Annotated in this window: 56 protein-coding genes (1 of these 56 running past the window's edge); 26 read left to right on the forward strand and 30 right to left on the reverse strand. The window is 63.4% G+C overall.

What is annotated here, in order from left to right; all coding sequences use genetic code 11:
- Window positions 1-90: 90 nt before the first annotated feature.
- Window positions 91-1779 (reverse strand): chloride channel protein, encoded by a 1689-nt coding sequence (locus BLV27_RS08480; protein WP_425283652.1) that lies wholly within the window; start codon window positions 1777-1779, stop codon window positions 91-93.
- Between the two features lie 66 nt (window positions 1780-1845).
- On the opposite strand from BLV27_RS08480, the gene BLV27_RS08485 reads away from it, so the two are divergent.
- Window positions 1846-3219: an FAD-binding oxidoreductase gene (locus BLV27_RS08485; RefSeq protein WP_092644911.1), complete on the forward strand. Its 1374-nt coding sequence runs from the start codon at window positions 1846-1848 to the stop codon at window positions 3217-3219.
- Between the two features lie 32 nt (window positions 3220-3251).
- On the opposite strand, the gene BLV27_RS08490 is transcribed toward BLV27_RS08485, so the two are convergent.
- The 3 genes from BLV27_RS08490 to cobT form a co-directional block, all read right to left on the reverse strand.
- The gene (locus BLV27_RS08490) at window positions 3252-3593 is read right to left on the reverse strand and encodes a DUF427 domain-containing protein (protein ID WP_092644913.1); all 342 of its coding nucleotides are present in this window, start codon (window positions 3591-3593) and stop codon (window positions 3252-3254) included.
- A gap of 55 nt (window positions 3594-3648) precedes the next feature.
- Window positions 3649-5427, reverse strand: coding sequence for an aminopeptidase P family protein (locus tag BLV27_RS08495; protein WP_092644915.1), 1779 nt, complete (start codon window positions 5425-5427; stop codon window positions 3649-3651).
- Window positions 5428-5680: 253 nt separating this feature from the next.
- Window positions 5681-7555, reverse strand: coding sequence for a cobaltochelatase subunit CobT (gene cobT / locus BLV27_RS08500; RefSeq protein ID WP_092644917.1), 1875 nt, complete (start codon window positions 7553-7555; stop codon window positions 5681-5683).
- Between the two features lie 265 nt (window positions 7556-7820).
- On the opposite strand from cobT, the gene BLV27_RS20020 reads away from it, so the two are divergent.
- Window positions 7821-7955, forward strand: a complete 135-nt coding sequence (locus BLV27_RS20020) for a hypothetical protein (protein ID WP_280140298.1) — start codon at window positions 7821-7823, stop codon at window positions 7953-7955.
- 43 nt (window positions 7956-7998) lie between these two features.
- On the opposite strand, the gene cobS is transcribed toward BLV27_RS20020, so the two are convergent.
- Window positions 7999-8985 (reverse strand): cobaltochelatase subunit CobS, encoded by a 987-nt coding sequence (cobS, locus tag BLV27_RS08505; protein WP_092644919.1) that lies wholly within the window; start codon window positions 8983-8985, stop codon window positions 7999-8001.
- 116 nt (window positions 8986-9101) lie between these two features.
- Here cobS and BLV27_RS08510 point away from each other — a divergent pair, with 116 nt between their 5' ends.
- From BLV27_RS08510 to BLV27_RS08520, 3 genes are all read left to right on the forward strand, one after another.
- Window positions 9102-9650 carry a sigma-70 family RNA polymerase sigma factor gene (locus BLV27_RS08510; protein ID WP_244504589.1) on the forward strand — a complete coding sequence of 183 codons (549 nt, stop codon included), beginning with the start codon at window positions 9102-9104 and terminating at the stop codon, window positions 9648-9650.
- Window positions 9647-10324, forward strand: a complete 678-nt coding sequence (locus tag BLV27_RS08515) for an anti-sigma factor (RefSeq protein WP_092644924.1) — start codon at window positions 9647-9649, stop codon at window positions 10322-10324. Before BLV27_RS08510 ends, BLV27_RS08515 begins: the two co-directional genes overlap by 4 nt.
- Before the next feature lie 105 nt (window positions 10325-10429).
- Entirely contained in the window at window positions 10430-11002 is a 573-nt protein-coding gene (locus BLV27_RS08520; RefSeq protein ID WP_092644927.1) for a fasciclin domain-containing protein, read from the forward strand.
- 224 nt (window positions 11003-11226) lie between these two features.
- Here the strand turns inward: BLV27_RS08520 and BLV27_RS08525 are convergent, their stop codons facing one another.
- Window positions 11227-11841 (reverse strand): J domain-containing protein, encoded by a 615-nt coding sequence (locus BLV27_RS08525; protein WP_092644929.1) that lies wholly within the window; start codon window positions 11839-11841, stop codon window positions 11227-11229.
- Window positions 11842-11927: 86 nt separating this feature from the next.
- Here BLV27_RS08525 and BLV27_RS08530 point away from each other — a divergent pair, with 86 nt between their 5' ends.
- Window positions 11928-12194 (forward strand): BolA family protein, encoded by a 267-nt coding sequence (locus BLV27_RS08530; RefSeq protein ID WP_092644931.1) that lies wholly within the window; start codon window positions 11928-11930, stop codon window positions 12192-12194.
- Between the two features lie 187 nt (window positions 12195-12381).
- On the opposite strand, the gene BLV27_RS19545 is transcribed toward BLV27_RS08530, so the two are convergent.
- Window positions 12382-12873 carry a DUF4177 domain-containing protein gene (locus BLV27_RS19545; protein WP_211605497.1) on the reverse strand — a complete coding sequence of 164 codons (492 nt, stop codon included), beginning with the start codon at window positions 12871-12873 and terminating at the stop codon, window positions 12382-12384.
- 93 nt (window positions 12874-12966) lie between these two features.
- The gene (gene gatB / locus BLV27_RS08540) at window positions 12967-14481 is read right to left on the reverse strand and encodes an Asp-tRNA(Asn)/Glu-tRNA(Gln) amidotransferase subunit GatB (protein WP_092644935.1); all 1515 of its coding nucleotides are present in this window, start codon (window positions 14479-14481) and stop codon (window positions 12967-12969) included.
- Between the two features lie 111 nt (window positions 14482-14592).
- On the opposite strand from gatB, the gene BLV27_RS08545 reads away from it, so the two are divergent.
- Together BLV27_RS08545 and BLV27_RS19015 are read left to right on the forward strand one after the other, a co-directional pair.
- The gene (locus BLV27_RS08545; protein ID WP_092644937.1) at window positions 14593-15072 is read left to right on the forward strand and encodes a hypothetical protein; all 480 of its coding nucleotides are present in this window, start codon (window positions 14593-14595) and stop codon (window positions 15070-15072) included.
- A gap of 436 nt (window positions 15073-15508) precedes the next feature.
- Complete coding sequence (locus BLV27_RS19015) at window positions 15509-16213, forward strand: transglycosylase SLT domain-containing protein (RefSeq protein WP_342024310.1); 705 nt, start codon at window positions 15509-15511, stop codon at window positions 16211-16213.
- Here BLV27_RS19015 and BLV27_RS08555 read toward each other — a convergent pair.
- The 3 genes from BLV27_RS08555 to BLV27_RS08565 all read right to left on the reverse strand — a co-directional run bounded on the left by BLV27_RS08555 (window position 16210) and on the right by BLV27_RS08565 (window position 19091).
- The gene (locus tag BLV27_RS08555) at window positions 16210-17136 is read right to left on the reverse strand and encodes an AEC family transporter (protein WP_170831394.1); all 927 of its coding nucleotides are present in this window, start codon (window positions 17134-17136) and stop codon (window positions 16210-16212) included. The genes BLV27_RS19015 and BLV27_RS08555 overlap by 4 nt on opposite strands.
- A 9-nt stretch (window positions 17137-17145) precedes the next feature.
- Window positions 17146-17943 (reverse strand): MBL fold metallo-hydrolase, encoded by a 798-nt coding sequence (locus BLV27_RS08560; protein WP_092644941.1) that lies wholly within the window; start codon window positions 17941-17943, stop codon window positions 17146-17148.
- Between the two features lie 263 nt (window positions 17944-18206).
- Window positions 18207-19091: a DMT family transporter gene (locus BLV27_RS08565; RefSeq protein WP_092644943.1), complete on the reverse strand. Its 885-nt coding sequence runs from the start codon at window positions 19089-19091 to the stop codon at window positions 18207-18209.
- 114 nt (window positions 19092-19205) lie between these two features.
- Between BLV27_RS08565 and BLV27_RS08570 the strand changes: the two genes are divergently transcribed.
- On the forward strand, window positions 19206-20045 hold the full coding sequence (locus tag BLV27_RS08570) for a helix-turn-helix transcriptional regulator (protein ID WP_092644945.1): 840 nt from the start codon (window positions 19206-19208) through the stop codon (window positions 20043-20045).
- 102 nt (window positions 20046-20147) lie between these two features.
- Here the strand turns inward: BLV27_RS08570 and BLV27_RS08575 are convergent, their stop codons facing one another.
- Complete coding sequence (locus BLV27_RS08575; protein ID WP_092644948.1) at window positions 20148-21926, reverse strand: SLC13 family permease; 1779 nt, start codon at window positions 21924-21926, stop codon at window positions 20148-20150.
- A 353-nt stretch (window positions 21927-22279) separates the two neighbouring features.
- Between BLV27_RS08575 and BLV27_RS08580 the strand changes: the two genes are divergently transcribed.
- Complete coding sequence (locus BLV27_RS08580) at window positions 22280-23026, forward strand: YebC/PmpR family DNA-binding transcriptional regulator (RefSeq protein ID WP_092644950.1); 747 nt, start codon at window positions 22280-22282, stop codon at window positions 23024-23026.
- Between the two features lie 42 nt (window positions 23027-23068).
- Here the strand turns inward: BLV27_RS08580 and BLV27_RS08585 are convergent, their stop codons facing one another.
- Entirely contained in the window at window positions 23069-23944 is an 876-nt protein-coding gene (locus tag BLV27_RS08585; RefSeq protein ID WP_244504590.1) for a LysR family transcriptional regulator ArgP, read from the reverse strand.
- A gap of 62 nt (window positions 23945-24006) precedes the next feature.
- Here BLV27_RS08585 and BLV27_RS08590 point away from each other — a divergent pair, with 62 nt between their 5' ends.
- The 5 genes from BLV27_RS08590 (at window position 24007) to phaR (ending at window position 27876) form a co-directional block, all read left to right on the forward strand.
- Window positions 24007-24600: a LysE/ArgO family amino acid transporter gene (locus BLV27_RS08590; protein WP_092644952.1), complete on the forward strand. Its 594-nt coding sequence runs from the start codon at window positions 24007-24009 to the stop codon at window positions 24598-24600.
- Window positions 24601-24640: 40 nt separating this feature from the next.
- Window positions 24641-25534: a DMT family transporter gene (locus tag BLV27_RS08595; protein WP_244504591.1), complete on the forward strand. Its 894-nt coding sequence runs from the start codon at window positions 24641-24643 to the stop codon at window positions 25532-25534.
- A gap of 69 nt (window positions 25535-25603) precedes the next feature.
- Entirely contained in the window at window positions 25604-26086 is a 483-nt protein-coding gene (locus BLV27_RS08600; RefSeq protein WP_092644954.1) for a thermonuclease family protein, read from the forward strand.
- 635 nt (window positions 26087-26721) lie between these two features.
- Window positions 26722-27171, forward strand: coding sequence for a phasin family protein (locus BLV27_RS08605; RefSeq protein ID WP_092644956.1), 450 nt, complete (start codon window positions 26722-26724; stop codon window positions 27169-27171).
- A 126-nt stretch (window positions 27172-27297) separates the two neighbouring features.
- Window positions 27298-27876, forward strand: a complete 579-nt coding sequence (gene phaR / locus BLV27_RS08610; RefSeq protein WP_092644958.1) for a polyhydroxyalkanoate synthesis repressor PhaR — start codon at window positions 27298-27300, stop codon at window positions 27874-27876.
- A 72-nt stretch (window positions 27877-27948) separates the two neighbouring features.
- Here phaR and BLV27_RS08615 read toward each other — a convergent pair whose 3' ends face one another.
- Window positions 27949-29178, reverse strand: coding sequence for a DVUA0089 family protein (locus BLV27_RS08615; protein ID WP_092644960.1), 1230 nt, complete (start codon window positions 29176-29178; stop codon window positions 27949-27951).
- 73 nt (window positions 29179-29251) lie between these two features.
- On the reverse strand, window positions 29252-30622 hold the full coding sequence (locus tag BLV27_RS08620) for an aminotransferase (protein ID WP_092644962.1): 1371 nt from the start codon (window positions 30620-30622) through the stop codon (window positions 29252-29254).
- Between the two features lie 171 nt (window positions 30623-30793).
- Here BLV27_RS08620 and otnK point away from each other — a divergent pair, with 171 nt between their 5' ends.
- The 6 genes from otnK to BLV27_RS08650 are packed head-to-tail and all read left to right on the forward strand — an operon-like array spanning window position 30794 to window position 35902.
- A complete protein-coding gene (gene otnK, locus BLV27_RS08625; RefSeq protein WP_092644964.1) occupies window positions 30794-32062 on the forward strand; it encodes a 3-oxo-tetronate kinase in 1269 nt (422 codons plus the stop codon).
- A 15-nt stretch (window positions 32063-32077) separates the two neighbouring features.
- The gene (locus tag BLV27_RS08630; protein ID WP_092644966.1) at window positions 32078-32677 is read left to right on the forward strand and encodes a DUF4178 domain-containing protein; all 600 of its coding nucleotides are present in this window, start codon (window positions 32078-32080) and stop codon (window positions 32675-32677) included.
- Window positions 32674-33945, forward strand: a complete 1272-nt coding sequence (locus BLV27_RS08635) for a DUF4178 domain-containing protein (RefSeq protein WP_092644968.1) — start codon at window positions 32674-32676, stop codon at window positions 33943-33945. Before BLV27_RS08630 ends, BLV27_RS08635 begins: the two co-directional genes overlap by 4 nt.
- A gap of 2 nt (window positions 33946-33947) precedes the next feature.
- Entirely contained in the window at window positions 33948-34136 is a 189-nt protein-coding gene (locus BLV27_RS08640; protein WP_092644970.1) for a hypothetical protein, read from the forward strand.
- 15 nt (window positions 34137-34151) lie between these two features.
- Window positions 34152-34379 (forward strand): DUF350 domain-containing protein, encoded by a 228-nt coding sequence (locus tag BLV27_RS08645; RefSeq protein ID WP_092644972.1) that lies wholly within the window; start codon window positions 34152-34154, stop codon window positions 34377-34379.
- A complete protein-coding gene (locus BLV27_RS08650) occupies window positions 34376-35902 on the forward strand; it encodes a polyamine aminopropyltransferase (RefSeq protein ID WP_244504592.1) in 1527 nt (508 codons plus the stop codon). The genes BLV27_RS08645 and BLV27_RS08650 overlap by 4 nt, the downstream gene beginning before the upstream one ends.
- Here BLV27_RS08650 and speD read toward each other — a convergent pair.
- The 10 genes from speD to BLV27_RS08700 all read right to left on the reverse strand — a co-directional run bounded on the left by speD (window position 35872) and on the right by BLV27_RS08700 (window position 44429).
- Window positions 35872-36219 (reverse strand): adenosylmethionine decarboxylase, encoded by a 348-nt coding sequence (gene speD, locus BLV27_RS08655; RefSeq protein ID WP_244504593.1) that lies wholly within the window; start codon window positions 36217-36219, stop codon window positions 35872-35874. The genes BLV27_RS08650 and speD overlap by 31 nt on opposite strands.
- A gap of 1 nt (window position 36220) precedes the next feature.
- On the reverse strand, window positions 36221-36658 hold the full coding sequence (gene dtd, locus BLV27_RS08660) for a D-aminoacyl-tRNA deacylase (protein ID WP_092644976.1): 438 nt from the start codon (window positions 36656-36658) through the stop codon (window positions 36221-36223).
- Between the two features lie 10 nt (window positions 36659-36668).
- On the reverse strand, window positions 36669-37550 hold the full coding sequence (locus BLV27_RS08665) for a carbohydrate kinase family protein (protein WP_092644978.1): 882 nt from the start codon (window positions 37548-37550) through the stop codon (window positions 36669-36671).
- A gap of 12 nt (window positions 37551-37562) precedes the next feature.
- On the reverse strand, window positions 37563-38684 hold the full coding sequence (locus BLV27_RS08670; RefSeq protein ID WP_425283650.1) for a TFIIB-type zinc ribbon-containing protein: 1122 nt from the start codon (window positions 38682-38684) through the stop codon (window positions 37563-37565).
- The gene (locus tag BLV27_RS08675) at window positions 38681-39223 is read right to left on the reverse strand and encodes a cytochrome b/b6 domain-containing protein (protein WP_092644980.1); all 543 of its coding nucleotides are present in this window, start codon (window positions 39221-39223) and stop codon (window positions 38681-38683) included. Before BLV27_RS08675 ends, BLV27_RS08670 begins: the two co-directional genes overlap by 4 nt.
- Window positions 39224-39289: 66 nt before the next feature.
- Window positions 39290-40399 carry an SPFH domain-containing protein gene (locus BLV27_RS08680; protein ID WP_092644982.1) on the reverse strand — a complete coding sequence of 370 codons (1110 nt, stop codon included), beginning with the start codon at window positions 40397-40399 and terminating at the stop codon, window positions 39290-39292.
- A gap of 109 nt (window positions 40400-40508) precedes the next feature.
- Window positions 40509-41321, reverse strand: a complete 813-nt coding sequence (locus BLV27_RS08685; protein WP_244504595.1) for a DUF2927 domain-containing protein — start codon at window positions 41319-41321, stop codon at window positions 40509-40511.
- A 143-nt stretch (window positions 41322-41464) separates the two neighbouring features.
- Window positions 41465-42658, reverse strand: a complete 1194-nt coding sequence (locus tag BLV27_RS08690) for a toxic anion resistance protein (RefSeq protein WP_092644986.1) — start codon at window positions 42656-42658, stop codon at window positions 41465-41467.
- Window positions 42659-42661: 3 nt separating this feature from the next.
- Entirely contained in the window at window positions 42662-43543 is an 882-nt protein-coding gene (locus BLV27_RS08695) for a 5-bromo-4-chloroindolyl phosphate hydrolysis family protein (protein ID WP_092644988.1), read from the reverse strand.
- 178 nt (window positions 43544-43721) lie between these two features.
- Entirely contained in the window at window positions 43722-44429 is a 708-nt protein-coding gene (locus tag BLV27_RS08700; RefSeq protein ID WP_092644990.1) for a glutathione S-transferase N-terminal domain-containing protein, read from the reverse strand.
- 256 nt (window positions 44430-44685) lie between these two features.
- Here BLV27_RS08700 and metZ point away from each other — a divergent pair, with 256 nt between their 5' ends.
- The 5 genes from metZ to chrA all read left to right on the forward strand — a co-directional run bounded on the left by metZ (window position 44686) and on the right by chrA (window position 49524).
- Complete coding sequence (metZ, locus tag BLV27_RS08705) at window positions 44686-45879, forward strand: O-succinylhomoserine sulfhydrylase (RefSeq protein WP_092644992.1); 1194 nt, start codon at window positions 44686-44688, stop codon at window positions 45877-45879.
- Window positions 45880-45891: 12 nt separating this feature from the next.
- Entirely contained in the window at window positions 45892-46443 is a 552-nt protein-coding gene (locus BLV27_RS08710) for a GNAT family N-acetyltransferase (protein ID WP_092644994.1), read from the forward strand.
- Between the two features lie 42 nt (window positions 46444-46485).
- The gene (gene folE2 / locus BLV27_RS08715) at window positions 46486-47526 is read left to right on the forward strand and encodes a GTP cyclohydrolase FolE2 (RefSeq protein ID WP_092644996.1); all 1041 of its coding nucleotides are present in this window, start codon (window positions 46486-46488) and stop codon (window positions 47524-47526) included.
- A 115-nt stretch (window positions 47527-47641) separates the two neighbouring features.
- Entirely contained in the window at window positions 47642-48295 is a 654-nt protein-coding gene (locus BLV27_RS08720; protein ID WP_092644998.1) for a rhodanese-like domain-containing protein, read from the forward strand.
- Complete coding sequence (gene chrA, locus BLV27_RS08725) at window positions 48292-49524, forward strand: chromate efflux transporter (protein ID WP_092645000.1); 1233 nt, start codon at window positions 48292-48294, stop codon at window positions 49522-49524. Before BLV27_RS08720 ends, chrA begins: the two co-directional genes overlap by 4 nt.
- Here the strand turns inward: chrA and glmM are convergent.
- From glmM to BLV27_RS08750, 5 genes are all read right to left on the reverse strand, one after another.
- Window positions 49521-50864 (reverse strand): phosphoglucosamine mutase, encoded by a 1344-nt coding sequence (gene glmM / locus BLV27_RS08730; RefSeq protein ID WP_092645002.1) that lies wholly within the window; start codon window positions 50862-50864, stop codon window positions 49521-49523. The two genes, chrA and glmM, sit on opposite strands and share 4 nt — an antisense overlap.
- Window positions 50845-51837 (reverse strand): dihydropteroate synthase, encoded by a 993-nt coding sequence (gene folP, locus BLV27_RS08735; RefSeq protein WP_092645004.1) that lies wholly within the window; start codon window positions 51835-51837, stop codon window positions 50845-50847. The genes glmM and folP overlap by 20 nt, the downstream gene beginning before the upstream one ends.
- Window positions 51837-52754: a dihydroneopterin aldolase gene (locus BLV27_RS08740; protein ID WP_092645006.1), complete on the reverse strand. Its 918-nt coding sequence runs from the start codon at window positions 52752-52754 to the stop codon at window positions 51837-51839. The genes folP and BLV27_RS08740 overlap by 1 nt, the downstream gene beginning before the upstream one ends.
- Before the next feature lie 81 nt (window positions 52755-52835).
- Window positions 52836-53534, reverse strand: coding sequence for a cell wall hydrolase (locus BLV27_RS08745; protein ID WP_244504596.1), 699 nt, complete (start codon window positions 53532-53534; stop codon window positions 52836-52838).
- Window positions 53535-53739: 205 nt separating this feature from the next.
- Window positions 53740-55922, reverse strand: partial view of a putative PEP-binding protein gene (locus BLV27_RS08750; protein WP_092645008.1) — the 3' portion only. 349 nt of this gene lie beyond the right edge of the window; only the last 2183 of its 2532 coding nucleotides appear in the window; its start codon lies beyond the right edge, outside the window; it ends in the stop codon at window positions 53740-53742.

The following is a 55922-nucleotide window of genomic DNA, read 5'->3' on the forward strand; positions in this document are numbered from 1 at the left end:
AAAGGGCACCCCGCCTAACCCGGGCTGCCCTTCCTCTTGCCAATAATATCCCACGGGGGCCCGGGGGTGTGAAACCACCGGTACCACGCGTCAGGAATGCTCCTCCGCTGCCGTGGCGGCCAGGGCGCGGTTGTAGACCCGCAGCGCGTCGACCTGGAGCAGTACGCCCAGCACCTCGGGGGCCCCATCTCCATCGGTCAGACGGGTCACGGCCAGGAAGTCCGAGTTCGACCGTTCGAACAGGGGCATCGCGGCCTCCAGCGTGTCGCCGGGTGCGACGAACAGCCCGTCATTCAAGGCGCGTCGGATTCGGTCGTCCTTTGGCGCGCGGGGGTGGTCAGGGTATTTCATTACCGCTGAGACCTTGAACATCGCCAACAGGTAGGCTTGTGGCCCTGCCGCGAGATGGATTCCGCGGCGTTCAAGCTGGGTCAGGAAGAACGACCGGTCGACCAACCGCCCCGACAGGGCCGAGGCGATTGATACCGCAATCATCACGGCCAGCCCGGTTTGCCAATCGCCGGTCAATTCGAACACGATCAGGGTTGTTGAAATGGGAGCCCCCAAGACCGCCCCCGCCACTGCGCCCATGCCGGCCAGGGCATAGAGCGTGCCCGAACCGGAGATGTCGGGGAAGACGGACGTCGCAATTTCACCGAAGGCCAGCCCGGCCAGCGCGCCGATCATCAGTGCCGGGGAAAAGATACCCCCGCCCATACGGCCACCCATCGTGATCGACACGGCGACGACCTTGAGGACTGCGAATATGACCGCTTCGCGCAGCAGAAGGTCGCCGGTCAGTGCGGCGGAGGTGGTTTCGTACCCGACGCCGATGATGTGCGGAAAAAAGATCGCGATGCCGCCCAGCATCAGACCCGAAAGGGCGGGGCGCAGCATGGGCGGCATTCTAAGTGTGGACTGAAGTTCATTCGCCACATCTTCGGCGAAGAACACGGACCGCATCAGGACGAAGGCGATCAAGCCGGAGGTCAGGCCCAGCAGCAGGAATGCAGGCAACTCGATGTAGAAGGCCAGGGCCCCGGATTCAGGCAGGATGAATTCGGTCACGTCCCCGAAATACGAGCGGCTAATGACCGAGCCCGAGACGGCGGCGATTGTAATGGGGGCAAAAGCGTGGATCGCGAAGTGGCGCAGAACGACTTCCATGGCAAAGAGTGCGCCCGCCAAAGGCGCATTGAAACTGGCCGCGACCCCGGCGGCCACGGCGCAGCCCAGAAGGTCCCGCCCGGTGACGCCATCCGCGTTGAGCTTGTTCGATACCCATCCAGCGATCATACCGACCATGTGGACGACCGGGCCTTCTCGGCCCGTCGACCCACCCGATGACAGCGTGATGAGGGATGCCGCGATCGAGGCGAGGCCCGCGCGGCGTTCCACGCGGCCTTCCTTCATGGCTGAAGCCTGGATGACTTCTGCGGGGCCGCGGACGCGCGCGTCGGGAGTGAAGCGGGTCAGGATGTAACCCACGATCAGACCGCCCAGACAGGGCAGCATCAGGATCCAGAACCAAGGCAAGGTGGCCACAAAGCTGTGCAGTTTGCGCGGATCGTCGGTGCCGTAGAGGAAGGTCTGCAACGCCTGAATCGCCATCATGAAAGCCACGGCGGCATAACCTGAAGCGATTCCCACGATCAGGGCGATGAACCAGAACTGGATCTTGGACGGCCCGCGGTCGCGGATCACCGCCCAGGTGCGGCGCAGCGGTGCCAGCAATATCGAGGCGCGCGGATCGGGGGGCGGATCGTCGGGGGTATCGATCACCAGCCCTTGTCCTTCCCGCGACCCTCACGCACCACTGTCGCGTCTGGAAAAGGGGAGGGGCCGATGATCCCGCAAGACGCGCTGTCTGAACTTGAGGTGATGCTAGGCGAACGCCTGTCCACGGGAAAGAGCGATCTGGCGCTGCATGGCCGATCAGAAACCTATCATCCCGAAATGCCGCCCGATGCGGTCGTCTATCCGCTCTCGACCGAGGAGGTTGCGGGCATCGTGGGCATCTGCGCGCGTCACGGTGTCCCGGTGATCGGCTGGGGCACGGGCACGGCGCTGGAAGGCCATGCATCGGCCCTTAGGGGCGGGGTCACGGTAGACTTCAGGCACATGAACAAGGTGCTGGAGATCCTGCCCGAAGACATGCTGGTCCGGGTTCAACCCGGTTGCACACGCGAAGCGCTGAACACCGAGTTGCGGGCGACGGGATTGTTTTTCCCCGTCGATCCCGGCTCGAATGCGTCGCTTGGCGGGATGGCGGCCACGCGGGCGTCTGGGACGACGGCGGTCAGATACGGCACGATGCGCGATCAGGTTCGGGCGCTGGAAGTTGTGCTGGCGGACGGGCGTGTGATCCGAACCGGGACACAGGCGCGCAAGTCGTCGGCCGGGTACGATCTGACCGGACTGTTCGTCGGGTCGGAGGGTACGCTGGGCCTGATGACGGAGTTGACGCTCAGGCTCTGGGGACAGCCGGAGGCCACGGCGGCGGCGGTCTGCGGCTTCGAGACGACCGGCGGCGCGATCGAGGCGGTGATCACGGCAATGCAGATGGGCCTCACGCCCGCGCGGATCGAATACGTCGACGTCGCAACGGTCCGCATTCTGAACGCGGCCGACGGTGCCGACTTGCCGGAACGTCCGCATCTGCTGCTGGAGTTCCATGGATCGGATGAGGTGGTGGAGTCCGAGGCCGCGCGGTTCGGCGACATCGCGGGCGATCTGGGGGGCAGCGGCTTTGCGTGGGCGACGCGCGCCGAGGATCGCACCCGGCTGTGGTCGATGCGGCACCGGGCGTATCACACCATTTTGGCGACACGTCCCGGTGCCACGGCTGTGGTCACCGACGTCTGTGTGCCGATTTCGAAGTTGGGGGAGGCCATCGCGCGCGCGGCGGACGACATCGCGGCATCACCACTCGCCGGTCCGATCCTGGGGCATGTCGGCGATGGGAATTACCACGCGATTCTGATGGTGGACCGGGGGGATGCGACAGAGATCGCGGAGGCCAAGCGATTGTCGGATGCGATGGTCGCCCATGCGTTGGAACTGGGTGGGACGGCCACGGGCGAACACGGCGTGGGCCTTGGAAAACTGCACTTGATGGAGGCGGAACACGGTGCCGCCTGGGACGTGATGGGGGCCGTAAAACGCGCGTTGGACCCGGACGGCCTGATGAACCCCGGCAAGGTTGTGCGCCAGAACTGACGGGGCGGCCGATTTCGCGTCGTTCGCGTCGGTCAGATCTGTTCGACGGTGACCTTGCCGGCATAAAACGCAAGATACCCCTCGATCGCCTTCGCGTCGGGGTTGGTAACGCTTTCATAGGTCCAGGCGACATCGGGAATGCTGGAAGATTGGCCGACATAACTGTAGTAGGCAGCGTTGCCCTTGTGCGGGCAATGGGTCTTCGAGTCCGTTCTCTCGAACAGGGCCATCGCGATGTCCTTGCGCGGAAAGTAGATCACGAATGGCTGGTCGCCTTCGACCAGAGACAGGGCATTCTTGCTCTCCACGATGACACCGTCATCACTGCGAACCGTCCAGATGCCGGTGGCGGGGGTCACTTTGATCGTCGTCATGGCGGCACTCCTTGCGATTGACGGACACTAACCGCCCGTTGCCAAAGATGAAAGGTCAGAGCGGCGCGCACATTGCGGCAAGCCATGCACGATCGGCCCCGTCAACGCGCGGGCCGACCTTGGCCAGGACCCCTGCGTGGTACGCATCGAGCCATGCGCGTTCCTCGCGCGAGAGCAGATCCAACTCGATCAGGCGTCGGTCGATGGGTACTTGGGTCAGCGTCATGAAGTGCAGCATGTCGCGGTCGTCGCCCGTCTCGGGGCGTGGTGCCGACTCGACGACGATCAAGTTCTCGATGCGGATACCGAATTCACCCTCCCGGTAATATCCCGGTTCATTCGACAGGATCATACCGGGCTCCAGCGGCACCTGGCTGATCCGGCTGATCCGGGCGGGGCCATCGTGGACACCCAGATAGACGCCGACGCCGTGCCCGGTGCCGTGGTCGTAGTCGCGGTGCTCCATCCAGAGGGGCGCGCGCGCCAGCACGTCCAGATGCGCCCCAGCCACCCCGATGGGGAAGCGCGTGCGGCTAACGGCGATCATCCCCTGCAAGACACGGGTGAAGGCGTGGCGGATCTGGACGGGGGGATTGCCCAACGGCACGGTACGGGTGATGTCCGTTGTTCCATCCTCGTATTGCCCGCCCGAGTCGACCAGTATCACGCTGTCGGTATCCAGCGTGCGGTTCGTCTCCCGATTGACGCGGTAATGCACGATCGCTCCGTTCGGGCCGGTGCCGGCGATCGTCTCAAAGCTTATATCGCGCAAGTAATTGGTATCGCGGCGAAACCCCTCAAGCGCAGTCACGACGTCGATTTCGGTCGTCTCGGGCGTGCGATCCTGGTCTAGCCATCGCAGGAACCGGACCATGGCCGCGCCGTCGCGCAGGTGTGCTTCGGTCGTTGCGGCGATTTCCGCGTCGGTCTTGATCGCGCGGGGCAGGGCGAAGGGATCGGTGATCCGCTGGCCGTTGGCCAGCATCTCAGCCAGCGCGACAGGGCATGTGGCAGGGTCATAGCCCACGCGCTTGGCCAGCCCCCGCAGCAGCCGACCCATGTCGCCGGGCGGAGTGATCCGGATGTCGGGACCCAGTTGTTCGGTCACGGGTGCCGCCTTTTCGGGCGCGCAGAACAGATCGACGCTGGCATCGCCATGCAGCACGGCGAAACACTGCGGCACCGGGGTGCGCGCGATGTCGCCACCACGAATGTTCAAAAGCCAGGCGATGGCTTCGGGCTGGTTCGTCAGTGCCGCATCTACACCAAGGGCTTTCAGGTTGGCGGCAATCTCGGTGCGCTTTTCCAAGGCGGATTTACCCGCCAGCGCCTCGGGGTAGGCCGTCATCGCGGCGGCGGGGGCGGGGGGGCGAGCATCCCAGATTGCATCGACGCCGTTTTGACAAGCCACGAAGGTGAAGGCCTCAAGCGCCCGCAAGCCCTCAATCTGGGACACGGGATGCAGCATCGGGTCGAACCCGACGCGGCCGCCAGTCGGCAGGGCCCCCGGCAACCAGTCTGCCAGCCCAGTCACGGGCCAGTTCACGGTTTCGAACGTGTCCGGATCGGTCTGGGCCCTGACTTGTACGGTGTAGCGTCCGTCCGTGAAAACTGCGGCCCGGTCGCGCAGAACGATGACAAACCCCGCCGATCCGGTGAAGCCCGAGATATAGGCCATGCGTTCGTCGCAGGGCGCAACGTATTCACCCTGATGGGCGTCTGCGCGGGGCACGATGAAGGCATCAAGCCCCTGAGCCGCCATCCAGTCGCGGAGCCGGGCCACACGCGGCGGGGCGGCATCGGGGCGTGCGGTGACGTCGAAGGATTGGAACATCGGAACCTCGGTCTGGTGGGGGTGCGGCTGCGCCGTCGTGTTCTGAGTATTTGTGAAACGGAGAAGCGCGAAACCTTTTCTTAATCACGCCTTGCGAAGTTGGCTGCACGGTACAGGCTGGAGAGCCGATGACCGCAAGCGGAGAAGCCCCCGTCACCCGAGAAACCGACGGACGGTGGGGCGGACCGTGCTTCTCTGCTTTGAAAATACTCCCCCGCCGGAGGCGTCCGGCAGAGGGAAGGTCGGTCCACCGTCAGGATGCCCTGCGCATTCCCTTGACGCGCGCGCGGGCACGCGGGTCGCTGTCGAAGAGGCTGGCAAGTTGTTCGGTCATGGCACCCGCAAGTTGCTCCACGTCGGTGATCGTGACGGCCCTGTCGTAATAGCGTGTCACGTCGTGGCCGATGCCGATGGCCAGGAGTTCCACGGCCTTGCGCTTCTCGACCATGGCGATGACGTCGCGCAGGTGCTTTTCAAGGTAATTAGCGGGGTTCACCGAGAGAGTGGAATCGTCCACTGGCGCACCATCCGAGATCACCATCAGGATCTTGCGGGCCTCGGGGCGGGCGGTCGCGCGGCGGTGCGCCCATTCCAGCGCCTCTCCGTCGATGTTTTCCTTCAGCAGGCCCTCTTTCATCATCAAGCCAAGGTTCGGGCGTACCCTGCGCCAAGGCGCGTCGGCAGATTTGTAGATAATGTGGCGCAGGTCGTTCAGGCGACCCGGCGTGGCAGGGCGACCGTCTTTCAACCAGGCTTCGCGCGAGAGTCCGCCCTTCCAGGCGCGGGTGGTAAAGCCGAGGATCTCCACTTTGACGCCGCACCGTTCCAGCGTGCGGGCCAGTACGTCGGCACAGATCGCAGCAATCGAGATGGGGCGTCCACGCATGGATCCGGAGTTGTCCAGCAGCAGCGTCACGCAGGTGTCGCGGAATTCGGTATCGCGCTCCATTTTGAACGAAAGGGGTGTCGTCGGGTTGGCTACGACGCGGGCCAGACGTCCGGCGTCAAGAATGCCTTCCTCCAGGTCGAATTCCCAAGAGCGGTTCTGCTGTGCCTGAAGGCGGCGCTGCAACTTGTTGGCAAGGCGCGACACGGCCCCCTTGAGCGGCTCCAACTGCTGATCGAGATAGGCGCGCAGCCGTTCCAGCTCGGCGGGTTCGGCCAGATCCTCGGCTCCGACCACTTCGTCGAAGGCTTCGGTATAGACGGTGTAGTTTGGATCGGCGTCGGACACGGGCTGCGGCGCGGGGGGCTCGCCCTGTTCGTCGGAGTCGGGCATCTCCGCCTCTTCGCCCATTTCCTCGTCGGCCATGTCATCCATGGAGACCTGCGCCTGGCTGGGGTCGTCCTGCTGATCCTGCGACTGTTCGGGGCTGGCCTCGTCGTCCTGCTCCTGATCTTCGTCGTCGCCGGTGGAGTCGGGTTCCTGTTCGTCCTCGTCGGTTTCGCCCTCCTCCTCCTGATCCTCGTCTTCCTGGTCCGGGTCGTCGCCCAACTGGTCGCCGTAGCCCAGGTCGTCGATCATCTGGCGGGCCAGACGTGCGAAGGCTGTCTGGTCGGCCAGAACGTCGTCAATTCCATCGAGACGGTCGCCCGTCGATTCCTCGATGAATCCGCGCCAAAGGTCGAGCGCGTTTTCCGCCCCCTTTGGTAAGGCACGGCCGGTGGCCTGTTGCCGCACCCAGTATCCGACGGCGGTGGCCAACGGAATCTGCGCCTTGTCCTTCACGTCGCCATAGCCCCTGCGGGTGGCATCGACGTTGATCTTGGCGTCGATGTTGCCGGCCGTACCGGGCATTGTGCGCGCGCCCACGGCCTCGCAGCGGGCGGTTTCCATTGCTTCGTACAGTTCGCGCGCCATGTTGCCTTGCGGCATGTATTTTGCATTCACTCCGGCGTCGTGGTGCCGGTGGCGCAGCGCGTAGGCATCGGCCGTGCCGCGCGCCAGCATCACCTCATCGCGGGTCATCCGGCGGGAGACCTGAGGCAGGCGGATCGAGTCGTTCGTCTGGCCTGACGGATCGACGGAGAAGGTGACGGAAAGCTCCGTGTCGTCGGCCAGCGTCTTTGTCGCTTCGGCCAGTGCCTTCTTGAACGGATCAGCGGGATTGTCGGTGGGTTTGCTCATGCAGGTGATAAATCATCCGAAGCGGGCGGGAGCAATGGTTTCGACTTGCCGTTCTGTGGCGTGGGCCGATTGGCGCAAGCCCCATGACGCTTGCTGTGACGTGTTGGGAGGCGTATCGTGCGCTCATGCCCCGAATACAGCCTGATGGCACGCGGGGCCGGGATCATCGCCCCTGACCGTTCGGTCCGGGCAACCCTGGTTCATCTCTTGCAATATCAAGCGGTCCGGGTGCCCAACATCGGGGTCCGCCTCGAAAGGAAAGACCATGGGTAAGGGCGACAAACAAAAGGGCAACCGCGAAGTGAAGAAGCCGAAGAAGGAGGTGGTGAAAGCTCCGCTTGCCACTCCATCGGCAAATTCCCGCGCTGACCTGATCGTTGCGGGCAAAAAGGTGAAATAGCGCGCTTTGGCCCCCTTTCGACGGATCGGAAGGGGGCAGTCGCTCAGCCGAGTGACAGGCTCGCGGCGCTCTCGGGCAGTTCCTCGTCGAAGCAGCGCTGGTAGAACTCCGCGACGGTCTGCCGCTCCAGTTCGTCGCACTTGTTGAGGAACGTCAGGCGGAAAGAATAGCCCACGTCGCGGAAGATCTCGGCATTCTGGGCCCAGGCGAGAACCGTGCGCGGCGACATGACGGTGGACAGATCACCGTTCATGAAGGCCGTGCGCGTAAGGTCGGCGACGGTCACCATACGGCTGATGGTCTGGCGGCCTTTTTCGCTGTTGTAATGCGGATTCTTGGCGAGAACGATGTTCGTCTCGGCGTCGTGGCTCAGGTAGTTGAGCGTGGCCACCAGCGACCAGCGGTCCATCTGGGCTTGGTTGATTTGCTGTGTGCCGTGATACAGGCCCGTCGTGTCGCCCAGGCCGACGGTGTTCGCCGTCGCGAACAGGCGGAAGCTGGGGTGCGGCTCGATAATGGTGTTTTGATCCATCAGGGTCAGTTTGCCGTCGGTTTCCAGGACCCGCTGGATCACGAACATAACGTCGGCGCGGCCCGCATCGTATTCGTCGAACACGATCGCTACGGGGTTGCGCAGGGCCCACGGCAGAATGCCCTCGTGGAATTCAGTGACCTGAACGCCGTCCTTCAGGCGGATCGCATCCTTGCCGATCAGGTCGATACGGCTGATGTGGCTGTCGAGGTTGACGCGCACGCAGGGCCAGTTAAGACGCGCGGCGACTTGTTCGATGTGCGTCGACTTGCCCGTCCCGTGGTAGCCTTGGATCATCACGCGGCGGTTCCAGCCAAATCCGGCAAGGATGGCCAGCGTGGTGTCTGGATCGAATTTGTAGGTCGGGTCGATGACGGGTACCCGGTCGGAGGCCTCTTCGAAGCCCTTGACGGTCATGTCGCTGTCGATTCCGAACATTTCGCGGACGGAAATGTCCTTGGTCGGAAGTGCGTTCATATCCGTTGCCCCGTCAGCCATTGATCCGTCTCCTTGCAGCCAAGTGCCCGGATGCAACATAAGGGGCGTAATCGCAAGAGAGGGCAGGCGTGCAAATGCGCGCAGCGCCTCCAAATGCGGGACGTTGGAGAGACAGCTTGGCCACACGTGATGACTTGGAAAGGTGGCTTGCGGGGGCTGCGCTTGGGGACCGGGCGGCGTTCGGGCACCTTTATGATGCAACGGCGGCGAAACTGTTCGGCGTCGCCCTGCGTGTATTGGGCAACAGAGCCGAAGCCGAGGACGCCTTGCAGGACATCTACGTCAAGATCTGGCGCAACGCCGACCGCTACCGGGTGAACGGATTATCGCCGATCACGTGGCTGGCTACAGTTGCGCGTAATCACTGCATCGACATTCTGCGGCGGAAACGCGCCGAAGTGGGGCGGAGCGAGATGCCAGCCGACGATGTGTTGCGTGATCTTGCGCCGGGACCGGAGGCCAATGCCATCGCCAAGGGCGAGGCGAAGGCGATCGTTGATTGCCTGGCCGAGTTGGAGGCCGCGCGTAGCGAGGCGGTCCGACGCGCCTATCTGGAGGGTGAAACCTACGCCGAGTTGGCCGCTCGATTCGACGTGCCACTGAATACGATGCGGACCTGGCTGCGCCGCAGCCTGATCGCCCTGCGGGAGTGTCTGAGCCGATGACCGACCCGCACGAAATCCCCGAAGACGATGACCACGCCCTGATCGGCGAATACGTTCTGGGCCTTCTGCCCCCGTTGGAATCACAGGCCGTCGAGGCGCGTCTGCAGCGGGAGCCCGCCTTGCGCGCAGTGCACGAAGACTGGGCCGCGCGGCTGACTTCGCTGACCGCGGGACCGGACGTTTCTCCGCCCGCGCGTCTGCGCGGCGAAGTTGCGGAACGGCTTTTCCCTGCACCGCCCGCGCGCCATTGGTGGCAGGGCTGGCTTGGCGTTCTAGGCCTGATCGCGGGCCCGGTCGCGGCTTTTGCGCTGGCTCTGGTTCTGCTGCAGCCGCCTGCCTTCGACCCCGTGCTGCACGCCGAGATGACGGCCATCGAGGGTTCGGGCGCGGGTAACATGCATTTCGCGGCAGGTACGGACGGGGAAGATCTGTTGATCATTCGTCGGGAAGGCGAGCCGTTTCCAGGTCGTGCGCTGCAACTGTGGCTGATCGCGGGTGACGCCGCGCCCGTCTCGCTCGGGGTGCTTCCAGATCAGGAAAGACTGGTGATCCCGGCCCCTGAAGGCCTGGCAGCCGGGGTAATCCTGGCGGTGTCGGACGAACCGCTCGGCGGATCGCCTACGGGTCAGCCCACTGGGGCCGTTCTGGTCGCGGGGCCGCTCTACGATATCTGAAAAGCAGTTTTCGGCCGTTTGTTTGAAACTTTCCCGTGACACTCGCGTGGATGCTGAGGACGGCTGGGCAGAGGCCCGGTCGCGACCCAACACGGAGAAACACCCATGAAGTCAATTATGCTTGCCGCAGCCGCGCTTTCTATGACCACCATCTCGGCACTGGCCGATGCCCACGCCGCCGAAGACATGATGGCGAATCCGATGGTCGGTGGTGCCGAAATGCTGGTCCAGCGCAACATCATCGAAAACGCCGTGAACTCGCCCATCCACACCACGCTGGTCGCCGCCGTTCAGGCTGCTGATCTGGTCGAGACGCTGTCGGGGCCCGGTCCATTCACCGTTTTCGCGCCGACTGACGCCGCCTTCGGCATGATCAGCGACGAAAGTCTTGCCGCGCTTCTGCTGCCAGAAAACAAGGCTCAGCTTCAGCAGATCCTGACCTGTCACGTGGTCGCCGCCGACGTTATGTCGGACGCGCTCAAGGGCATGATCGACGACGACGGTGGCGCGCATCCGATCCCGACGGTGGGTGGATGTACGCTTACAGGCACCTATTCCGGCGACACGTTCACGGTTACCGATGAAAATGGCCGCGCGGCGACGGTCACCATCGCCGATGTCGATCAGTCGAACGGTGTGATTCATGTCATCGACCGTGTTCTGCTGCCAAAGCAGTAACACCGCCGTCGCAATCCCGTCGCGGACATTCCGGCCGTGGCGGGCGTGGGTCGGGTGCTACCCCCCAGATTGCCTCGACCCACTGATTTTCGCCCCCGGTCCTATGGAGCGGGGGCATTCTCGATGGGATATCCATGCGGGCCGTCAGATGGTGGTTGTGGCGGGGCATCCCGGCGTCGGGTAGCGCGATGACCCGGAGAAGATCGCGCCTACCCGTGAAAGTGTCACTTGAAGTTGCGGCTGTCCTTCAACTGATCCCAGGCCCAGACTACTTCGCTCAGCTGCTCCTCCTGCGACCGATCCCCGCCGTTCATGTCCGGGTGCAACACCTTGATGAGCGATTTGTAGGCCTTGCGCAGCGCAGCCTTGTCCCAATCATCCTTGGCTTCCAGAATATCGAGCGCCTTGCGTTCGGTGGGGGGCAACTTGCGCCCCACAACGCCGCGCCCTGGGTTGCGCGTGGCGTTGCCGCCCAGCACCTGGTGCGCGTCCTCGATCCCCAGACGCGCCCAGGCCCGCTCCTCGATCGTCTTCTTGAACGCCTGCGTCGGGCGTTCATCGGTTTCCGCCTGCCGCGCGAGTTCGGCTTCGGTCGCACCGTCGAAAAAGCTCCACTTCGAATTATACTCGCGAACGTGGTCCTTGCAGAACCAATAGTAGTCGTCCTTCGTGTCACGTGATTTGGGCGCGCGATACTTGCCGCCCTCCTCGCAACCATCATGATCGCAAACGCGAGTCGACGTTTCGACCGCGCCGGACATGCCGCGCTTGCCGCGTGGGCTGCGCTTTTTCGCCGTCGACACCCGCATGTCGAAGTTAAACGGGTCGTTCTTGGTCATAGCACCCCCTTCCGGCCTGAGGCGTCAGAGATTAGTCATTGGCGCGCCAGAGGGAAGGCCTTGACGACCAATTGGAAGGAAAAATGATGAGTATCGAAGCGGTAATCCGCGCACGGCTTCAAGATGGGCTCTCGCCCAGTCGTCTGAACGTCATAAACGAGAGCGGCAAACACGCCGGCCACGCGGGCGATGACGGCAGCGGTGAAAGCCATTGGCACGTCGTGATTGCCTCTGCTGCCTTCGCGGGCAAGTCGCGCATCGCGCGCCACCGGATGGTGCATGCGGCGCTGGGCGACGTGATGGAGCGAATCCATGCGTTGTCTATGGATCTTTCGGTGGAGGAGGGCGAGTAGCCGACTGAATTGCGGTCGGTTCCTTTGAGCAGGGTCATGCATCGAAGGCCCCGGCGCGGCTCAGCCTATTTGCTCGTTGGTAAAGTCACCGTTGTCCGGGGCGCGACGGGTCAACATGGTTGGCTGGACGTCGTGCCCGCAGAATGATGATGGAGACGCGAGGTTCGGGGAAATCCGGAACTATCGCTTAGGCGATCCGGTCTTTGAGCATCAGCGCTTCGACGGCGTCCGTCGTCGATTGGATCAGCGGACGGCGGAACACGAGCAGCGTATGCGCCTTGGGGATATTGCCGGAAATGCCCGTCACGTCGTCGATGCTGATGGTGTCGGCGCGAACGTATTCCCACCCGTCGATCGCCATGTCGTTGAACAGCTCGCTGATTTCATGTGCGACGCGTTCGTTTTCCTTGATCAGGCCGGCGACCCGTTTGGCTTTGGTCGGCGCGGGAATGACTTCGTATTCGTAAATAACTTCAGTGAATTGGGGCGCATGTTTCATGCCGACCGAAATGACCGGAGGACATGGCGAGATTATGGAGATTTGTCGGACGTTGAAGGGCAGGCTGAAAAAAACACGCATCTGCGGGGGCATCAATGCTCCAGCACCTGTACTTCCTCGACCGGAGCACGACGCCAGCGCGTCAGGAGGTGCATCGCCTGTCCTAGGGATGCGCAACATTGGAGAGGGCGTGTTGTAAGCAAGCGGCAGTCCGGGACGATGGCGCGCGGCTGTATCCGCGAACCCCGACCGGTAATTCTGCCCCGTGCCGCGTCAGAGCCCGAGTTTCGCCGCCACTACGTCGTTCACCGCCTTCGGATTCGCCTTGCCACCGGTGGCCTTCATCACCTGGCCGACGAACCAGCCAGCCAGCTTGGGATTGGCCTTCGCCTTTTCTACCTGCGCCGGGTTGGCGGCGATGATTTCGTCCACGGCCGTCTCGATGGCTCCGGTGTCGGTGACCTGCTTCATGCCGCGTTCTTCGACGATCACGGCCGGGTCGCCGCCCTCGGAGTAGACGATTTCGAAGAGGTCCTTGGCGATTTTGCCCGAAATATCACCCTTTTCGATGAGGCCAAGGATGCCACCCAGTTGTGCGGGGGTCATCGGGCTGTCCCCGATATCCTTCTCGTCCTCTTTCAGTTTCCCGAAAAGGTTGTTGATCACCCAGTTGGCCGAGGCCTTGCCGTTGCCGGATGCGGCGGCCACGGCCTCGAAATACTGCGCCGCATCCGTGTCGGCGGTCAGGACCGATGCGTCATAATCGGACAGGCCGAAGTCGCCGACGAAGCGGGCCTTCTTGGCGTCGGGCAGTTCGGGCAGATCGGCGGCGATGTCATCGACCCAGGCCTGTTCGATTTCCAGCGGCAGCAGGTCGGGGTCGGGGAAGTAACGGTAGTCGTGCGCCTCTTCCTTGGAGCGCATCGAGCGCGTCTCGTTCTTGTCGGCGTCGTACAGGCGTGTCTCTTGCGTCACGCTGTCACCGCGTTCCAGCAGGGCGATCTGGCGGCGCGCCTCGAAGTCGATGGCGGCCTGGATGAACCGCAGGGAGTTCATGTTCTTGATCTCGCAGCGGGTCCCTAAATGGCCGAAATCCTGCGTTTCCCAGTATTTCTCGTACTGGCCGGGGCGGCAGACCGAGACGTTGACGTCGGCGCGCAGGTTGCCGTTTTGCATGTTGCCGTCGCAGGTGCCCAGATAGCGCATGATCTGACGCAGCTTGGTCACATAGGCGGCGGCTTCCTCGGGGCCGCGAATATCGGGGCGGGACACGATCTCCATCAGGGCGACGCCGGTTCGGTTCAGGTCCACGAAAGACATCGACGGATCCATGTCGTGAATCGATTTGCCCGCGTCCTGCTCGAGGTGGATCCGTTCGATCCGTACCACGCGCGCGGTTCCGTCGCCAAGCTCGACCAGGACTTCGCCCTCGCCCACGATGGGGTGATAGAGTTGCGAAATCTGGTAGCCCTGCGGCAGGTCGGGATAGAAATAGTTCTTCCGGTCAAAGGCCGACTTCAGGTGAATTTCTGCCTTGAGGCCCAGGCCCGTTCGCACCGCCTGCGCGACGCAGGCTTCATTGATCACCGGCAACATGCCGGGCATGCCGGCGTCGACGAAGGCCACGTTGGAATTGGGTTCGGCCCCGAATTTGGTGGACGCCCCTGAAAATAGCTTGGATTTCGTGGCGACCTGCGCATGTACTTCCATGCCGATGACCAGCTCCCAGTCGTGCTTTTCGCCGGCGATGACGCGGGGCTTCGGGGTGGGCAGTTGCGTGTCGAGCATGGGGGCCTCCGGAGTGGATCGAAGGCGGTGTAAGGCGCGCGGCCCGGCGGGGCAAGACGGCAGGTCGATGGGATGCATTTCAAAAGCTGTGCGGGTATGGCAGGGCGGGGCATGAACCTGGCGCGTATCGACCTGCCGAAGTGGAGCCTGATGGCCCCGGCCACCACGCCCCCCGGAACCTATGTCGACTGCGATTACGTCGACGTGGCGCATTCAGTCGACCTGAGGGATTTCGTCGCCGCCTTTTACGGCACACCGCTGTTCCTGGCCGAGCGATTGGTTCTGCAACTGGCCCTGCGTCGACGGATTCCGGATGCGGAGGTGATTGATCTGGCCGAGGGGCGGACGGACCGGTTCGCTGCCTGGACAGTGGCGGGGCGGCTTGCCGACCAGCTCTGGCTGGCGGATGTCACGGGGGCGACGATGTCCTGGCTGGCGGTGCGTCCGCAACGCTTGGGGACGCGACTGTTCTTCGGTTCCGTCGTTCGCGCACGAGGGGGGCGAATGCCGATTGCGGCGCGAATTCTGCTGCCGGCGCACAAGCTTTATGCCCGCGGTCTACTGCGCGCAGCGGCCCGCGCATTGCTCTGAATGAGCGGATTGCTGCGCTGCAGCATCGGACATCTTTGCGCTTTGCAACGAAAATGTTATCTACCGACCGGGTTTTTGGACTGGGCTGCCACCCTGTCCGTAAGTACTGGCCTACCACGTATTGCGGGCACATCTCAGGTGCCTACCACTCGTGGTTCTTTTACTGGTTATCTCGGCGCTCTGGGGGGTGTTTGACATGAAGAATCGACACGTACGATCAGTGCGGGCAACCGCATTCGCTACGGTATTGGGGCTGCTTGCCAGCGGCGCAATACTGCCGGCACAGGCGGAAACACGCCTGCCGCAAGGTCAAGCGGCCACTGCCGCCGATACAGGCACCGCATCTCTGACGACAACGCCGAGCACAATGTCGGTCTACCGGCCGCCGAGCTCAGACCTTGCTCCCGAAATCTCGCCACTGCCGAGCGCCCGCCCCATGACGCAGGAATTGCCCGATCTTCGGTGGGACCACATCCGAGGATCCTCGCGCTGGACACAGGCCGCGATGAACGCCCTCGACAGTCACGGACAGCGACTGGTCGAGACCGTGCCACGGGACATTGATCAATGGTGTCCAGCCTACGCCGAGGGTGGCGAGTGGGAGCGCAAGGCGTTCTGGGCCGGTCTGCTCTCGACGTTGTCCAAGCACGAAAGCACCTATCGTCCGACTGCGGTTGGTGGCGGCGGTCTCTGGTATGGGCTGGTCCAGATTTTGCCCGCGACGGCGCGTGGCTACGGCTGCGAGGCGCGAACGGGTAACGCGCTGAAAGACGGCGCGCTCAACATGTCCTGCGCCGTCCGCATCATGAATCTGACCGTACCACGCGACGGTGTGGTGTCCCGCGGGATGCGAGGCGTCGCTGCCGATTGGGGGCCTTTCCACTCCGCGCGCAAGCGCGAGGATATGCGCCGGTGGCTGGTTCGTCAGCCTTTCTGCAACGGACTGCACACGTCCATGCGCCCGGCGGAACGCCCGGCTTGGTTGGGTCAGCCGGCAGGCGAGGCCGAGGAAATCCCATTGTTCGTCAGTTGGGAACTCGACAAGCAGTTCTTCTCACGCGTGTCGGGACCTGCGGGTGCTGCGCCGGTGAACGTGGAGACGGACGAGATGGACGCCGGGCCGACCCCGATCGAGGGTTAAAGCAGGAGCAGCCAGCCGGATACCGAGGCCACCGACACTGCCGTTCCGATCAAAACCGAAGACGCGCTGATGCGGACAGCGCGTCCATGCATCGCCGCGAAGAGGTATGAATTGACGCCCGGTGCCATTGCCGCGGTCAGGACGGCGGCGCGGAAAGGGCCTTGGCCCAGACCCAGCAGCGTGCCCATTCCCCAGGCCCAGGCCGGATGCAGGATAAGTGCGACTCCGCAGCACAGGACGATGCCCCGCGCGTCACCTTCAGGTTTATACTGGACGAGGACGCCGCCCAGCCCGAACAGCGCAGCCGGCAGGGCGGCACCCGCGATGAGGGCCACAGCCTCCAGGAAGGGGGCGGGCAGGGGCAGGCCGGTCAGGTTCACAAGCAGACCAAGAGCCACACCGATCATCAGCGAATTGGTCGACATCTTGCGCGCGACGGTTTTCATGCCGCCGAGCAGGCCACTGCCGCCCGCGCGCACAGCCTCCATCGCGGAAATGCCGACGAAGTAGCAAAACGCGGCGTGGAACGCGATTATCGTGAAGTTGGGGGCAAGACTGTCCGCACCGTAGGCACGCTCTGCGATCGGGATGCCCAGAAGGACTGTGTTCGCGAACATCGCCGCAAAGCCGATCGCGACCGCGTCCTCCGCCCCGCGCTTGAGCCAGAAGAGGGTCCCCAGGATACCGGCGGCGAAACATACAAGCGACCCCGAGTAGTAGGTGACCAGCAGCCGCCCGTCGAAGCCTTGGCTCAGGTCCAGCCGTGTCATGGCAAGGAACAGCAGGCAGGGGATCGCGAACCGTTGGGTGAACACCATCAGCCCGTCGACCTGCCCCTGGGTGAAAACCTTTCGCCAGACCGCGAGGTAGCCCGCACCGATGATCAGGAAGACGGGAACCGTGACGGCCAGAACGCTGAGCATCAGGCGGCCTCAGTCATCGGGCAGCTCGATCACCATGCCATCGAACGCGGCATCGATGTTCGGCGCGGTTTCGGCCTGTACCGTGGCCCAATCGAGGTCGATGTGCATGTTGGTCAGCACTCCGCGCGCGGGCTTCATCCGCTCGAACCAAGCGAGTGTCTGCGGCAGCGACAGGTGCGAAGGGTGCGGCGTGCGGCGGAGCGCGTCCAGAACCCAGACGGACAAATCGGTCAGAAGCGGCATTGCTTCCGCCGGGATCGTGTCCACGTCGGGCATGTAGCACAGACCCCCGATGCGAAAGCCAAGCGCGTTGATGCTGCCATGACCGACCTTGACCGGATAAAGAGTGATCGCACCGCCCGCGCCTTCGATCGTGATCGTGCCGTCGATGGTGTGGCGTGTCAGAATGGGCGGATAGCTGGACCCTTCGGGCGTCTCGAAGACGTATTGAAACCGCCGCGACAGGTCAGTCCATGTTGAATCGTCGGCCCAGATGTTCAGGCGTGCGCGCTGGTTGAAGACGATCATTCGCAGGTCGTCGATGCCGTGCGCATGGTCTGCATGGGCATGTGTAAAGACGACCCCGTCAAGTGCACCGATGCGCGCGTCCAACAGCTGTTCGCGCATGTCCGGCGAGGTGTCGATAAGGACACGCGTGATGCCGTCGGGTCCGATCCGCTCCACCAGCATGGAACAGCGGCGTCGGCGGTTTTTCGGCTCCTCCGGGTCACAATCGCCCCAATGGCCGCCCAGGCGTGGCACGCCGCCGGACGACCCGCAGCCGAGGATGGTGAAGCGCAGCGTCATGGGCACTTCATGCGCGGGTGCGGCTGCGGGGGCAAGAGGCGGAGGTTGCCCAGTTGCCCCGGAATTGGACGGGGAACCGGGTCCAACGTGCGGAAGGCGTGTTGAAGCACGTATCAACCAAAGTGGTGCATCCTGGCCTAATCCCACTTCCATCGCGCGAATGAAGCCCGAGGTATTCCTACCAAGAATCTGTATCTGCTGACTTTTCGAGCCCTTTTCTTGTCCTCGTTTGGAACGAAGGGCCGTTCTGGATGCCAGGTCGGTCAGGCATGTCTACGAAGCGGGTATTTGCGCTTTTGGAACATCACAACATTGCCCAGGCCGGCAAGTATCACGCCAACGACTGATGACGCGGTCCATTGATAGTCTTCGAACAGAGTCGACGCGGCGAGCGCCACAATCGGAAAGAGGACAGTAGCATATCCTGCCTTTGCTGAGCCCATGCGGCCAACCAGCATGAGGTATGCGGTAAATCCCACGATGGAGCCGACAACCGACAGGTAAATGAGCGCGGTCCAATACGCTGTCCCATGAGGGGTGGTAAGCGATTGACCCGTCGCACCAAGCAAGGCGAGGAGGACAAGAGCGCCGATGCCCATGCCCCAGGCATTTGCCGTGACAGGTGTGATCCCGATCGCCGCGTTTTTGCGGGACGCCATGTTGCCCCAAGAAAAGAAGGCCGTCCCCAGAACTGCCCAGCCAATTCCGCGCAATGTCTGTGGATCAAGAGCAACAGCAAGATCGTGCCAGAACAGCAAGATCAGACCGGCGGCTCCCAGCGCTCCGGCAAGGAGTGATTGTTGACTGATACGCTCCCCGAAAAAAATCCGCGCATTTATCGCGTTGAAGATCGAGGCGAGTGAGAAGATCACCGAAACGAGCCCGGAAGGGATGGACGCGGTGGCGTTGTAGAGGCCGATGAAGTTGAAGCAAAAAAGACAAAGTGCCTGTATCACCACAAATCGCCAGATCGCAGGCCGCCGAAGCCATCCCAAGGCGGCAAGACCGGTCAACATCAAGATGCCCGCCAGCGCGAAGCGGTAAAATACCGACACGATGACGGGTACGTCGCCGATTTGGGCCGCGATGGCGATCCAGGTCGTGCCCCAGATGAATACGGTGGTGATAAACAGAATTGGCGTGCTCATTGACGGCTCCTTTGCCGCTGCACGTAACCGATGCATCAACCCGCTCTTGCATAATCTTGCGGTTATCGGCTCCAAGCACATTTCCCGCAAAGAATGGCCGGGCTAAGGAGCGTCATGACCTCCACCGTCCGTGATTTTCTTAAAGTCTCTCCCACCGCGCGTGCGGTGGCCGCGCTCGACCTGGGTGCGGGGCGTGCGATCACGGTCTGGAAGAACAGCAACGATCACGTCGTTTACGACACGCCGCGCGGCCACGCGTTCAGCCTGTATCTGAAAGGCGGAACAGGAACGCGGCGCGTCGATGCCGGGCCAGAAACAGGCCGCCCGGGCACCATCTGCATCATGCCGGAGGGGGAGAGATCTGAATGGGAAATCACAACGCCCTTCGAGTTCGTCCATCTGTATGTGCCGGACGACCAACTTCGAGGTGCCTTCGCGGAGACCCACAATCGCGACGCCCGTCTGCTTGACCTTACCCCGACAACATTCGCTGAAATGCCTCTTATGACAGGGCCGCTTCAGGCGTTGGCGAGGGCTGCGTATGACGAGGACGCCCTGCTGGCCGATGCCGCCCTTGCAGAGCTGGTGGGACATCTTGGATCGTGCTCTCCTGCCCTTCGTGGCGGCCTTCCACCTTACATTTTGCAACGTCTTGATGACTGGATAGACGCCAATCTAGGCGAGCCGATCAGACTGGCCGACCTGGCTGTCATTGCCGACCTCTCTCAGTTCCATCTGCACAGGATGTTTCGGATCTCTAAAGGCATGGCCCCACATAACTGGATTATGCGCAGAAAAATCGAACAGGCAAAGATCATGCTTCGGACGGAGTGTTCCGTCATCGAGGTTGCCGTAGCATTCGGGTTTTCGAGCCAGAGCCATTTTACGCGGGCGTTCCGAGCTCATACCGCCATGACACCAACCACCTATCGCATGGCGATCGCGCGCGGTTAGATCACAGAGTGGCGACCGGTTGCTGCGCCATCATAGTTCAACCCGAAACTGCCGTTTCTGTCCCTTTCCCGGAAGCAGACTTCAAACGCAGCAGGTGCGGCCTCAAAGCGGCCAGAAGAATAGGATCGAGGGGACCGATACCGCGACGACCAGGATCTCCAGCGGCAGGCCCATGCGCCAGTAATCGCCAAAGCTGTATCCTCCGGGACCAAGGACCAGCGTGTTGTTCTTGTGCCCGATCGGCGTGAGGAACGCGCAGGAGGCGGCGACGGCGACAGCCATCAGGAACGGGTCGGGGTCGACCCCCAGCGTTTTCGCCATCTGGATGCCGACCGGGGCCGCAACGATGGCCGTCGCCGTGTTGTTGAGCACGTCCGAAAGCGTCATCGTCACCACCATCAACACCAGCAGCGCGACCCAGGCGGGCTGTCCCGACGTCAGGCCCGTCAGGGAATTGGCGATCAACTGCGTGCCGCCCGACGTCTCCAGCGCGGCCCCGAGCGGGATCATGGACCCCAGCAGGACGACGACGGGCCATTCGATGTGATCGTAAAGCTCGGCCAGCGGTACGATGCGGGTCAACACGTAGCCGACGACGACGACGCCAAGGGCCACCGTCAGATCGACCAGACCGAAACTCGCCGCGATGACTGCGCCGCCGAACAGCAGGGCCGCGGGCCAGATCTTCTTGTTTTCGGTCACCGCAAGCCCGCGGTCCGCCAGGGGCAGGCCACCCAGCCAGCCGATGACCTGCTCCGACGTTTCGGACGGGATGAGGAGAAGGAGGATATCGCCCGGCTGCACCTTCTCGCGGCGAACCCGTTCGATGATGCGCCGGCCCCTGCGGGAGATGCCCAGAAGTACCGTACGATGCCGCCATGCCAAACCGATGGATTGCGCTGACTTGCCGGTGATCCGGCTGAACTCGGGGATGACGACCTCGACCAGCGACAGGCCTTGCTCCGCCGCCTCCAGCAGGGTCATGCGTCGACCATCGGCGAAATCGAGATTCTCGGAAGCGCGGAATTCATCCAGCGCCTCGGGCGCGGCCTCCAGGATCAGAGCGTCGCCCTCCTTCAGGGTCACATTGCGCGCGCTTCCGAACATTCGGCGGCCGTCGCGGATCAGGCCCAAGATGAATACGCCGGTGTCGTCGGCCACGTCGTTGAAATCCGACACACTTTTACCCAGTCGTGGATGGCCTTCGGGCACGGTCAGTTCGGCGACGAAATTCGCCGTCTCGGACTCGACCCCCGATTGGGCACCATCGTCCACGCTTGGGATCAGCCGCCAGCCGATAAGTGCGACGAACAAAAGGCCAGCCAGTGCCGTCACCAGTCCCACCGGAGCGAAGTCGAACATGTTGAACGATTCACCCAACTGGTCCCGTCGGATGCCGGCGACGATGATGTTGGGTGGCGTGCCGATCAGGGTTATCATACCGCCAAGAATTGTCGCGAACGACAATGGCATCAGGGTGGCGGCCGGTTTGCGCCCGGCCTTGCGTGCGGTCGCGATGTCGACTGGCATCAGCAAGGCCAAGGCCGCAACGTTGTTCATGAAAGCGGACAAAACGGCACCGATGCTGCCCATGATCGCGATATGCGCGCCCACCTTGCGAGAACTGTCGATCATCGTGCGCGTGATCAGCATCACCGCGCCCGACCGCACCAACCCTGCCGAGACGACCAACACCAGCGCCACGACTAGCGTCGCGGGGTGACCGAAGCCGGAAAATGCGTCTGCCTTGGGCACGACACCCAAAATCACACCAAGCAGCAGCGCCGAGAAGGCCACGATATCATAGCGGAACCGACCCCAGAGCAGCATCGCAAAGACGCCGCCAAAGAGGCTGAAAAGGATGATCTGGTCGGTGGTCATTAAGCGTAGGCCCGCCTGTGAATGCCCCGGGGCTAGCACGGGACAGTTTGCGCGCAAAGCCGGTCGCGTCAGGTGTCTGTGGCAATGTGTCGGCGTTGCCTTAGGGAATGCCGGAGTTGGACCCGGTCCCCAAGACATCACCTGCACACGCCGCCAAGAGGGGCACGGGTTCGGTGGCCTTGACGAGAGACGTTCGGATCTGCAGTTCCGGGACCATGCCTCCTTGGGCGCACCTGACTCACAGCGGGGCACCATTACCGGGAAGCCTCCGCCCCAAACCCCGCCGGGATTGCGGAGGCCTGCGCCCCGGGGCTATACGCGGCCCGACACGCAGGACAGACGGAGCGCGACTCATGGCGGGCCATTCGAAATGGGCAAACATCCAGCACCGTAAGGGGCGTCAGGACAAGATCCGCGCCAAGCTGTTTTCCAAGCTCAGCAAGGAAATCACCGTTGCCGCCAAGATGGGCGACCCCGACCCCGAAAAGAACCCGCGTCTGCGGCTGGCCGTGAAGGAGGCCAAGTCGCAGTCGGTGCCCAAGGACGTGATCGCGCGGGCGATTTCCAAGGCGTCGGGCGGTGAGGGCGAGAATTACGACGAGATCAGATACGAAGGCTATGGTCCGGGCGGCGTTGCCGTCATCGTCGAGGCGATGACCGACAACCGCAACCGCACCGCGTCTTCCGTCCGCTCTACCTTTTCCAAAAATGGCGGCAATCTGGGCGAGACTGGCTCGGTCGGCTTCATGTTCGACCGTAAGGGCCAGGTGATTTACCCCGCGTCCGTCGGAGATGCCGATGACGTTTTGATGGCTGCGATCGAAGCCGGGGCCGAAGATGTCGAGTCAGACGAGGAAAGCCACGTGGTCTGGTGCGCCGACACCGACCTTGCCGCCGTGTCAAACGCGCTGGAAGAGCTGTTGGGCGAATCAGAGACGTCCAAACTGGTTTGGCGGCCTACGACGACGACCGAACTGGATCTGGATGGTATGCAGTCACTTATGAAACTGCTGGACGCGCTGGAGGATGACGACGACGTGCAGAACGTCACCGCCAACTTCGAAGCCAGCGACGAGGTGATGGCGCAACTGGACGAGTAAACGTTTCAGTCTGAGTATTTGTGAAGCAGAGAAGGGCGGTCCTCAGATCAGGGCCTCCCTTGCCGCATTTCGGATTGCGCGCGTTACCGGGGCCAACACTTCGGCCATCGTGCGGCCGACCTGCCAATGCAGCGGCGTGTCGAGATGCGTGTCGGGGATCAGTTCGATCAGCCGACCGGCCGCAATGTCTTCTGCAACGAGCCTTTCCGGGTTCAGGCCCCAGCCCAGCCCTTCGCGCGTGGCCTGAACGAAGGGACCGGGGGCGGCGAGGTGATGGGCGGGCGGGTCGATCGGTTGCCCTGTCTGACGGGCGATCCACCGTTTCTGGAGAGCGTCGAGCGCCGTGAAGCGGAGACTGGGCGCAGCAATGAGCGCCTGTGCGGTAACGCCCTTCGCAAAGTAACGAGCATGAAAGGCCGGAGTGCAGGTCGCGCGGTACCTTAGAGCGCCGAGCGGATGCGCGTCGCAGCCGGGCAGAGGGTCGGCGCGTGTTGTCAGTGCTGCGCTGACCTCACCCCGGCGCAGGACTTCGGCCGAGTGGTCCTGGTCCAGAATGCAAATGTCGAAGCGGAAGCCGGGACAGGACGCCAAGGGCGGTACGGCCCAGACTTCAAGGCTATCGGCGTTGAGCGCTATGGAAACCGGGCGCGGCCCGCCATCCTGCCCAAGGTCCGCCGAAAGATCGGCCTGCAGCGCAGCCATGTCACGTGCGTGGCGCATCAGGCGGCGACCCAGGTCGGTCGGTACCGCAGGTTGCAGGCGCGCAAACACCGGGCCGCCTGCCGCCTCGGCCAGGGCGCGCATCCGTTGACTGACGGCGGGCGGCGTGACGCGCAGGCGCGCTGCGGCCATGTCGAAACTGCCCGTCTCGACCACGGCGATCAGGGTTGTCATAAGTTGCGGCGCGATCATAAGCATTACTTATCCTGTGTGATGAAAGCTAAGTTGCACCGATGCGGGTTAAGCGTCCATGAGGGCGCATGATTTCGCTCCTCTCCGGTTTCGGCCTCGGCCTTTCACTCATCCTCGCCATCGGCGCACAGAACGCCTTCGTTCTGCGGCAGGGGCTGCGTGGGGAGCATGTGCTGACCGTGGTCCTTATCTGCGCGATTTCGGAAACTATCTTGGTCACCTCGGGGGTTCTTGGTTTCGGTGCACTGGTTGAAGTGGTGCCTTTGGTCATTCCGGCATTCCGGTACGGGGGGGCGGCATTCCTGATCGCGTATGGCGCCCGCGCGGCCTGGGCGGCATGGCAGGGCGGCCTGACGCTGCAGGCGGAGGGACAGAACGGCAGCCTTCGCAAGACGGCCCTTGCCGCGCTGGCGATCACGTGGCTCAATCCGCATGTCTACCTCGACACGGTGATCCTGCTGGGGTCGATTTCGACGCAATACGCTGCGCCGTTGCTCTTCGGCCTCGGCTGCGTTCTGGCCGCCTGGGTCTTCTTCGCGAGCCTCGGGTTCGGCGCGGCCCTGTTGCGGCCGCTTTTTGCAAAACCGTCCGCCTGGCGGGTGCTGGACGGGTTGATCGCCTTGGTCATGTGGGCCATTGCCGCAAATCTTCTATTCGCCTGAGATACTTGCGGCGCGACGAAAACAGGACCATGGATTGCGGATGATGATGCCCTCCCGCCCGCTCCAAGGTATTCTGTGGATGATGACCACGGGGCTGTGTTTCATTGCGGTCACTGCCGTGGTCAAGCACGCGGGCCAGAATCTGCCTGCGCCGGAGGCGGCGTTTCTTCGCTATCTTCTGGGAGTCGTGTTTCTTTTGCCGTTTTTGCGGGGGCTTTTGGCGGCGCGCATGACTGCGCGCGACGCTGCTTTGTTCGTGGGGCGGGGCGTGGTCCACACGATCGCTGTGATGTTGTGGTTCTTCGCCATGACGCAGATCCCCATCGCAGAGGTGACGGCGATGAACTACCTCAATCCCGTCTATGTGACATTGGGCGCGGCGGTATTCCTGGGCGAACGTCTCGCCCTGCGGCGGATCCTGGCGGTGCTGGCGGCATTGTTCGGGGTCGTCGTCATCCTGCGGCCCGGCTTTCGAGAAGTCGAGACGGGGCATCTTGCGATGCTGGGAACGGCCGCGCTCTTCGGGGCGAGTTATCTTTTCGCCAAGCCGCTGTCTGATCGCCATGCGGCATCCGTCGTTGTGGCGATGCTGTCTTTCACGGTGACGATCGGATTGGCCCCCTTTGCCTGGTTTGTCTGGGTCACGCCGACCTTGGTTGATCTGGTCTGGATGTTTCTGGTCGCGGCGTTTGCGCAGGCCGGGCACTATGCCATGACGCGTGCTTTCGCGGCGGCTCCGATCTCGGTTACCCAACCCGTGACGTTCTTGCAGATGGTCTGGGCGGTGTTGCTAGGCTGGCTTGTCTTTGCAGAGCCGCCGGACGCTTTCGTCATCCTGGGGGCGGCAATTATCATCGCTTCGGTGAGCTTCATCGCCTGGCGCGAGTCCCGCTTGAACCGCGTTATCACACCGCCCTCTGCGGCAATGAAGTAGCTGCGTTCCGTTAACCTTCGGTTCACGATTGGTCTTGCCATCCAGAGCTGAACTGGCGAGTCCATCGCCATGTTCATCATCTGTTCAATATTCTTAATGCTGGCTGCCCCGGCGAAGGCCGAGATCCTGACTGGGACAATCCGGGTCATCGACGCCGATACCTTCGATATCGGTGCGCCGACCAACATCCGGCTTCTCGGCATCGATGCGGCGGAAAACGACCAGACTTGTCACGACGCGGCAGGGACAATCCTGCGGTGCGGCGCATTGGCGACCGATGCAACGCGGCGGCTCTATGGGGGGCGGAGGGCTCACTGCGCTGTTCAGGCTTATGACCGTTATGGTCGGGCGTTGGCGGCTTGTAGCGTGTCTGGGAAGGACGTGAATGGGGATCTTGTCCGGCGCGGGTTTGCGCGGACGTACCGCGACGATCGTACCTATCTTGATGAGCAGTCCGAAGCCGTGCGCGTCGCGCGTGGCCTTTGGGCCTTCGAAATGATTGATCCTGCGGATTGGCGAGCCGGGAAGCGCCGGGCGCGCGCGACTGACTAGCAGCCGCTAGTTCATCCGCAGTTGTGGCACCGCCCGTAAGATACGCTCCCTTCTGTTAGATCTGGCGATCCCGGCCTCAGGAAGAGCGGGGAGGAGCGAGTGGTCTGAAAATCTCGTGCTCAAACCGCGCCCGGATAGGGTGCATTGCGGGAGGGAGAAATGGCGTGGAAGCCGATCCAGCGCGCAGTCATTCCTGCGACAACATAGCGACCGAGCAGGTATAGCGACCGCGCAGCCGCGGGACGCTGATCTCATTATATCACGTCAGGGTCGGGGAAACCGCCAGCCTTCTCGGGGGCGACCGGAGGGCGAATCGGACAGGCCGAAAAGACGTTTGAGTAAGGGCGGATTCAACCCTGACGTCCTATTATCCCCTCTTGGCATCCGGCTTGGCTTTATGGAATGGGTGACTTGATGATTTAGAAAAGTGTTTCATACCAATATTTTAGAGGTTCTTTCTCACTAGCACGCTTACGTCACGGAATCCTTTGCCGCGTGTGCGAAGGTTTCTTTATGCTGCAGTGCAGAAAAAGGTTGAAATGCCGCGCTGCAGCATGTAGATGAGTGTCAGCCGATGAGGAGCTTGGCCCGGTGGTCGGGCAGACCTCTCGACAGCAAATAAACAGGAGCTTACCATGGCTAACAAGACACAAGACTTCACCAAGTACATGACCGACATGATGGGTTCGTTCCCCGTCGACAACTCGGCGATGACCGAAGCCTTCAAAACCCAGGCCGCCTTCGCCGAGAAGATGTCCAAGGTCGCGCTTCAGGCCGCCGAGCAGTCCGCCGAGATCTCGCACAAGTGGACCCGTGAGACACTGTCCAAGATGGCTCCTGTTGCTTCGGTCAAGGACGAGCCCACCGACTACGCCAAGTCCGTAACGGACTTCGCATCGGCCTCCGCCGAAGTCGCGACCGAGAACATGGCCGCCTTCGCCGAGATCGCCAAGAAGGTTCAGATGGAAACGGTCGAGTTGATGATGGCCGCTGGCAAGGAAGCTCAGGAAGACGCGACTGCCGCCGTCAAAAAGGCGACCGCCGAAGCAACGACGGCGACCAAGAAAGCCACTTCGGGCAAGTAAGGTCGGACGGTTGTCCAGTAAATGACGATTGAATGGGGCAGGACCAAAAGGTTCTGCCCTTTTCGTTTGCGCTTTGTGTATGTGCCGCTACGCTCTGCTGCACTGCAACAAAGTGAAAGGTCGGTCATGTCGGACGGAATGAAGCCGCTGCTGATCAAGCGTTATGCCAGTCGTAGGCTGTATAACACCGAGACCAGTGATTACGTAACGCTGGAAGATATCGCCGGATTCATCCACGCGGGCCGCGAAGTCCAGATTGTTGACCTGAAATCCGGTGACGACCTGACGCGCTCGTATCTTCTTCAGATCATAGCGGAACATGAATCGAAGGGCGACTCGGTTCTGCCTTTGGGTGTGCTGACCGATCTGGTTCGCAGTTACACCGGCAATGCACAGTCCGTGGTTCCCGAGTTCCTGGCGTCCAGTTTCGAGATGCTGCGCTCGGGTCAGTCCAAGATGGTCGAGAACATGACTGCCCTTAACCCGATGGCGCAGATGCCCGGCTTCAAGGCAATGCAGGAGCAGCAGGCGGCCTTCTTCAAGGCGATGACCGGAAAGAAATGGGTCGAGGGCGACCCCCCCACGGAACCGGCCGCCGATGAAACGGCGGACGCGGCCCCGGATGGTCAGTCCAAGGACGAGTTGGATGCGATACGCAAGCAGTTGGCCGAAATGCAGGCGATGCTGTTGAAGATGAATAAGTAGAGCACAAAGTTCAGCCGAACGATGAAAGGGGGCCTCGTGGCCCCCTTGTTTGTTCGCGTCCCGAAACAGGCTTCACTGTGCGGGAACGTAGCGTTCCATCAACAGGCGCACCGGGCCGGAACTGTCGTCGATCAGGCGAACGGCGATCATATAGCGACCAGGCAACAGGCGAGTTGCAAGGAAGCTGTCCAGTCCCTCCGGCCCGTCGTCGTTTTCGGCCACACGCCGTCCGACCCGGTCGAACAGAGTGACGATCGGATCGAAACCGTCGCCGATCACCTCGGTCAGGACCAGACCACCGGCAGGCAGATCGATGGTGATCCATGATGCGTCGCCGCTGGCCTGCACCTCGTGCAGCAGTGCAGTTTCGAGCGTGCCAAGATCGGTTACCATGACGCTGTCGCTTGAGGTGGGCGCGTATTCGGCCGCGTTCAGGCGGCGCAGGCGATCGGCCGCCGGATCGAAGGCTTCAACACCGACTTCGATCGCGTTGTCCGCCCCGTTCAGGTCTTCGATCTCGATGCAGTAGTCGCCCGGTTGCAGGGATTGCGTCAGGTCGATGCGCGAATTCAACCCGTCGAAGTCGTCGTTTTCGCCGATGACGGCCCCGTTGGCATCCAGCAGGCGGATCAGCGGATCACCGTTTTCGCTGTTGGCGATAACCGACAGGGGCGTTTCCTGCGCCAGTGAGAACCCGAGCGCCGGGGACTCGGATGCGGTCAGGTTGGCGAATATGCCGCCGGTCAGATCCGAGGGTGTCAGGCCGTCACCAAGACGCGCCATGCCAGGCGTGAAGCAGGAGGCCCCCCCTTCGGTCCCTGAGGGGCTGGATGATTGTGGCGTTGCTGCGGGGGTGGTGTCGCCGAACACATCGGCCGCACCGATCCGCACCGATACATCGGTTACGCCAGATTCATAGCTGCGTGCGGCAAGGCAATATGTTCCGGCACCCAGCGTCGTTTGAATGCGGCTCCCGAAATTCTCGCCCGAGTCGTCGTCTGCTGCGACCTCCGTGCCGCCCGCATCATAGATCGAGATATAAGGGTCGCCCGAGGGCGCGGCGTCAACATCGATCCGGATATCTGTCGCGCCGGACAGGCTAAACATGCGAACCAGGTGACCCGCGATGGGCACCCTGCCGTCGGCCTCGAATACCTGCGCCGCAGAGGTCAGGTCCGACCCCGCCTCCTCCCCGCCGACCCATTCGCCGACGACGCTGATGCCGCCGCAGATGGGCGATTGGGCCTGTGCCGGTGCTGCCCCGATCAAGGCCAACGCGGTGCCCGCCAAAAACAGTTTCATCAATATCCCTCCCGATCTCGAACTTCGAGAAGGTAGGCCAAGCAGCGCCGCAGTGGCAACGGTCATGCGCGAATTACACGACCTCGGAAAATACCTGATCCAAGGCGCGGCCCAACTTGTCGAACATCTCCTCCATCTGCGCGTCGGTCATGATGAACGGCGGACAGAGAACGATCGACTGCCCCAGCGGACGACAGATCAGCCCGTGATCGGTACAGGTGTTGGCGATACGCTCGGACACGGACAGGTCGCCGTCGAAGGGGGTCTTCGTCTCCTTGTCGCGCACGGCCTCAAGTGCGCCCATCAGGCCCCGACCCCGCCATTCGCCGATGTGGTCGTGCTGGGCCAGCTTGGCCAGTCCGGCCTCGAACGATGGGATCAGGCGATTTACATTGTCCAGCAGACCACCGTTCATCACGAGGTCAATTGATTTGAGCGCGATGGCGCAGCCGACGGGATGACCCGAAGCGGTAAAGCCATGGGGAAATTCCTCGATCTCGTCGACCGCGTGTTGCAGTCGGTCCGAAAGCTCCGGGCCGAGGATGACCGCCCCCATCGGGAAATAGCCCGCTGTCAGAGCCTTGGAGGAGATGATCGCGTCGGGCACAAAGCCGTAACTTTCGCAGCCCCAAAGCGCGCCGGTACGACCGAAGCCGGTGATGACCTCGTCCGCGATAATCGGGATGCCGTGCGCACGCAGGACAGGCAGGATGGCATCGAAATAGCCCTCGCAGGGCGGGATCACGCCGCCCGCACCCTGCACCGGTTCGGCAAAGAAGCCAGCGATCGTGTCCGCGCCTTCGCTGGCGATCATGTCTTCCAACTCGACCACCAGCCGGGCCAGGAACTCGGCCTCGCTCTCGCCGGGTTGGCCCTCGCGCCAGTAATGGGGGCAGGTCAGGTGCAGGAATCCAGGCAGGGGCAGGCCGAAGACCGAGTTATAGGGCTTGGCCGTCATCGACGCCGAGACCGCCGTCACGCCGTGGTACGCATTGCCCCGCGTGATGATCTTGCGGGCCTCGGGGCGACCTTCGGCACCGTGCAGGAACCACAGCATCTTGACCATGGTGTCGTTCGCTTCGGACCCCGAGTTGGTATAGAACACCTTCCCGCTCTCAAAGGGTGATACTTCGACCAGCTTCTCGGACAGCATAACGGCCTGGTCGGACATCCGCCCAAAAAAGGCATGGTAGCCTGGAAATTTCGCGTATTGCTCCTGTGCCGCGCGCGTCAGCTCGGGGTGGTCGAATCCGGCGATCATGTTCCAAAGGCCCGAATTGGCGTCGAGATAGCGATTGCCGTCCGTATCCACGACATAGGGACCCTCGCCATGCGTGAGCACGACGGTGCCCCGATCGCGGATGGACGGCAGGTCGGTAAAGCCGAAGAACGTGTTTTCCTTGGCGCGGGCGTCCCAGGAATTCGGCAGGATGGTATCGGGCATGTCTGACCTCTTGAAAGTTGGCGCGACGCTACGCCTGTCTTGCGGTGCCGTCCATCAGGATCGCGGGGCGATCGGGCGCGACCTTGTTGCATCACATCACGGCGAAGTGTGTCGCGAAACCTTTCCAATTATCAACGCTGCGGGGCAGGGTGACGACAAGGGGGCCTGGCCATGTCGAACACGTTTTTCGGTGCCATTGCGGACGATTTTACCGGTGCTACGGACCTTGCGGCGATGCTTGCGCGGGCCGGCGTACCCGTGACCCTTCGCATCGGGTTGCCCGAAGCCGGGTCCGAGGCGGCAACGACCTTCGAAGTCATTGCCCTCAAGATCCGTACCAACCCCATCGAAGATGCCGTGGCCGAGGCGCGCGCCGCCTATCGCTGGCTCAAGGCACAGGGCGCGCGGCGGGTCTTCTGGAAGTATTGCTCCACCTTCGATTCAACGCAGCGCGGCAATATCGGCCCCGTCGCCGATGCCCTGATGACCGAAATGGGCCTGGACCGCACGGTCCATTGTCCGGCCTTCCCTGAAAACGGGCGCCGGGTGTTCATGGGCAACCTGTTCGTAAACGAACTGCCATTGAACGAAAGCCCGATGAAGGATCATCCGCTGACCCCGATGCGCGATGCCAACCTGGAGCGATTGCTGCGCCCGCAGGTGCAGCGCCAGACCGCGTTGGTCGCATTCCCGACCGTGCGCACCGGGTCCGACGCCGTTCGCGAGGCGTTGGGCCGGTTACAGGGACATATCGTTTTGGACGCGGTCGAGGACGCCGATCTTCAGACGCTTGCTGGGGCTATCCATGACATGCCGTTGATCTGTGGCGGATCGGCCATTGCACAGCCTCTGCCGGTCCTGTGGCGAGAGGCGGGGGCGATGGGTGTGCCCGACATCGCCCCGTTGCCCGACGTCGGCGACGGTCAGATCGCATTGTCGGGGTCGTGTTCCGCAATGACGCGGGCGCAGGTTGGCCACTACCTCAAGACCGCCGTCGGATATCGTCTGGACCCGCTGGAATTGGCCGAAAGCGGGGGAATGGCCGCCGCGCGCGTCTGGCTCAAGGCGCAAGACCCCCTCGCACCCAAGATCGTTTACGCAACGGCCGAGCCGAGTTCCGTCACCTTGGCACAGGAGAAGTTGGGCGTGGCCCGTGCGGGTGCGCTGGTCGAAGACGCGCTGGCGCAGCTGGCGCAGGACGCGCGCGCAATGGGCATCGGGCGCGTCGTGGTCGCCGGTGGAGAGACGAGCGGCGCAGTCACGCGCGCGCTGGGCGTGGACCGGCTGCGCATCGGGCCTGAGATTGCGCCCGGTGTTCCTTGGTGCTTTGCGGCAGACGGGCTGGCCTTGGCGCTCAAGTCCGGAAACTTCGGTGCGGAGACGTTCTTCACCGATGCCTTCAATATGCTCGAACACGGGGCCGTGTCTTCCGTTGCGTGATTTGAAAGGTCGGTCATGAGCCAGAAATCCTGCCCAAACTGTGGTGCGGCGCTGCCCGAGATGTTCGCCCACGCGCGGATGGTGAATTGCGAGTTCTGCGGCTCCTCGGTCGTGCTGGAGGACGATGTGCTGCGCAAGGCGGGCGAAGCGGGCGCGATGCTGGACGCGCCGGAACTGATCACGCTGGGCCGGGCAGTACGCTTGCCCGAAGGGGAATTCACCGCCTGGGGTCACGTTCGCTACGACTACGGTCGCGGTCATTGGGATGAATACCACGGTGCGTTGGACGGCGAACTGGTCTGGGTGTCTGTCGACGAGGGGGACGTTGTGCTGCAACGCCCGATGGAGTCGGAGCCGTCGGAAGGTCGTGCGCTGTTCCGCGTCGGGGCCAGCTTCGAGGCGGGGGATACAACCTTCACCTGCACCGAGGTCGCGAACGCCATTGCCGTCGCCTTCCGTGGACAGCTTCCAGAACCGATCGAACTTGGCGATACGCACCTCTATGCGAATTTCTCCGGGACCGGCGGTGCGCTGGTATCGGGAGAATACTGGGAGGGTGGGTCGAGTTGGTTTATCGGCCACTGGATTGACCCGTTCGAGGTACGCACCGCATGACCGAACAGATCCGGTCCATCAATTGCACCAATTGCGGCGCGGGCCTGCCTGTTCTGGGCGGCGGGCGAGTGACGACGCAGGTCTGCGGCTATTGCGGTGCGTCGCTGGACGCCAACGATGCGTACCGCGTGCTGGAGATCTGGGACGGGATGGAGCGGCCGCGCTCCCCGTTCCGGCTGGGTATGCAGGGGCAAATCGACGGGGTGACCTTCACCATCATCGGCACGCTGGGGATGCAGGAGGAATATCGAGGGGTCCACTGGGACTGGGTCGATCATCAGCTCTTCTCACCTACGCATGGCTACGCCTGGCTGACGATCGAGGACGGACACTGCGTTCTGACCCGCAAGTTGCGCGACGGGCCGATGCAGTTTTTCCTGACGAGTGCCGAGGTCGAACGGGCCGAGCATCCGCCGCGCGTCCTCTGGAAGGGGACGAAGTACCGCTACTACGCCACCACCAACTGGGAAACGACCTACGTCGAAGGCGAATTCAACTGGCGGCCCGAACGCGGGCGGGGCGGCACAACGGTTACCGTCATGTCGAACGACCCCAAGGATGGGATGCTGGCCTTCGTTGAGCCCAGCGGAGGCGGGGAGCGCGAGATCGAGCGCAGCCACCTTTGGCCCGAGGCGCAGGAGGCTTTCGGCGTCGAAAACCCGATCCGCGCCCACGGCCAGCATCCCTTGCAGGATATCAAGCCGACCTTCGGGCGGATCATGATTGCATGGTTCGCGGGGCTTTCGGCGATATCGCTGGTGCTCGCCTTCGTGGTGTTGGGGATGCAGCCCGCACCACAGATGATGTTTCAGGGTACGATTCAGGATATCCCGCCTGAACTGACATTCCGTGTCAACGACACGAAGCGGCCCGCCCGCCTTGAGCTTTACCAAGAGCTGAACAACGCTTTCGCGGGCTACGAAGTCACGATGCAGGCTCCGGACGGCACGCCGCTGGCCGAAACCTACCGCGAGATCAGCTATTACTCCGGTGGATCGGGCGATGACGCCTGGAGTGAGGGAAGCCGGAGTCAGTCGCTCAACTTCGTGCCACCGATGCCGGGCGACTATCGCGTCACCGTCACGCCGGATGCGGCCGGCACCACGTCCGGCAGGTTCCGCGTCACGTTCCGCGAGGGGCGACTCAACTCCTTTTGGCTCTGGGCGACGACGGTTCTGTTTGCCGGGGGCGCAATCGCAATACCCTTCCTCGGGCTGGCCAAGCGCAGCGCCCGGTGGAAGGGCTCGGACTGGTCGTCGGAGGATTAGGCATGAATTTTGCGCGACTTTTCGTCATGGCCCTGTCACTTGCCCTTCTGGGCGGGGCAAGCTGGGCCAGTTTCACAAGCTACGGCCTGTCCATGAGCCGTGACGTCGGTGCCGCCGCCGTTGCACGCGGGGCCTCGGTTCGCAGCGGTTCCATCGGCGGGGGCGGTCTGGGCCGCCTGCGCGTCAAGTAAACCAAGGAGACATCCATGACCGCCTTTGACGGTATCCTCTTTTCCGAAGTCGTCTCGACGATCTTCTACACGTTCTTTGGCCTGTCGCTTCTGCTTGCGTGCTGGTGGCTGATCGAACTGTTCACGCCGTTCTCCCTCCGCAAGGAGCTGGAGGAGGATCAGAACACCGCCATCGCCATCGTGATGGGGGCGATGTTCATCGCGCTGGCTATTATCATAGCGGCCATCCTGCGCACGCCGTGAGTCTGCGAACCGGGGCGGCATCCGCCCCGCGCAAGACCGAGATCTGGCTGTTGGCGACCACGCTGGTCGTGGCGGTTGCGGGCCTGATCTATGAACTCATCGCGGCGACGGTTTCGTCGTATCTTCTGGGCGACTCGGTCCGTCAGTTCAGCTTCGTCATCGGTGTGTTCCTCTCGGCGATGGGGGTCGGGGCGTTCGTGTCGCGTTATGTTCATGATGCGATCACAGGCTTCGTCCGCGCACAGATTGGCCTTGGCCTGATCGGCGGCTTCGCGGCGTTTCTGACGTTCTACACCTACGCGCAGACAGGAGCGGTGGCCCTGCCGCTCTATGCGTCGCTGTTTGCCGTTGGCGCGCTGTCTGGGCTGGAAATTCCGCTGTTGGCGCGCATCCTCAACCAGATCGGCGCGGGGCGATTCCGGTTCGAGAATGTGCTGTCCTTCGACTATCTCGGCTCCCTACTGGCTTCGCTGGCCTTTCCCGTTCTGATCGTGCCGAACCTCGGCCTGATCGCGGGGGGGCTGGTATTTGGCCTGCTCAACCTGGCGGTCGCGGGGGGCACGTTATGGCTTTTCCGCGCACGATTGGGGCGAGGCACGGTCGCGGCCTGGGGCGTGGCGACGGCGCTGGTGGCGGGCACGCTGCTTTGGTCCGGGCCGATCGCAGCATCAATGAATGCGGCACTGTATGATGACACGGTGATCTTCGATCAGCGCACGCCCTATCAGCAGATGACCGTGACGCGTTACCGTGACCGCACACGCCTGCACCTGGATGGGGCGATCCAGTTCGACACCGCGGACGAGGCGCGATACCACGAATTCCTGGTTCATCCGGCTATGGCGCAGACCCCCCGCCACGCCCGCGTTCTGGTGTTGGGTGGGGGCGACGGAATGGCCGTGCGCGAGGTGTTGCGCTGGGACGGGGTGGAGGCGGTGACCCTGGTCGATCTGGACCCCAGCGTCACAGGTCTGTTCCGTGATCGCGACGATCTGGCGGCGCTGAATGATGGCGCACTGCGGGACGCTCGGGTGGTGATCGTTAACGCCGATGCCTTCACTTGGGTGCGCGATGGCGAAGGCGCGTTCGATGTGGTCATCATGGATCTGCCGGATCCGAAGAACCTATCTCTGTCAAAACTCTACACGGTGGAGTTCATGCGGCTTCTGAAGCGTCGCCTTTCGGCGCAGGGCGTCGTGGCGACGCAGGCCGGCTCTCCGATGTTCGCGGGCGATGCCTTCTGGATCGTGGCCAAGACACTGGAGACGGAATGGTCGGTCACGCCTTACCAATCCTTCGTGCCCAGCTTTGGTCTTTGGGGCTTCGTCCTTGGGGTGCCCAACGGCATGATTCCCCGCATGGCGGATTTGCCGGAGGGCCTGTCAGTGCTGACGCCCGAGGGTTTTGCCGCCGCACAGGTCTTTGATGCGGATATTGGTCCGCGCGATGTACCGGTGAACACGCTGGCGACGCACCCGCTGCCGCGCGCCTATCAGGCGGGCTGGGATGCTTGGTTCCGCTGACCGCGTGGAAGAATGCGGCGACTGGACCGTTCGGGCGTCAGGGCAGCGTCCAGCGCATCCGCCGCCACCACGACGTCCGCATCGCCACACATGAACACGTCCAGCGCGGCATAGCCGTACTCCGGCCATGTGTGGACGGTGATATGACTCTCGGCCAACAGCAGAACGCCGGTGATGCCCCCGCCCTCGAACGGGTGAAAATGCGCCGACAGGACGGTCGCGCCCGCAAGCTCTGCCGCTTGCCGCATCGCCGGTTCGAGCGCCGCCGCCGTCAACAGGCCACCCCAGTGTTCCAAGATCAGGTGGCGACCGATCATGTCAGCGCTCCATCGGGATGGTAACGGGGCCGTCATTGACCGAATGTACCGCCATGTCGGCCCCGAAGCGGCCCGTTTCAACCGTGACACCCGTGGCGCGTAGGGCGGTCACGAAATGCTCATAAAGGCGCTCGCCGTCGGCGGGCGGTGCGGCGGCGGAAAATCCGGGGCGATTGCCCGAGGTGGTGTCGGCCGCCAAGGTGAACTGGCTGACGACCAATGCTTCACCACCAGTGTCCAGCAACGAACGGTTCATCCGCCCCGCCGCATCGCGGAAAATGCGCAGCTTGGCGATACGGTTGGCCAGCGCCTCGGCATTCGCCTCACTGTCGGCCTGCATCGCGCAGACCAGCACCAGAACCCCTGGTCCGGTTCGCCCAACAGTCTTGCCCGCGATATCGACGCGGGCCTCTGTAACGCGCTGGACAATCGCTTTCATCTGGCTTCCATCACAGTTCGTGCTCCCACGGCGGGTTCGCCCCGGCGCGACTGACGGTGATCGCGGCGGCGGCGACGCCAAGTTCCAGCGCGGCCCTGAGCTCGGCGTCGGAGGGGGCGGCTTTGGTAAGCGCCCCGGCCCGGTGCAGCCCGGCCAGCAACCCGGCGTTAAACGTGTCGCCGGCACCCACCGTATCCACCACGTCGACCTTGTGTGCGGGCACATGCACTTCGGATTTCGCGGTCAGGGCGCGCACCCCCCGTGATCCTTCGGTCAGGCAGAGAACCTTCGCCCCGGCGGCCAGCACGTCGCCCGGCGTCATACCGAGCCAGTCCATATCCTCGTCCGACAGCTTTACTACGTCCGCCACGGCCAGCAGCCGGTCGAGCCGGCCGCGGAAGGCGGCCTCGTCCTTGATGAAGCCGGGTCGGATGTTGGGATCGATCATGATCGGCAGGTCGGCATGACCCAGGGCCAGCGCCTCGTAGGCCTTGGCGCAGGGTTCCACCGCCAGACTGATCCCGCCGATGAACAGCGCGGTGACGTCTGACATGCCGGGTGCATCCGATGGGGCCAGCATCCGGCCTGCCGTTCCCTCGTCATAGAAGGCGTATTGGGCGTGCCCGTCCGTCAGTGTGACAAAGGCCAGCGTGGTAGGGCGCTCACTGACGGCGGCGCGGTTCACGACGTTCGATGCGGTCAGGGCATCGGACAGGCGTGTGCCAAACAGGTCCGACGACAGCCCCGTGTGCAGAGCCACAGGCGCGCCGAGACGACCCAAAGCGATGGCTGTGTTGAAGACCGCGCCGCCGGTGGCGGGGTAAAACCCCGGCCCGTCGGCGGTGTCGCGGGGCAGCATGTCGATTAAGGCTTCGCCAGCGCAGAGGATCATGGATGTCTTCCTTCAGGACTGTGCGGCGATGTAGCCGACGATGGCCGCCACGATCAACGCGCAAACCACGGCGATGGCGATCTTGATCTTGGAATACGGGCGTTCCCCCTGCACACGCCCAGTCTGGCCGTTGACCACGAAGCGATAGCTTTCGCCGCCGTATTTGTAGGCTGCGACCCAGACCGGGAGGAGGACATGCTTGAAGGTGACGTCGGACATGCGTGTGTCGATCCGGCTGATGCGTTGCTGGTCGCCGCCGATGTCCATGCGAACGTCGCGGGCGATGACGGCATCCATCCGGGCGCGCGCCTCGGTCAGGCCGGTCTCCAGATCGACGCGGTAGGCCTCGGCACGGAATCCGGCAAGATACTGCGGCGCATAGGGGGCAAGGGCGGACAGATCCCAAGGTTCCAATGCGTCGGTATGGCGCTTGGGCAGGGAAGTGGAGGCCAGGATGACAACGTCATCGAAGAACCGCCGCACGCGCCCTGACCGCGGCGTCCAGCGCACCTTGGGTACCTGCACCCGCGTCGGCTTGCCGTCGCGCATCACGGTCTCGGTCACGTAATAGACATCGCCGCGCTGGCCGGAATAGTTCGAGTCGGTCAGCGCATCGAAGGTCCAGAACGGCACGTAGATGCCCGACATCTTCTGCCCCTTGCGGGCATATTTTTGAAGGCCGTTCGGCGCGAACCGCAAACTGCCCAGCCACTTGTTCATCGCGTCATGTGCCTGTGCCTCCTGCAAGTCGAAGGGCAGGACGGCGGCGGGTTTGATGTGCCGGTTGACGCCCGTGCCGGTCACGACGGGGGTGGCGCAGAACGGGCATTCGGCGGCATGAATATGGGGGTCGAATTCCACCTGTGCACCGCAATTCGTGCAGTTGAGAACTTGCGTCTCCTCCTGCACGGCGCTGTCGGCATTCAGGCCACGTTCGATGGCGATTTCACGGATCGTGTCAGCCGCATGGGGGAGGTCGGTAACGTTGCCGCAATGATCGCAGGTCATCGCCTCCGCACCGGGATCAAACCGCATATCGCCGCCGCAGGCGTCGCAGGGGAAGCGGTGTTCCTGCGTCTTGGGGACTTCAGGCGGGCGTTCGGCCTCGGGCAGCGGGATAGTGGGGACTTTCACAGAAACCTCTGCAGGGCTTTGGGGGCCATGATGCGCAACGCATTGTCGCGCAAACGGTAGTGCCGCCAGATATGATATGCGGCATGCAAGCCGACCACCACGCCCAGGGCGTAAAATTCGACCGTGTGCAGGGTGCCGACCCATTGGTTGGCCTCCGGCAGGCCCATGGGCGGCGCAATCGGCAGGATCGTACCCGCGAACAGGATGCGGCTGGCCGTCAGACCCAGCAGGAAGCCGGTCAGGGCCACACCGAACAGACCCCAGATGATCGTCAGGTGCAGCGGGCGGTGGATTCGGCGCGCCCAGCCCCGCAGCTTGGGTCCGGGCCGAGACGCAAGCCCCTGCCAGATCAGCGAGACCGTCCAGGTCAGGCACATGGCCACGAAGATCAACCCGAATATCGAATGCAGTTTCACCGCCCAGTTGCCCCAGGACGCAACGTCACGGGGCTGTACCAGCAAAAACCAGATGAACAGCGGCACGACGGACCAATGCAACGCCTTGAGCCACGTCCGTCGGGGGGGGAAGGGGAATGGCACGCGCGGCGAATGCGAGGGGCTAGCCCCTCGCTCTCCCCATGATATTTTCGAAACGAAGAAGCCGCATCAGATGCCCGGCGGGGGCGGGGGCGGCATGACGGTGAACAGCTGTGCTAGCTCGTCGACATCGTCGGCCTTTTTCCAACCGTCCTGACCTTGCGTCCACACGTATGTCTCGCGGGTGATTTCGCCATCGGTCACCATGCGGCCCAAGCGTGCTTTGCTGAAGGGACCTTTGGTTTGCCCGCCCTCGGCCACGTGCCAGACATGTTCGACCGGCGGTGGGGGCGGTGCGGCAGGTGCCTGCGCGGGGGCGGCCCCCCAAGGGCCGGGGTTGGCCATCTGCTGTGCCATGCCCATGCCCATCCCCATGCCAAGCCCGGCCCCCATTCCGGAGTTCGGCGTCTTGGCCGCATCCTGCATCGCCTCGGCGGTGGCGTATTGCTGGTACTTGTGCAGGTCGCCCAGCACGCCCATCGACGTGCGCTTGTCCAATGCCTCCTCGACTGCGGGGGGCAGGGAGATGTTCTCGATGTAAAGCTCGGGCACGATAAGCCCGTATTCAGCGGTCGTGGCCGAAATCTGATCGGCAACGATCTTGCCCAGGTCATCGGTGTTCGCCGCCATGTCCAGCACGGGAATACGACTGCTGGCCAAAGAGCGGGAGGCGCTCTGCACGATCATGTTGCGAATTTGGTACTGGATCTCGTCGCGGGTAAACTCGCCGTCGGTGCCCACGATCTCGGTTAGGAACCGGCCGGGGTCGGCGACCTTGATCGTGTAGGTGCCAAAGGCACGCAGGCGGACCGGCCCGAACTCGGGGTCGCGCAGCGTGATCGGGTTCTTTGTGCCCCACTTCAGATCCGTCATCCGCGTCGTCGATACGAAATAGATTTCAGACTTGAAGGGCGATTTGAATCCGTGGTCCCAGTGCTGCAACGTCGTCATGACGGGCATGTTGTTGGTTTCCAACATGTACAGACCTGGCATGAACACGTCGGCCAATTGCCCTTCGTGGATGAACACGGCGGCCTGACCCTCACGGACCGTCAGCTTGGCACCATACTTGATCTCGTGGCCGTGCCTCTCGAACCGGTAGACGAGGGTGTCACGGGTGTCGTCCGTCCACTCGATGACGTCGATGAACTGTCCGGAAAGGAAATCGAGGATGGACATGAATGGCTCCCTGCAAGTTGGTGATGCCGGATGTCGGGCCGGTCGCGATGATTAGAACACTTAGGGACCCGGGCGCGTCAATTGTAGCCTTGTCCGTCGGGGCAGGTGATCAAACCGGCCCCGATCCTCGCAGCTCGCCCGCGATACGGGCGACGATCGGGCGCGCTTCCTCGGCGGACATGCCCACGCGCAGGCGGTGGTCGTAAAGCATACGCAGCAGAAGTTCGTCGTGGCGCGTCAGCAGGGCGAACTCCTCGTCGTCGTTGAAGATTGAGGGACGCACGTTCGGGTCGTCGTTTGCCAGGCCCATTCCTTGGGCGATTTCCTCATGGTAGCAGGATTGACGGAACAGATCTGGATGCTCGGCGCGCACGAAGGCGATAGCGGAGATATAGGCGTTCGGCTGGTCCGACGATGACGACGCATAGACCGCGCAATAGGTCGAACGGCTGAGCGAAGTGATCTCGCGCACGACCTGACTGGACAGACCCGGTTCCGCAGCCCGGATCTGCGGGCCGAGGCGGCGCTGCTCGTCCACAGTGGCGATGAAGATATGGTAGTTGCCGTTGGAGCCGACCACGCTCATCGGGTGCCCGGTCGCGCGGCGCAGGCGGCTGACATAGGCGAGGATGCGCAGCCGATCGGCCCGCTTCATCGTATCGGGGACCGCGGGGCCGAAATGAAGCTGTATCCGCACCGGACGCTCCCAGCGGCGCAGTTCAGCACGGCTTTGACGCGCGACATATCGCCCGCCAACCTGCGTATACTCCGAATAGAGCGCGATACGTTCGAAGTTGCGCGCCAGATCGGCGGCGGAATAGCTGACGTTTGACCCGATGTCCTGGCGCAACAGACCCTCAGCCTGCAGACGTGCCTGCAACCGGGCATAATACAAGGCAAGCGACCGGCTCTCGTCGGACATCGGTTCCCCCTGTTTCGCCACCGACAAGGCGGCGGGGGGCGGGGCGGCGGCCGATGACACGGGGACAGAGCCTTGCGATGCTGGCTGGCACGCGACAAGGAAGGTCCCGAGCAGGGCCGATGTGACGGAACGCAGCAGTCGCATCAATCGCGGGGAACCGATGTTCCGGCATTGGAGCCGACGCCGTCCTTGCGCGCCGTGGCTGATGCCAGTGTGGTTCGCAGTTCTTTTTCCATGTGTTCCAGTTCTTTTTCGGCCTCGGCGCGACGGGCCTTGCCCTCGTCGGCGATTTGCAGGCTCTCGTTTATGGTGGCGACAAGGTCCTCGTTGGCCTGTCGGACGGCTTCGATGTCAAAGACGCCGCGCTCCATCTCCTTGCGCACGATTGAATTCGCATCGCGCAGGTTCTTGGCGTTGGCGGTCAGCAATTCGTTGGTCAGATCGTTGGCATCGCGCACCGCCTCGGCGGCCTCGCGGGACCGCTGAATGGTCACGGCCTGCGCTAACTGCGTCTCCCAAAGCGGGACCGTGTTCACGAGGGTCGAATTGATCTTGGTGACGAGGCTCTTGTCATTCTCCTGCACCAGCCGGATGGAGGGCAGGGATTGCATCGTCACTTGGCGGGTCAACTTCAGGTCGTGGACCCGGCGCTCCAGATCGTCACGGGCGGCGCGCAGATCACGAAGTTCCTGGCTGCCGATCATCTTGTCAGCCTCGGGCAGGGCTTCCACCGTCTTTTCCTTGTCGGGGATCACAGTTGTGTCCAGTTCGGCCAGCTTGGCCTCTCCGGCAGAAATATAAAGGCCCAGCTCCTCGTAGAAATCGAGCGTCTTCTCGTAGAGCTTGTCCAGCGACTTGATGTCCTTGAGCAGCACATGCTCATGCTTGAGCAGGTCGTCGGTCACCTTGTCGATCTGTCCTTGCACGGTCTCGAACTTGGCGATGAAGTTCGAGAAAGGTGCGGCGCGGCCCAGCAGCTTTTCCCACCACGACCGCTTGCGGCGTACGTCCAGTTCGGAGACCGAGAACCCCCGGATGGTCGAGACGATATTGCGCAGCGAGTCGCCCGCTGGCCCGACGTCCTTGTTCTTCACGTCGGCCAGCATCGCCTGCGAAATCTGCTGCAACTCGGCCTGCGCGGAGGAGCCGAAGCTGATGATCGACTGGGTGTTGGTCATGTCCAACTCGTCCATGCGCTGTCGTATGGACGCCGCGACGGGCGCGTCTGCCTGTTCCAATGCCACGATCTGGGTGCCCGGCTCAGGCAGGTTGACGGCGGCGATCCGATCGACCTCCGCGGTTTCTGCGGCGGCCTTCTGGCGTGTTGCGGTGTCCATGATTTACTCTCCCGTTGACAGGCCGTCTGCTTTGAGACGATCCCGCAGAACTTCGATTTCGACGTCCAGATCTGTTCGATCCGATACAAGCAGCGTCTCGCGCTTGGCATCGAATCCCCGCTCCAGATCGTCGATCAGTTTGAAATAGTCGGCTTTCACGGCCGGGTCGCGGTTGGCCGCATACAGGTCTGCAAACTTCACCGTCGCATCGCGCGCGCCCATGAGATAGACCCCCAGGAACTTGCGCGCCGAGCTGAGGTCGCGCGGGTCATCCTCGACCGTGCGGAACATGGCGCGGGCCTTGCCGGACAGGGCTTCGACGCGGGTCAACGCCTCGCGGTCCCGGGCGCGCAACACGGCGTCGTTCATCGCGGACAGGTGTTTCTCGGCTTCCTCGATCGACCGGGCGACGCGTTCGGTCTGGAAGGCGTCGATCCCCTCCATTCCCTTGTCCGACATCGGGTCCAGACCGAAGGACGCGATGTGCAGCGCGGCGGCGACCAAGCCATAGATCGCACCCGCAGGTCCGATTCCGGCAGCCAGCATCACACCCACGCCGACGACGATCGCACCGAAGATCTTGCGTGGGATGGCGGGGCGGCGCGCGATGCGACGCTCGGCCCAGGCAGCTTCCGCTTTCAGGCCTTCACGCGTCAGGAGCGCGCCGGAAAAGATTGCGGCCCCGGCCGCGATGCCGCCCGCCAACCCAAGAGCGCCGTCCGAAAAGAACGAGGCGAAAACGGGGATGACGGCCAGCGCCATCAGGATGGTCGTGCGCGCCTGTCCCCTGAGCGGTGATTTTAACTGCGCGGGCGGGGGCGTACCCTTGCCCGGCACAGCCGACTTGCCTTGGGGGCTGAACTCTCCGCCGAACCGTTGTCCCATTGGTCAGAGCCCCCCGCCGGACAGAACGCCCAGACCGGCCAGCGTCACAAGCACGGCCAACGCCGCAAAGGCGGTTTTCTGTAATCCCGGTGAGCCCACGTGCCCGTCTCCCATTCCCTCGATTGCATCCTATGACATATATGGATCGACTCGCCAGCCTCGGTGGCGAATTCTCGCTTCACGTCTTCGTCTTGAAGAGCATGTTCTGCGCGTCCTTGTCCTTGCGGAAATCCCCCCGCAGGTCGGCCCGAAGCGCGCGTCCCGCTTGAACCCCCTGCCGTGCGCCCACCTCGTCCAGCCACCGGGCCAGGTTGGGTTTGTCATCAAGCGTCTGCTCCTGCCCCTCCCATAACGAGACCCAGCCCCAAAGGCTCATGTCGGCGATGGAGTAGAAATCGCCCGCAACGTAGCGGTTGTGGGCCAGTTGCCGGTCCAGCACGCCGTAAAGTCGCGCGACTTCGTTGCGGTACCGATCCTTGGCATAAGGCAGGTCGTTGGGCGGATCCATCGCGGGCGCATATTTCAGGAAGTGATGTGCTTGGCCGGCCATGGGACCGACGCCGCCCATCTGCCACATCAGCCATTGGTCGACCGCAATACGCTCCCGCTCGGTACTGCCGTAGAACCGACCGGTCTTGCGCGCGAGGTATTGCAGGATCGCGCCGCTTTCGAAGATGGCGATGGGCGCGCCATCAGGGCCGTCAGGGTCAACGATGGCGGGCATGCGGTTGTTGGGGCTTATCGCCAGGAAGTCAGGCTTGAACTGGTCGCCCGCGCCGATATCCACCAGGTGCAGAGTGTACGGCAGGTCAAATTCGTGCAGCGCGATGGAAACTTTCCAACCGTTCGGCGTCGGCCAGAAATACAGGTCGATTGGCTGGGTCATTGGAGCCTCCGGAGATTGGTCGCCGCCACCCTTTGCCACAGATCCGCGCAATGCAAGGTATCACCGGATCAGGTTGCCCCTTCGGCTCAGCTTGACCCGGCAATGCCCGCGCGCTAGGCGATCAGCGAGGGGATTTGAACCAGCTTGCGGCCCTCGGAGACACCGGTCTCGAAATTCCGCTAAAGAGGTCCGGGGCATTCGCTGTCCTCCTCCGATTATCTGGTGCCACGTCCATGCCCCCCTGAAGGAGGCCGCCATGAAAGACACGCCGTCCAAGCCCCGCAAACCGCGCACCAATGCCGTGCACGCTGGAATTCGCCGCAGTCAGTTCGGTGAGGTTTCGGAGGCAATGTTCCTCACGCAGGGGTTCGTCTATCCCACCGCCGAGGACGCGGAGGAGCGCTTCCTCAACTCCTCGCGCGAGAATTTCATCTATGCCCGCTACGGCAATCCGACGGTCGCGATGTTCGAAGATCGCATTGCCGCACTCGAAGGGACGGAAGACGCCTTCGCCTGCGCGTCCGGCATGGCGGCGGTGAACGGTACCATGATGTCGATTCTGAAGGCGGGAGATCACGTTGTCGCCGCCCGTGCGCTGTTCGGGTCCTGCCTTTATATCCTGGAGGAGATCCTGCCGCGTTTCGGGGTCGAGGTGACGTTGATCGACGGGACGGACCTTGAGGCATGGAAAGCGGCTCTGCGCCCTGACACACGCGTCGCGTTCTTCGAGACGATTTCCAACCCGACGCTGGAGGTCATCGACATCGCGGGCGTCGCAGATCTGGCCCATGCGGTCGGCGCGGTGGTGGTGGTCGATAACGTCTTTGCCACGCCGACGTATTCACGCGCATTGGAGTTAGGTGCGGACGTCATCGTCTATTCGACGACCAAGCACATCGACGGACAGGGCCGCTGTCTGGGCGGCGTGATCTGCGGCAAGCAGGAGTTCGTGCGTGGCACCGCCGAACCCTATCTCAAGCATACCGGCGGCAGCATGTCGCCCTTTAACGCCTGGGTAATGCTCAAGGGGTTGGAGCACCTGGACCTGCGCGTCCGTGCGCAGACCGATACGGCGACAAAAGTGGCCGCCGCGCTGGACGGGCACCCGAAACTGGTCCGGGTCCTTTACCCGCATGACCGGAGCCATCCGCAGTACGACCTCGCCATCCGGCAGATGGAGGCGGGCGGCACTGTCCTCTCCTTCGACATCAAGGGCGGCAAGGACGCGGCGTACAGATTCCTCAATGCGCTTGAGATCATCATCATCTCCAACAATCTGGGTGACGCCAAGACGATCGCGACACCGCCCTATACCACCACGCACCAACGCCTGCCCGAAGACCGGAAGGCCGCTCTGGGCATCACGCCCGGCCTGATCCGTTTGTCCTGCGGACTGGAAGATACGGGCGACCTGATCGACGACATTCTGAACGCACTCGACGCGGCCTGACGGAGCAGTGCGATGACGCGCCAGTTGCGCCGTGGGCGGTCGGAAGACCTTCCCGTCCTGATCGAAGTCTTCTGGCGCGGCGTCCACGAGGGGGCCGCGCCGCGCTACTCCGACGAGCAACGTCAGGCTTGGCTGCCTGTTCGACCCGAGATCGAAGCCTTTGCCGCGCATCTGGCAAATCAGATCGTCTTCGCCGCCGAGGAGGGTGGCATCGTTACCGGTTTCATGACCATGACGCCCGAGGGGTATCTGGACCTTGCCTATGTCTTGCCGGAGGCGCGCGGGACGGGCACCGCCGATGCCCTTCTGGCAATGATCGTGAACCACGCGGTGGCGCGGGGTCTGTCGGCTCTGACCACACGTGCAAGCGACATGGCGCGGCCATTCTTCATTCGGCATGGGTGGCAGGTACTGGCTGCGGCCCCTCAGATACGTGCTGCTGTCACCATCCCGGCGACCGACATGAAACTTCCGCTTGTCGCATCAGTTTCGTCGCTTCGGACTGATCCCGACGGGGCGATGACACGTAAGTATGGTAAACACACTTGCCATCGGCGGGATTAACCCCACCTTTGGCTCCCGAGCGAGAACCGAAGGGAGGGGCGCATGAACGTCCACACACCGGATATTGAACGCCAACCAACCGAAGCCGAAGCGCAGGAGGCGCTTTCGCTTCTCAGGCGCTATGCCGACAGCGCGCCCGATGCGGCGGCTACACTCTATCCCGATCTCTCGGTGACTTACCCAGATCACGTCTCGGACGAAGCCTATCGTGCAACGCTGCCCGATTTGCAGAACGGCCCGGCCAGCCTGATCAAGGGGGCCGACCGTCACATTCAGCACGTCGGCATCTCGAATTTCCGCCTGCCGATGCAGGTGGCGACGCGCAATGCGCCCCACCTGGCCGAGGTGTCGGTGACTGGCACCGTAAGCCTGGACGCGGGAAAGAAGGGCATCAACATGTCCCGGATCATGCGCAGCTTTTACAATCATGCGGAGGCCTGTGTCGGCTTCGAAGTGGTGGATGCGGCGCTGGACGATTACCTGGCCGACCTGGAAAGTTTCGATGCGCGCCTGCTGCTGACTTTCGCGCTGCCGCTCAGGGTGGAAAGCCTGCGGTCGGGCCTGTCCGGCTGGCAATATTACGACGTCTCGATGGAAGTGATCCAGACAGGCCGGGCGCGCCGCCGGGTGTTGCACCTCGACTACGTCTATTCCTCGACCTGCCCGTGTTCCCTCGAACTGTCGGAACACGCCCGGCGCACGCGCGGGCAAATGGCGACGCCCCACTCGCAACGCTCGGTCGCGCGCCTCTCGGTCGAGGTGACGGGCGGCATCGTGGTCGAGGACATCATCGAGATGTGCCGCCGCGCCGTCCCAACCGAAACGCAGGTCATGGTCAAACGCGAGGATGAGCAAGCCTTTGCGGAGCTCAATGCGGCGAACCCGATCTTCGTCGAAGACGCCGCGCGCCTGTTCGCCGAGGGCCTTGAGGCGCTGGAGGGCGTGGCCGACTTCCGCGTCGTTGCAAGCCACCAGGAAAGCCTGCACAGCCATGACGCCGTTTCAGTCTTGACCCACGGGGGGCTTTTCGCAGCCGAGACTCTGGAGCCGCGCCTGTTCGGCACGCTGATCCACGCGGGCTAGGTCTTTTCAAGGCGCGCGACCTCTGCCAAAGTTATTGCAGGGGTCGCGCACACCCCGTTTCAGGCATCATGCCCAAGTCGCGCATCCTTGAAGCCGTTTACTCGGAGGATGCCCCTTGGCTCACCTGTTTACCTCGCCCGAAATCCTTTTCCCGGCCCTCACTTCGCCGGACGCGCCCGCGATCCTCGACGTCCGGACCGAGGAGGATGCCTGCGCCGATCCCACGCGCCTTCCGACTGCCCGCCGCCTGACACTGGCGGAGATCGAGGAGGGTGCGGGGCCCGGTGGTCCCTGCGTCGTCTATTGCCAGAAGGGCGGCAAGATCAGTCAGTTGGCCGCCGCCCTGTTGCGGGCGCGCGGCAAGGAGGCCTGCGTTCTCACGGGAGGGCACCTGGCTTGGATTGCTGCAAATTTATCCACCGTCACTCTGGACCTGCCCACCCGCTGGGTCATGTCGCTGGATCCGACGTTATCGGAGGTCGCGGCGCTCTGGCTGTTGCGCCGTTTGATCGACCCCAGCTCGCAGGCTCTTGCCGTCGCGCGCGGACAGATCGAGGCGGCCTGCAGCACCTGGCAGGCTGAAGCCCTGCCGCAGGATGCCGAAACGCTCGCTGCTTCCCTGGAGTTATCGCACCCTGTCGTTGCGCAATTGATTTTCGACAACGCACTCGGGGCCGAGCGCGTCCTGCGAGGACGGCTTGCACGTACCGGCAACCCTGAGGCGGCGCTCGATCTGATCGACGATCTGCTGGCCGGAGCACGCAAATGATCCGTCCCGACTGGTCCGAGATGATCCGCGTTTTCGGGCGGATCGGTTTGCTGTCCTTCGGCGGCCCGGCGGCGCAGATCGCCCTGATGCACCGCGAGTTGGTCGAGGAGCGCCCTTGGATCGACGAAGACACCTATCTGCGCGGTTTGGGTTTCTGCACCCTTCTGCCGGGACCGGAGGCGATGCAGCTGGCGACGTTCGCTGGCTGGCGGCTGCGGGGCACGGCAGGGGGCCTGCTGGCGGGCCTGTTGTTCGTTGTGCCCGGTGCGCTGGTGATGATGCTGCTGGCAGCGCTTTACCTCTCCTTCGGTCGCCTGCCGCTGGTCGAAGCGGCGTTTCTCGGTGTCAAGGCGGCGGCACTGGCCATTGTCGCGGCGGCCTTGTGGAAGCTGAGAGCCAAAGCGCTCAAGGGTCCAGTCGCATTGGCTGTCGCAGTGCTGGCCTTCGTGGCCCTGTTCATCTTCGCGGTGCCGTTCTGGATTGTGTTGTTGGCCGCGCTGCTGCTGGGGGCTGCGCGCGGGGCGCGCGGGTCGAAGTCGCCTGCGATCCGTCCGCCGGCGCGGACGCTGCGCACAGTGGCGGTCTGGCTGGCGATCTGGTGGGTTCCCTTGCTGGCGTTGCTTGCCTTCGCGCCGGCGTCCACCCCGGCCAAGGCGGGGCTGTTCTTTAGCTGGCTTGCCACGGTCAGCTTTGGTGGGGCCTACGCTGTGCTTGCCGCGTTGGCGCAGACGGCGGTGGAAACCCACGATTGGTTGACCCCTGAGCAGATGGTCGATGGCTTTGGCCTGGCAGAGACCACGCCCGGTCCCCTGATCCTCGTGACCGTCTTCACCGGGTGGCTGGGCGGCGCGCAAGGTGGCGTCTGGATGGCCATCGCGACGGCGCTGGTCACGCTTTGGGCGACCTTCGTGCCGTGCTTTCTGTGGATCTTCGCCGGGGCTCCGCACTTGGAAAGAGTAACGACCAATCCCCGGATGCGCGGCGCGCTCGACATGGTGTCGGCGGCGGTTGCGGGCGTCATCGCGAACTTGTCCGTATGGTTCGCGGTGCATGTTCTGTTCGGCCGGGTCGCGTTCGGCGCGCCGCCCTTGCCCGACCCCACCTCACTGGACGTGCGCGCGCTGGGTCTTGCTGTCTTCGCCTTTGGTTGGCTGCTGGTCCTCAAACGCGGACTCCTGGAAACGCTGGCCCTGGCCGCGCTTGGCGGGGCTGCGTTGCATTTCGTCTAGGCGGCACCCCGCACCGCGTCGGAGACCGTGTCGACCACCCGGTCGAGCAGGGCACCGTCTTCGCATTCTGCCATCACGCGGATCAGTGGCTCCGTGCCCGACGCCCGTATCAGCAGGCGCCCTGTTCCCTCCAACTGCAATTCCGCTTCGCGTATGGCCTTCAGAACGCTTGGGGCGTCCAGCGGTGCTGCCCCGGCGGCAAATTTCACGTTTTCCAAACGCTGCGGCACGGGGGCGAAACTGTGCATCAGGTCGGCGGCGGGTTTGCCTGTGCGCTCCATCTCGGCCAGGAATTGCAATCCCGCGATCAACCCGTCGCCGGTCGTCGCATAGTCGGTCATGACGATATGGCCCGACTGTTCTCCGCCCAGGTTGAAGCCGCCGGCGCGCATCGCCTCGACCACGTGGCGGTCGCCGACCTTGGTGCGACGCAGGGCAAGCCCTTGATCGGCTAGGTATCGCTCTAACCCCAGGTTCGACATGACGGTTGCCACCAGGGTGCCGCCCTTCAGCCGTCCCTCCTCGGCCCAGCGGGCGGCGAACAAGGCCATAAGCTGATCGCCGTCGGCCACGCGGCCTTGCGCATCAAGGATCATCACCCGGTCGGCGTCGCCGTCCAGCGCGATGCCGACGTCCGCGCCATGCGCCACGACGGCCTGCGCGCAAGTGTCGGTGTGGGTAGACCCGCAATTTGCATTGATGTTGCGCCCGTTCGGGGCGACCCCGACGGGAATTACCGTGGCCCCCAGCTCCGACAGAACGTCAGGTGCCGCGCGATAGGCTGCGCCGTTGGCGCAATCGATGACGACCTTTAGCCCCTCCAGCGACATGCCGGGCGGAATCGTCGTCTTGGCGTACTCGACATAGCGCCCGCGTCCGTCGTCAATCCGCTTGGCGCGCCCGATGTTCGGGGCTTCGGCAAGGCGCACGCCTTCGGTGACCATACGTTCGATCTCGGCCTCGGCCTCGTCGGATAATTTAAAGCCATCAGGTCCGAAAAACTTGATCCCGTTATCGTCCGCCGGATTATGACTGGCTGAGATCATCACTCCCAGATCCGCCCGCATCGATCGCGCCAGCAATCCCACGGCGGGTGTTGGCACGGGCCCGAGCAGCAGCACGTTCATCCCGGTCGAGGTCAAACCGGCCGTCAGCGCGTTTTCCAGCATGTAGCCCGATTGCCGCGTGTCCTTGCCGATCACGACACGGTGCGCGGCCGACCCGCTGCCTTCGCGCCGGAAATACCGACCAGCGGCCGCACCGAGGCGCAGCGCCATCTCGGCGGTCATGTTGCCCGCGTTCGCGCGCCCGCGCACGCCGTCAGTTCCAAACAGGGCCATCGGATCCTCCCGTTTCGCACCACAGCGCCAGTCCTTGCGCGATCTGGTCCGCGTCGTGGACCCGGTGCATTTGCACGCCTTGTGCCACAGCGGCCAGCGTGACCGCCAGTGTGCCCGGCATCCGGTCGGCGGCCTTTGGCGCGCCGCCCAGGGTTCCAATGAATTTCTTGCGCGACGCCCCCAGCAGGATCGGCAAGCCCAATCCGTGAAAAAGGCCGATCCGACGCAGCAGATCGAGGTTGTGTGCCATCGTCTTGCCAAAGCCGATGCCCGGATCGACCATGATGCGCGAACGGGGAATGCCCGCCGCCTCCGCCGCGGCAATGCGCGCGGCAAGGGCGTCATAAACGTCCAGCGCGACATCGGCATATCGCGGATCATTCTGCATTGTTTCCGGTGCACCCTGCGTGTGCATAAGGCACACCGGGACCTGCGCCTGTGCAACAGTCGCAGCCATCGCCGGATCGAACGTCATGGCCGAGACATCGTTGACCAGTGAGGCCCCAGCGTCCAGCGCGGCCTTCGCTACCGCCGCCTTGCGCGTGTCGATGGAGAGGGGGCGGCCGCGCAACACATCGATCACGGGGAGGATGCGGGCGATTTCTTCTGCAGTTTCGACCTCAAGGGCACCAGGGCGCGTGCTTTCGCCGCCCACGTCCACGATGTCGGCGCGGGCCATCGCGGCGGCGTGCTCCGTCGCCGCGTCGGGGAGCAGAAAGCGGCCCCCGTCCGAAAAACTGTCGGGTGTCACGTTCAAGATGCCCATTATCGATGGGCGGTCCATTGCGATCCCGGCAACGGGGGAGCGCGGCGTGATCAACCTCGCAAGATCGTCCGGGGGAATGTCGGCGACGGGAACGACCAGCGGCGCGCGGTCCCGTTCCAGCACCTCGACGGCGTCAAAACGCATCCAGCCACCTGCAAGGCGCGGACCGGTCGCATGCAGGTGGGGCAGGGGCCGCAGGTAGCGCATCAAATCGCGGCCAGGGTTTTCGCCTGTCGCATGTCCGCACCCGCCGGGAAGGGCGTCACCAACTCCACCGCGTTAAAAGTCGCGGCGAACCACCGGGCCAGATCGAGCGGCTCGGTCCCGTCCGGCGCATGGGTTGCATCCAGGATCAGGCGGGCCGGGGCCCAGACTGTCAGCCCCGCATGGCGCATCGACCAGTCGAGTTCCGTCCGGCTGTCGACCACGACACAGCGCCTGTCCTGCGCGGCCAACCGCCAAGCGGCCTGTTCCAGCGCCAGAAGTTCAATTCGGCGCGCGGCCATCGGATGATTGGCCGACGGCGGGGTGAAGTCGGGCGTGGCGATCAGGACGGCGGGTACCGGATCGGCGTCCAGCCGATCCAGAAGCGCGGGCAAATCATCGTCGTCTTGCGCGCCCGCGGGCAACAGGATCACGCGCGGGCGCGGTGCGTCGTGGGCAAGTTGCACCGCCGGAGCCTGCGTGCGCGACCGCACTATCTCGACGCCCAGGACGTGTGGACCACGATCCAACTTTTCGATCCGAACGAAAACGCGGGCGGCGCGGTCGTTCAAAAGCACACGGGAGGCCAAGCGTTCGGCCAGCGTTTCGAGTAGGTTCAGGCGTTCGGCCTCCAACTCGATGTCGATCGCATCGATCAGCGTGTCATAGCTCAAGATGCCATCGACGTCGTCGCTGACCACGGCATCGGTATCGGGAATAACCTCGGTCACGATATCGAAGCGCACCCGTTGCAGCACACCGCGTTCCTGCTGAAAGGCCCCTATCTCGACGTCTCGGATATGCTCCCGCAACGAAATCCGGTCGAGCGGCAGGCCCGTGGCGCGCGCGCGATCCAGAGGCGCGGCAAACGCGAGGCGCAGGTCGTCCTGTCCGGGGCGGGCTTGAGCGTGGCTGGGCATGGGCGTATCTTGACGGTGGTGGCAATTCCCCCACAGACCACGACGGCGCTCGCGGGAAAACCCCCGGCGCGACGTTTCTGATCAGGCGTCCGGTATCTGACGATAGAACAGATGCCGTCCGACCTGCGCGGTCTTCGGATAGACGCGTGCCCAATTCGGGTTGACGTAGTCTGCATGGTAATGCGTGGCCGCACCTGTCAAGCGGCGCGGAGCCCCGTCGATCAGCCGACGCGCGATTTTTCCCGCGACGTCCCAAGCGGCGGGTTCGGTTACCCGTTCAGGCGTGCCGTCGCAGGTATAGCTGAACTGGCAGGCATGCAGCCGCCCCGTGCCCTGATTGACGACGTCGCAGACGGTATCGGGGTAGTTTTCGGCGTCGACCCGATTGAGAATGACCTCGGCGACGGCTGCCTGTCCCGTCACCGGCTCGCCACGCGCCTCGAAATAGATCGCTTCGGTCAGGCACCGCCATTGCGTGTTGCCTGTCGCGCGGGGGGCTGCGGCGATTGCAGTATCGTTGAAGATGGCTGGCCCCCGGGCGTAATCGCGAGATCGCGGTTGGCCCTGCTGCGACAGGGGGCGCGCGGCGACGACCATTGCACCGTTCGGATTGCCATTGATCAACCGGTCCGACCGGTCAAATGCCATTGTCCCGTCTTCCACACGCAGCGCCAGAGATTGCGCCGTGGCAGGGATGGCGGGCACCAGAAACAGCAAGGCCAACAGGGTTAAATGGACGAGGATGGATCCAATCGTCGTCCGTTCCAAACTGAACGTCATAAACACACCTTCACATCGCTACTTTTGGCGGGTCTACATCCCCAACCTTAGATAACGGTAAACGCCGGCGATTCGCCTGCATCCGCCAAGATCGAACGCCTATTGCGGGAAGTGCACCCTGGGGGCAATGCGGTCAAAACCGCGCAGGCATGGAATTTGCGTCGAATCGCGCGGTAAATCGCCTGTCTCAGGACGAAATCGACCGTTATTTCGTTCTTGGCTGGCCCAAAAGGGTCGCCTGCGCAGCGGCCAACTTGGCGACGGGCACCCGAAACGGGGAGCAGCTGACGTAATCGAATCCTGCCAACCGGCAGAAGGCGATGGCTTCGGGACTGCCGCCGTGTTCACCGCAAAGTGCCAAAGTCACGTCGGGTCGCGCCTTTCTACCGCGCGAGGCTCCCAGCAGGAGGAGCTCTCCCACGCCGTCGACGTCAAGCGTTCCGAATGGATCCTCGGGGTAGACGCCTTCATTGACGTAGGCCGACATAAACCGCCCCGCATCGTCGCGCGACAGACCATATGTCATCTGCGTCAGATCGTTCGTTCCGAAGCTGAGAAAGGCGGCGGTTTCGGCAATTTCACCCGCACGCAGGGCCGCGCGGGGCGTCTCCACCATGACGCCCAAGCGGTACTCGAAGGTGCTGTCCGTCTCTGCGCGGACGGCTCCGGCGATGGCGTCGATCCGGCGCTTGACCAACTCGACCTCTCGCCGCGCGGTGACCAGCGGGATCATGATCTCCGGGCACACTTCCGCGCCGTCGGCGCGGGCCGCGACCGTGGCTTCAAAGATGGCACGGGCCTGCATCTCGTAGATCTCTGGCACAGCGATCCCGAGGCGCACACCGCGCATCCCCAGCATTGGATTGTATTCCTGCATCGACTCGATGCGTGCCTTGACCTCCGAAAGCGGCCTATCCAACGCTTCGGCCAACGCGCGGATTCCTTCGGTCTGGGAGGGCAGGAATTCGTGCAGCGGCGGGTCAAGCAGGCGGATGCAGACCGGCAGGCCGGACATCAACTTGAAAAGCTCCGTGAAGTCATCGCGCTGCATCGGCAACAGACGTTCCAGGGCGGCGGCGCGATCCGGCGGTGTCTCGGCAAAGATCATCTCGCGCATGACGGTCAGGCGGCTTCCGTCGAAGAACATATGCTCGGTCCGGCACAACCCGATGCCGTCAACGCCAAAGGTGCGCGACAGGGTCGCGTCGGCGACCGTATCCGCGTTTGCCCGAATGCCGATGTCGCGCACATCGTCGGACCATTTCATAAGGTCTCCAAACGCACCGTCCAGCGCTGGTTCGCTGGTGGGCACGCGTCCGGCAAGGACTTCCCCGGTCGAGCCGTCGATCGTCACTTCGTCGCCTTCGCGCAGCCGCGTGCCGTTGGCCAGCGTGATGCAGCGCTTCTTCTCGTCCACGGTCAGGCCCGTCGCACCAGTCACGCAAGGCAGGCCGAGGCCGCGTGCGATGACGGCGGCATGGCTGGTGGTGCCGCCGCGTTCGGTCAGCACGCCGTCGGCGGCGTGCATGCCGCGCACGTCGTCCGGCGTCGTCTCGCGGCGCACGAGGATGCAAGGCTCATCCCGTGACAGGCTGGCCTGGGCTGTCGCGCTGTCGAACACCAGCTTGCCGGCGGCGGCACCGGGAGATGCGGCGATGCCGCGGGCCAGGACGGTCGCACGCGCGGATGGATCGATCTGACGGTGGAGCAGGCGCGAAAGCGTCTCGGGCGCGATCCGCAGCAGCGCTTCGGAGCGCGGGATGATCCCGTCGCGGGCCAGAGCGGCGGCGGTGGCGACGCTGGCGCGGGCATCGCGTGGGCAGCGTACTGCATCGAGGACGGCCAGGCGGCCTTGGTCGATCGTGAATTCGACCTGCATTTCCTCGCGCAGCCGGATGCGGCAGCGCGCGCCCACCTCCAGAAGTTCAGCGTAGACCTCGGGCAGCAATTCCTCGAGCGAGGGGCCTCGATCGTCGCGTGTCAGGTAGATCGCGTTCTCGCGGTTGCGCAGGGCGTCGCGCCCCATGGCCTGTCCCATGTAGCGGCCTGTGACCTGCGGCTCGCCGGTGGTTGGGCTGATGAATTGAACGACGCCGGCACCGGACTGCCCCGGACCCATGCCTTGCGCCATGCGCTGAACCACGAGGCCCAGTCCGGCATCGGCAGGTGCCCCCTTGGCCTGGCGCAGCAGGCGGGCGGAGGTGCCGTCCCAGGCGCGCGCCATGCTTTGCAGAACCACGGACAATTGCGCGGCGATGTCCTGCGGGAAGGGGGCGTCCATTTCCTCCTCGTAGACGGCTCGGGCGGCCGCGGGCGTGGTCGCCTCGTCGAAGGGTTCTTCGTCCAACCGCATGACTTCAATGGAAAAAGAGCGGATGAAGCGCAGGT

It is taken from the genome of Jannaschia faecimaris (genome assembly GCF_900107415.1).
Classification (GTDB): domain Bacteria; phylum Pseudomonadota; class Alphaproteobacteria; order Rhodobacterales; family Rhodobacteraceae; genus Jannaschia; species Jannaschia faecimaris.

Bases quoted from the DNA above. Each gene is read 5' to 3' on its own strand.
- BLV27_RS08575 (WP_092644948.1), bottom strand. From the start codon at position 21,926: ATGACCACCGACCAGATCATCCTTTTCAGCCTCTTTGGCGGCGTCTTT.
- BLV27_RS08680 (WP_092644982.1), bottom strand. From the start codon at position 40,399: ATGTCCATCCTCGATTTCCTTTCCGGACAGTTCATCGACGTCATCGAG.
- BLV27_RS08595 (WP_244504591.1), top strand. From the start codon at position 24,641: ATGATGATGCCCTCCCGCCCGCTCCAAGGTATTCTGTGGATGATGACC.
- BLV27_RS08695 (WP_092644988.1), bottom strand. From the start codon at position 43,543: ATGGGACAACGGTTCGGCGGAGAGTTCAGCCCCCAAGGCAAGTCGGCT.
- BLV27_RS08620 (WP_092644962.1), bottom strand. From the start codon at position 30,622: ATGCCCGATACCATCCTGCCGAATTCCTGGGACGCCCGCGCCAAGGAA.
- BLV27_RS08485 (WP_092644911.1), top strand. From the start codon at position 1,846: ATGATCCCGCAAGACGCGCTGTCTGAACTTGAGGTGATGCTAGGCGAA.
- phaR (WP_092644958.1), top strand. From the start codon at position 27,298: ATGTCGGACGGAATGAAGCCGCTGCTGATCAAGCGTTATGCCAGTCGT.
- BLV27_RS08605 (WP_092644956.1), top strand. From the start codon at position 26,722: ATGGCTAACAAGACACAAGACTTCACCAAGTACATGACCGACATGATG.
- BLV27_RS08495 (WP_092644915.1), bottom strand. From the start codon at position 5,427: ATGTTCCAATCCTTCGACGTCACCGCACGCCCCGATGCCGCCCCGCCG.
- BLV27_RS08590 (WP_092644952.1), top strand. From the start codon at position 24,007: ATGATTTCGCTCCTCTCCGGTTTCGGCCTCGGCCTTTCACTCATCCTC.
- BLV27_RS08745 (WP_244504596.1), bottom strand. From the start codon at position 53,534: ATGACGTTCAGTTTGGAACGGACGACGATTGGATCCATCCTCGTCCAT.
- BLV27_RS08585 (WP_244504590.1), bottom strand. From the start codon at position 23,944: ATGCTTATGATCGCGCCGCAACTTATGACAACCCTGATCGCCGTGGTC.
- dtd (WP_092644976.1), bottom strand. From the start codon at position 36,658: ATGAAAGCGATTGTCCAGCGCGTTACAGAGGCCCGCGTCGATATCGCG.
- folP (WP_092645004.1), bottom strand. From the start codon at position 51,837: ATGCGCTACCTGCGGCCCCTGCCCCACCTGCATGCGACCGGTCCGCGC.
- BLV27_RS08545 (WP_092644937.1), top strand. From the start codon at position 14,593: ATGAACCTGGCGCGTATCGACCTGCCGAAGTGGAGCCTGATGGCCCCG.
- BLV27_RS08530 (WP_092644931.1), top strand. From the start codon at position 11,928: ATGAGTATCGAAGCGGTAATCCGCGCACGGCTTCAAGATGGGCTCTCG.
- BLV27_RS08570 (WP_092644945.1), top strand. From the start codon at position 19,206: ATGACCTCCACCGTCCGTGATTTTCTTAAAGTCTCTCCCACCGCGCGT.
- BLV27_RS08740 (WP_092645006.1), bottom strand. From the start codon at position 52,754: ATGCCCAGCCACGCTCAAGCCCGCCCCGGACAGGACGACCTGCGCCTC.
- BLV27_RS08700 (WP_092644990.1), bottom strand. From the start codon at position 44,429: ATGACCCAGCCAATCGACCTGTATTTCTGGCCGACGCCGAACGGTTGG.
- gatB (WP_092644935.1), bottom strand. From the start codon at position 14,481: ATGCTCGACACGCAACTGCCCACCCCGAAGCCCCGCGTCATCGCCGGC.
- BLV27_RS08520 (WP_092644927.1), top strand. From the start codon at position 10,430: ATGAAGTCAATTATGCTTGCCGCAGCCGCGCTTTCTATGACCACCATC.
- BLV27_RS08555 (WP_170831394.1), bottom strand. From the start codon at position 17,136: ATGCTCAGCGTTCTGGCCGTCACGGTTCCCGTCTTCCTGATCATCGGT.
- BLV27_RS08565 (WP_092644943.1), bottom strand. From the start codon at position 19,091: ATGAGCACGCCAATTCTGTTTATCACCACCGTATTCATCTGGGGCACG.
- glmM (WP_092645002.1), bottom strand. From the start codon at position 50,864: ATGGCCCTGTTTGGAACTGACGGCGTGCGCGGGCGCGCGAACGCGGGC.
- BLV27_RS20020 (WP_280140298.1), top strand. From the start codon at position 7,821: ATGGGTAAGGGCGACAAACAAAAGGGCAACCGCGAAGTGAAGAAGCCG.
- chrA (WP_092645000.1), top strand. From the start codon at position 48,292: ATGATCCGTCCCGACTGGTCCGAGATGATCCGCGTTTTCGGGCGGATC.
- BLV27_RS08645 (WP_092644972.1), top strand. From the start codon at position 34,152: ATGACCGCCTTTGACGGTATCCTCTTTTCCGAAGTCGTCTCGACGATC.
- BLV27_RS08490 (WP_092644913.1), bottom strand. From the start codon at position 3,593: ATGACGACGATCAAAGTGACCCCCGCCACCGGCATCTGGACGGTTCGC.
- BLV27_RS08630 (WP_092644966.1), top strand. From the start codon at position 32,078: ATGAGCCAGAAATCCTGCCCAAACTGTGGTGCGGCGCTGCCCGAGATG.
- BLV27_RS08525 (WP_092644929.1), bottom strand. From the start codon at position 11,841: ATGACCAAGAACGACCCGTTTAACTTCGACATGCGGGTGTCGACGGCG.
- BLV27_RS08685 (WP_244504595.1), bottom strand. From the start codon at position 41,321: ATGTCCGACGAGAGCCGGTCGCTTGCCTTGTATTATGCCCGGTTGCAG.
- BLV27_RS08560 (WP_092644941.1), bottom strand. From the start codon at position 17,943: ATGACGCTGCGCTTCACCATCCTCGGCTGCGGGTCGTCCGGCGGCGTG.
- BLV27_RS08665 (WP_092644978.1), bottom strand. From the start codon at position 37,550: ATGATCCTCTGCGCTGGCGAAGCCTTAATCGACATGCTGCCCCGCGAC.
- otnK (WP_092644964.1), top strand. From the start codon at position 30,794: ATGTCGAACACGTTTTTCGGTGCCATTGCGGACGATTTTACCGGTGCT.
- BLV27_RS08635 (WP_092644968.1), top strand. From the start codon at position 32,674: ATGACCGAACAGATCCGGTCCATCAATTGCACCAATTGCGGCGCGGGC.
- BLV27_RS08690 (WP_092644986.1), bottom strand. From the start codon at position 42,658: ATGGACACCGCAACACGCCAGAAGGCCGCCGCAGAAACCGCGGAGGTC.
- cobT (WP_092644917.1), bottom strand. From the start codon at position 7,555: ATGAGCAAACCCACCGACAATCCCGCTGATCCGTTCAAGAAGGCACTG.
- BLV27_RS19015 (WP_342024310.1), top strand. From the start codon at position 15,509: ATGACGCAGGAATTGCCCGATCTTCGGTGGGACCACATCCGAGGATCC.
- BLV27_RS08615 (WP_092644960.1), bottom strand. From the start codon at position 29,178: ATGAAACTGTTTTTGGCGGGCACCGCGTTGGCCTTGATCGGGGCAGCA.
- folE2 (WP_092644996.1), top strand. From the start codon at position 46,486: ATGAACGTCCACACACCGGATATTGAACGCCAACCAACCGAAGCCGAA.
- BLV27_RS08710 (WP_092644994.1), top strand. From the start codon at position 45,892: ATGACGCGCCAGTTGCGCCGTGGGCGGTCGGAAGACCTTCCCGTCCTG.
- cobS (WP_092644919.1), bottom strand. From the start codon at position 8,985: ATGGCTGACGGGGCAACGGATATGAACGCACTTCCGACCAAGGACATT.
- speD (WP_244504593.1), bottom strand. From the start codon at position 36,219: ATGATCGGTCGCCACCTGATCTTGGAACACTGGGGTGGCCTGTTGACG.
- BLV27_RS08515 (WP_092644924.1), top strand. From the start codon at position 9,647: ATGACCGACCCGCACGAAATCCCCGAAGACGATGACCACGCCCTGATC.
- BLV27_RS08600 (WP_092644954.1), top strand. From the start codon at position 25,604: ATGTTCATCATCTGTTCAATATTCTTAATGCTGGCTGCCCCGGCGAAG.
- BLV27_RS08640 (WP_092644970.1), top strand. From the start codon at position 33,948: ATGAATTTTGCGCGACTTTTCGTCATGGCCCTGTCACTTGCCCTTCTG.
- metZ (WP_092644992.1), top strand. From the start codon at position 44,686: ATGAAAGACACGCCGTCCAAGCCCCGCAAACCGCGCACCAATGCCGTG.
- BLV27_RS08580 (WP_092644950.1), top strand. From the start codon at position 22,280: ATGGCGGGCCATTCGAAATGGGCAAACATCCAGCACCGTAAGGGGCGT.
- BLV27_RS19545 (WP_211605497.1), bottom strand. From the start codon at position 12,873: ATGTTGCGCATCCCTAGGACAGGCGATGCACCTCCTGACGCGCTGGCG.